This window comes from Acidobacterium sp. FHG110202_01, assembly GCF_059115305.1.
The window spans coordinates 288,358-346,028 of record NZ_JBZYWJ010000009.1; the positions used below are offsets into that span (position 1 = coordinate 288,358).

A 57,671-nucleotide genomic window follows, 5' to 3' on the forward strand; every position below is an offset into this window, starting at 1 on the left:
CATCTACACGCCATTGAAGCGCCACACCACGCTTGCAACATTCATCGGCGCCTTTCCCGGAGCCATGCCGCCGCTTCTCGGCTGGACCGCCGTTCGCGGCGCCATCGAATGGCCCGCCGTCGCGCTTTTCGCGATCCTCTTCGTCTGGCAGTTTCCGCACTTCATGGCAATTGCCTGGCTCTACAAGGAAGACTACGGACGCGCCAGCATCCGCATGCTCCCCGTCGTGCAGCCCGATGGCTGGTCGACCGTGCTCGAAGCCATCACCTACGCTGTGCTCATGGTCCCCGTAAGCCTGCTTCCGGTCTATCTGCACATGGCCGGTCGCATCTATGGAGTCACAGCGCTGCTGCTCGGCTGTGCCTATCTCGGATACACGCTCCGCTTCGCCCGCATCACCCGCGCCCGCAGCATAGTGGAATCAAAAATGTACGCACGCGATCTGTTGAAGGTGAGCGTCATCTACCTGCCTGTGCTGCTCACCATCCTCATGCTGAATGCGGCAGGAAAGTAGTTTGCCTATGTCCTCTGTCACTCCAGTTTCTGCCTCTTTGAATATTGAACCTGCACATGGCAAAGCAGGTCCTGCGCCTATCTCGTTAGCCGATCTCACGCATAACTATGGCGAGCGTCTGGCTCTCGATCACCTGACCTTTGACGTGCGCCCCGCGGAGATCTTTGGCCTCCTCGGCCCCAACGGCAGCGGCAAAACCACGCTCTTCCGCATCCTCTCCACCCTGATGGTGCCCACCAGCGGACGCGCACTGCTTCAGGGATTCGATGCTGCGCGCGAGCCCAACAAGGTCCGCCAGCAGATCGGCATTGTCTTTCAGGCGCGCAGCCTCGACATCAAGCTCACCGTCGCAGAAAATCTGAAGCACCAGGGCCACCTCTACGGATTGCAGGGCTCGGAACTCAAGCGCCGCATCCGCGAAGTGCTTTCCCGTGTCGCTCTGCTTGACCGCGCCAAAGATACCATCGAAACACTCTCCGGAGGCATGCAGCGCCGCGTGGAACTCGCAAAAGGATTGATCCACTCTCCCTCCGTTCTCTTACTCGACGAGCCGTCCACCGGCCTTGATCCCGGAGCGCGCCACGACCTCTGGCAGTATCTGCGCATGCTGCGCGATGAGGAAGGCGTAACCGTGCTTGCCACCACACATCTGATGGAAGAAGCCGAGCACTGCGACCGCCTGGCCATCCTCAATGAAGGCAAACTCGTCGCGCTCGGATCACCCTCCGAGTTGAAGTCTCAGATCGGCGGCGACGTGGTGCTCTTTGAAGCCGCAAGCGAATCTGCCGCACAGGAGTTGTCTGCAAAAATCGCGAATCGCTTCATCGTCGCGTCCACCGTGCTCGGCAACACCGTCCGCCTCGAGCGCGAGCACGGACATAAATTCCTGACCGACGTAGTCGAAGCCTTTCCCGGACTCGTCGAAGGTGTCTCCGTTGCCAAGCCCAGCCTCGAAGATGTCTTCATCCAGCGCACCGGCCATCGTTTCTGGACTGAGAAAAATCAAGCAGAAATGGGCCACATAAAGGACCAAGCTTAAATGGCTACCGTTGCTGCAACCGCTCCGCGCATCCTACCTTCGCGAAATGCAAACATCTGGACCGCCGCCTACACGCTGTGGGAGCGCGAAATCGTCCGCTTCTACCGCCAGAAAGCGCGCGTCGTTGGTGTCATCGCTTCGCCTCTGCTCTTCTGGTTCGTGCTCGGCTCCGGATTCGCCCACAGCTTTCGCAGCAGCAACACATCCGATCAATACCTCGGCTACTTTTTTCCCGGAGCAGTCGTGATGATCGTGCTCTTCACCGCGATCTTCAGCATGATGTCCCTCATTCAGGACCGCAACGAAGGCTTTCTGCTCTCTGTTCTGGCCGCGCCCGTAAGCCGCTCCGCCATCGTATTAGGAAAAGTTTTGGGAGGCGCAACCCTCGCCGCCATTCAGGGAATCGTCTTTCTCGTCTTCACGCCGCTTATCGGAGTGCATCCAAACCTCGCAGCCATCGCCATCAGCGTCGTCGCCATCGTGCTCATCAGCTTCGAGCTGACCGCCCTTGGCTTCGCCATCGCCTGGCCCATGGATTCGCCGCAGGCCTTTCATGCCATCGTGAACCTGCTCCTGCTGCCGCTATGGATGCTCTCCGGCGCTCTCTTCCCCGCCGGCGGAGCATCCGGCTGGCTGCGCATTCTGATGCGTCTGAACCCGCTGACCTACGGTGTCGAAGCCCTGCGTGGCGCGCTCTTTCCCGCGCAGGCAACAGAGTTTTCGCTCTCTACGAACCTGGGCATCACCATCGCCTTCTGTGCGCTGACTTTCACTGCATCCTGGGCCATCGTCAACCGCAGAACCAACAAACCGTCAGCATGATTTCCCCACTGCTGTCATCCTGAACGGAGTGAAGGAACTTCTTTATCTATAAATTGAGGGAAAATGCAAGCCACAGCAACAAGCCGAGCACCCATCGCCGCCATCATCACAATCAGCGTCGTCGCCACGCTTTTCCTGTTGTGGCTCGTCTACATTCATCCTCCATCGCAGGACTACGCAACCCGCCTGCTCTTCCTCCCCGCTCTGAATGCCCTCTTTAACGCGATGAGCGCCGTGGCCCTGATCATCGGCTTTTCTTACATCAGGAAGCGCAACATCCCGGCGCACCGCGCGTCCATGATCACGGCGTTCGTCTTCTCATCGCTGTTCCTGGTGAGCTACATCACCAATCACGCCCTGCACGGCGAAATGCGCTTCCCTGGCCACGGCTCCGCGCGGACCATCTATCTCGCGCTGCTCATCAGCCACGTGCTGCTGTCCGTCGTCGCGCTGCCCATGGTGCTGATCACGTTTTTCTTCTCGCTCTCGGGCCGCTTCCCGCAGCATAAAAAAATTGCGCGCTATACCTATCCCATCTGGCTGTACGTCTCAGTAACAGGAGTTATCGTGTATGCCATGCTGGCCGCATGGCACTAAGGAACCGCATGCAGTCTGTGTCTGAATCATCGCCGGAGCGCCTGCCACTCTCGCAATCCATCGAGGATCGAGAGCCCACGCCGCCCATGCCCAACGACGGCACGCGCCAGCTCCTCCAATCCGGCGGCTGGACACTCGCCGCCGGCATCCTCGCTGCGGTGCTGACCAAATTCGTCTTCGGCGGAATCGGCCCCCAGGGCCCGCACACCAATTCCGGCTGGATCGCGCTCATCGTCGCTATGATGTGCCTCCCCTTCGGCTTTCTCCTGTTTTTACTGGGCGCAGCCAAGTGGCTGAGGAACAGGGTGCAGCGCCCAGGGATCAGGAACTAAATAAACGATCATTAGTTATTCGTAGAAGCTGCTGAAACAGGGTCCAAATCTGCATTGATATTTATTGCTCCACCGCTTACCTTGATCTTCCTTGACCAGTTCTGAAACTCCTTCTTTTTGACTACAATTTCATGGTCACCATCCCCAAGTTGGACGGAGGATGGTGTGTTGCCGACGTAGTTGCCATCCACTTCAATATCTGCACCAGATGGATTTGAGGCAATGTTCACCCCAGTCTTAACACCATTGGTTGTAATGGCCGAAGTCGGCGAGACAGTTGCTCCTGATACATTTGTCGCAGCAGTTTTCAATTCGGCAGCGTGCTCGCTCCAATGCTTGGTAATAGCTTCGCAAGCGCTCTGGACTGAACCACCAACAGATAAAGTTGACTTGCTGAATATGGAGTCCCCACTAGTCCGCACAAAAACCACGATTTTGTCTTTATGCGCTAGTAACCCTTTGCCACCTTCATGATCAAGTTCCACAACGTAATCGCTGGCATTCGCACGATTATTAATTACAACATCGGGGCAACGTTGGCTAAACGTCTTTATTATTTCTGCAGTTTGCGGCCTTGCTCCGCCTGCACTTGAACCTGCAAATGCATCTGATGATCCCCCAGCGGCGCTTCGAACTTCCCAAGAATTACTATCTGTGATGTACGCTCTCGGTTTGTCTTGAGCAAAAGCTGCTGCGGTAACCAAGGCGCACGACATAAAAAATGCAATTGTTCTCATTAAAATTTCCTTCCATGTTCTGCATCGAATGGCGCGAGTGTATCAAGATTTTTCTCAGTCCTGTCAATCCTTAAGTAATCTCCAAGTAATCTCCGAATGCCCTGTACCCTGTAAACTTTCAACATGATCCCCACTCTCGAATGGACTGAAGAAGGCGTCCGCTTTCTCGATCAAACCAGGCTGCCTCTCGAAGAAACCTACGTGCTCGCCACCAGCTACCAGCAGGTAGCCGACGTCATCACCACCATGGTGGTGCGCGGTGCTCCGGCCATCGGCGTTTCCGCTGCCATGGGAGTCGCACTCGGCGTCAAGCAGAGCAAAGCCGCAAACATCGAAGCGCTGAAAGAAGAGTTCGAGACCATCGCGAAGACCCTCGCCGCCACGCGCCCCACGGCTGTCAATCTCTTCTGGGCCATCGACCGCATGCGCGAGCGCTTCTCCGCCCTCGTCGCGCAGCCGGACATCACGCACCAGGCCATCTCCGAAGCCCTCATCAAAGAAGCGCAGCTCATGTACAACGAAGACATCGCCGCCTGCAAAACCATGGGCGCAAACGGCGCAGAGCTATTGCCTCAGGATGGAGGAGTACTCACCCACTGCAATGCCGGAGCGCTGGCTACCTGCGGCTACGGCACCGCCCTCGGAGTCATTCGCGCCGCCGTCGAGCGCGGACACGGCATCCACGTCTACGCCGATGAAACCCGCCCGTTCCTGCAGGGCGCGCGCCTGACCGCATGGGAGCTGATGCACGACGGCATTCCCACCACCGTCATCTGCGACAACATGGCCGCCAGCCTCATGCGCCAGGGCAAGATTCGCGCAGTCGTGGTAGGCGCAGACCGCATCGCCGCAAACGGAGACGTCGCCAACAAAATCGGCACCTATAACGTTGCCATCCTCGCCAAGGAGCATGGTATTCCCTTCTACGTGGCCGCTCCGTGGTCGACTATCGACCTCGCCACCGCCACCGGCGACCAGATTCCCATTGAGCAGCGCGCCGCCACTGAGGTCACGCACCACGCGGGAAAGCAGCTCACTCCGCACGGCGTCGGCATCGAGAACCCGGCCTTCGACGTAACCCCGGCAAAATATGTAACCGCCATCATTACAGAACGCGGAGTGCTGCGCGCCCCCTATGCAGAATCGCTGGCGGAGCTGGAAGAACAGCCAGCGTAGTGCAGGTTAACTAAATGAATTGTCATCCTGAGCGTAGCGCGCAGTCGAAGGACCTGCTTTTCGCATCGGTCGGCGAGGGCTTCAGTCTTCGTAGTAAAGCTTGCGTCTGCTTGCGGTGTTTTGGGCCGGGATAAACCTATCCCAGGTTAGCTGCGCGAACCTGGGGCACCCGCTTTCTTGGCTACCGATGCTAAAGCAGGTTCTTCGCGGAGCCTGCCCTGAGCGCAGCCGAAGGGCTCAGGATGACAGCGTTGGGATGTTTTTCAACTTTTGAGGCCATCTACAGCCCAGCCAGAACCCGGGCCCGCTGAAAAACCTTCAGAAACATAGCCCGGGTCAGCTTGCCGGTATTCGTGTTCTGCAGCGAAGGGTGATAACTCCCGAGCAGCCATCGTCCATCCGGAAGCTTGTACTCCACGCCATGCCCGAACTGCAGCGCGCCGCGCTTCTCAATCTGCCCCGTGCGCAGCAGATGCGCCACAAATCCATCAAAGGCAATCTTGCCCAGGCACACCACCACTCGCAGCCGCTTGTGTGCGGCAATTTCCTCATCGAGAAACGGAGCGCAATTCTCCAGCTCCTCCGGCAGCGGCTTGTTTCCTGGAGGAGCGCACCGCGCCACACTCGTGATCCACGCATCGTGGAGCTTCATGCCGTCATCCCTCGAAACAGAATGCGGCTGCGAAGCAAATCCGGCATCGTAGAGCACAGGATAAAGAAAATCCCCCGAGCCATCGCCCGTAAATGGACGCCCCGTGCGGTTCGAGCCATGTGCGCCCGGAGCAAGCCCCAGCAGCATCACCCGCCCCTGCGGATCGCCAAATGATGGCACCGGACGTCCCCAATATTCCCAGTCGAGATATGCGCGCCGCTTCTTTTCAGCGACACTGGTCGAATGCGCTCTCAGGCGCGTACAGAGATTGCAGCTGACGATGCGCGCATTCAGAGCAGCCAGGGCATCTTTCTGGGACATTTGTTTCAGGGGCACAGCTTGATTCTACTTCCCGTCTCAATCGCGTAGAATAGGTGCGCTTGTAAAGCAAACGTTTCCTATCCCGCACCAATCACGAGGTCTCGACACCATGTCTGTTCGTTACGAACGCCATTTGCTCGCGATAGCAGCTGCTGCGCTCTTCCTTCCTTTTGCCGGATGCAACAAGCCCGCGCCTCCTCCGCAACAGGAAAGTACCGCGGCGCCTAAACCCGCTGCTGTCACGCAAATTGGCGGACAGGATATCGTCAAGCTCCAGCGCAAAGCCACCGCAAACGGCGCTAAACCGGAGTTCCTCACCGCAACCATTTTTCCCGGCCGCGGCATGAATCTCTTCCAGATCACTGCCAACATTCCGGGCAAAGGCGAAATCCAGGTGCTCGCTTCGCCGTCGCTCGATGAAGCAGCCCAGAAGCTCACCGGGAGCGGCGCCGATCAGAATGGAAACGCCAGCTTCTCCTTCGGCGGCGCATTTCTGGTCCCCTATCCCAACCGCATCCGCGGCACCATCTCCTCCGACGGCCAGACCATCGCCACCGCATGGAACGGCAAGCCCATCACTCTGCCTGCAAACTTTTCCGGCAAGAAACCAGGTGCGGAAAAGCATGCCATCCACGGACTGATCCTCACCGACAAGACTGACAACGTCCAGGTGCAGGACACTCCCGACGGGCAGACCATCACCGGCATCATCCATGCCGGCAACTTCGGCGGCTACTGGCCTTCGCAGACCGACCTCAATTTCACCATCTCTCTCAGCGGCGACGCGGTTGAAGCCACCATCACAGCCAAGAACATCGGCAGCGATCCTGAGCCGCTCTCCATCGGATGGCATCCCTACTTCGCCATCCCCAGCGGCGACCGCAAGCAGGCGCGCATCCATGTCCCCGCAGACCAGCTTGCTGAAGTCAACAACTATGACGACGTCTTCCCCACCGGAAAACTTCTCCCCGTCAAGGGAACGAAGTATGACTTCAATGCGCCCGACGGCGTGCCGCTCAACGACATGTTTCTCGATGACAACTTCGCGCACCTGAAGCGCACCAATGGAAACGTCGTCGTCGACCTCACCGATCCGGCCTCGCAGTATGGCATTCACATCATCGGCGAATCACCCGAGATCAAAACGGTACAGGTCTACGCTCCGCCTGAGAAGCAGTTCACCGCCATCGAAGAGCAGTTCAACTTCGGCGACCCCTGGGGCAAGGAATGGCACGGCATCGACACCGGAATGATCACGCTGAAACCAGGCCAGTCCGTAACCTGGAAATGCAAGCTGGCCCTCTTCGTCCCCTCTGCCTCGAAGTAAGCCCAAGCCCCAGGTCGCTGAGCACAATCGAAAGTAACCTGGGGCAGCTCCTAAATCACGCCCGCACGCAACATTTCCCGACAATTCCTCCGCAACTCAAAAACTAAAATGCCGTCTGATCGTTTATGGAATCACTTACGCATGTGCGTTGCCTCTGCTGCGGTTTTAAAACTCTCGATCTTCCGAATTCTCTAGGATTATGTCCCGTCTGCTGGTGGCAGGATGACGGCCAAGACGACAGCGATGCCGACGTAGTCCGCGGCACCGTCAATGGCGACCTGAGCCTGGCCGCAGCGCGAAATAACTTCCAGCTTCACGGCGCCGCCCACCCACGCTTCGTGACCCACGTCCGCAAGCCCCTGCCCGGCGAAATGTAAGACCGGCACGCCGCATCTCCCCGGCCGGCAACGCATACACCGGAAATTTTAGGTGTTTGGATCTGGCTTTCGCTTGCCAGGTTTAACGAGGTCTTTAATCAACTTGGGAGACTCGTTTGTCCAATACTTTAGACGTGCGTCTAAATTCGGCGTCAACGAACCTTCAGCTTTGCGCTTGGCAGCTATAAGTGCCACCGACCGCTGATGGCGGTTCTGACTCGGATCCGGGGTTCCTGCTAATCGGTTGTATTCGGTATAGTCGGGTTTGGGCTTTCGAAGCTTATTGGGCCCTCTGTTTCCGCTGTTTGGTGCTGCAGCAGGCGCGGGTGCAGATTGGCTGTTCGCTGTTACAGCAGGTGCGGATGCGGCGTTTGATACTGCAACAGGTACAGGTTGACTGTTTAGGGCAGCACGCCTCTCATTATTTTGCTGGGATGGCCTACTCCTCGGATCCTTTATCCCTAACTCCTCATCCACATTACCTACATATCTTTTAACTTCATCCTTTTGGCGGGATGTTAGGTAAGGTTCAAAATTGCCTTTCCACTCGTCCGTGCCATGATGCTCTTCGATTGCCTGGCGAAGCTCATCAGATGTCAGGTTTGGAACATCCTTTGACGGATTCCCGGATTTTGCCAGCACTGGAGGCGGTGCAAATCCTATTCCTATCCCGTCCGATCCCAGTGAACTTAGAGATGCTCTGTCATCTTCAACTGGAGTTTGCGGAACCCCGGTCGACATGACATCGTTCCCAAAGTTACTCAGAAAAGCTGCAGTATCTCCAGTTTCCTGCTCTCCCGCACCGGAACTGGATTGTGGGTTAAGCGGATTATGGCTGCTGCCGGGCGTGGGTGACGGAGGAGGTGTTTCTCTATAACCATGCGATTCCGCATCAAAGTAGTCGCTTGTTCCGGATGCTGGACTGGACGACGATGCGTCTGCCTCATAGTGGTTAGCGTTGTTGAAAGAAGTGTCGATGAATGGCATGTTGCTCCTCTTACGGTCTTACCAATGTGAATTCTCTGGCACGGTAATAACGCTCGCGGACAAAACTTATTCCATCTTCCTTGACCTCTTGAAAACGCTGATTCAGCCACAATTCGCGGAGCAGCCTACTAAAGTAACAATTCCCATCACCCCAGGACTCGCAGCGGCCTTCGACCGGTCAGCGCCTGACGCATAGTTGCGGTACCATAGTAAGAGACCGTTCGCTTCTGCATTCCAGGCGTGATCCACCCCCGAAAACCCCGCCTTTTCCCATGCAGCGCAACGAAGATATTTGGAAGGCATTACGTTGAGTTCAACAGAGACCATCGAGACCACCCCCGAAACAGCAGCTGAGCAGGGCCACGACCACGAGCATCACGAGCATGCCCCCAGCCTGAACCCCGAGTGCACCCGCGAAGTCGAAGTCGAAGTTCCCGCCGACGAAGTATCGCAGGCATTCCGCACCGTCACCAAGCGCTATCAGAAGCAGGCGCGCATTCCCGGCTTCCGCGCCGGCAAGGTTCCCGAGTCCGTCATCCGCAACCGCTTCTCCGATTCGCTCCGTCAGGACGTAGTCGAAAGCGTGCTGCCTACGCATTTCCGCGAAGCCATCGACAAGGCAGGCCTCAAGCCGATCTCGCAGCCGCAGGTCACCGACCTGCATCTCGAAGACGGCCAGCCGCTCAAGTTCAAGGCTGTTTTTGAAGTGTTGCCTGAGATTTCCGTCGAAGGCTATCAAAGCATCCATGTTGAAAAACCCAACACGGAAGTAACCGACGCCGAGTTCGACGCCGAGCTCGAGCGCATCCGTGATTCGCGCTCCACCATGGAGCCGGTCAGCGAAGATCGCGAACTCGTCGATGGTGACTGGGCACAGATCACCTTCCGTGGCGAGATACAGGGCGAAGCCGAGAACGCAGAAGCTGCGCAGCAGCCCATCACCGGCGATGATGTGCAGGTCGAAGTCGGCGGACAGAACACCCTGCCGGCATTTAACGAAGCCCTGCGCGGATCAAAGCCCGGACAGGAGCTCAAGTTTGAAGTCGCCTACCCCGGAGACTTCGGCGAGCGTCGTTTGGCGGGCAAGACCATTTCCTATGAAGTCGAAATCAAGGGCATCAAGAAAAAGATCCAGCCCGAGCTGAACGACGATTTTGCCAAGGAGCTCGGCGAATACGACAACATTGAAGACTTCAAGCAGAAGTTGAGGGAACACCTCGCAAACGACAAGAAGCGCAGGCTCGAATCAGAAGCCAAAGATAAAATCGTCGAAGCGCTGATTGCCAAATATCAGTTCCCTGTTCCAGAATCGCTCGTACAGCAGCAGGTGGATGCGCGCCTCGATCGCGGCCTCCGCGCTCTTGCTTCTCAGGGAATGAGTACAGAAGATATGCGGAAACTCGACTTTCACCGCTTGCGTGACGCGCAGCGCGATTCGGCCCTGAACGAAGTGAAAGGCTCGCTGCTGCTCGACCGTATTGCGGACGAAGAAAAGGTTGAGGTTTCGGATGCGGAAGTGGATCGCGAACTCGAACTGCTCTCGCTGCAAATGCGTGAGCCGCTTGATACGCTGCGCCGCCGTTTGACGGACGATGGCAGTATCGCTAGAATTCGTGAACAAATCCGCAGAGAAAAAACAGGCAGCCTGCTTTACGAAAAGCTTGCCTCATAGGCGCAATGAATCTGACCCGGAGGCCGGAAAGACGGCGGTCTCTCTGGCTTGCTGGTAGTACACAAGGGAGTGAGAAAAGCATGGCTTTGGTACCCATGGTGATTGAGCAGACGAATCGGGGCGAGCGCGCCTACGACATCTATTCCCGTCTGCTTCGCGACAACATCATCTTCCTCGGCACGCCGATTGACGACCAGATTGCCAATCTCGTCATCGCCCAGATGCTCTTTCTCTCCGCCGAAGATCCGGAGAAGGATATCCAGTTGTACATTAACTCCCCGGGTGGCTCCATTACCGCAGGGCTCGCCATTTATGACACAATGCAATACATAAAGAACGATGTGGTTACTTACTGCATCGGACAGGCGGCCAGCATGGGAGCATTTCTCCTCATGTCGGGGACCAAGGGCAAGCGCTTCGCTCTGCCCAACTCGCGTATCCTGATCCACCAGCCGTCCATGGGCGGCCTCTCCGGTCAGGCTACAGACATTGATATTCACGCGCGCGAAATCCTGCGCATCCGCGAAATCACCAATAACCTGATGTCGAAGCACACCAGCCAGTCGCTCGACAGAATTGAGCGCGACGTAGAGCGCGACTTTATCATGAACGCCCTGCAGGCAAAAGAATACGGCATTGTCGATGAGGTGTCCGGACAGGTTCCGGACACCACCAAGCTCAAAGCCGCAGCAGCAGACTAGTTTGGAGTAATGGATGAAAACGCGCTCGGGACCTGACGATGCTCTCCGCTGCTCGTTCTGCCACAAATCGCAGGACGCCGTAGCAAAACTGATCTCCTCGCCAAGCGATTACCCGCGCGCGTACATCTGCGACGAGTGCGTCGCCGTCTGCAATTCCATTCTTGAAGACGACCGCAACGAAGCCCAGGCAGGCACGCCTCCCGCGCATCTGCCCAAGCCGCTCGAAGTCCGCGCTTTCCTCGATGAATTTGTCATCGGTCAGGACCAGACCAAGAAGAAACTCGCTGTCGCCGTATACAACCACTACAAGCGCATCCAGATGAACCGCGTGCGCGGGAATGATGTCGAGCTCACCAAGTCGAACATCCTACTCGTCGGCCCCACAGGCAGCGGAAAAACTCTGCTCGCCCACACGCTGGCCAAGATGCTCGATGTTCCCTTCGCCATCGTGGACGCAACCACGCTCACCGAAGCCGGTTACGTGGGTGAAGACGTCGAGAACATTATCCTGAAACTGCTGCAGGCCGCCGACGGCGACGTGGCCCGCGCACAGACCGGTATCATCTATATCGACGAAATCGACAAGATCGGCCGCAAGGACGAGAACCCGTCTATCACCCGCGATGTCTCCGGCGAAGGCGTGCAGCAAGCGCTGCTCAAGATTCTCGAAGGGACTGTCGCCAATGTTCCACCGCAGGGCGGGCGCAAGCACCCGCACCAGGAATTCACTCCGGTCGACACCACCAACATCCTCTTCATCTGCGGCGGCGCATTTGTCGGACTCGAGCGCGTCGTCGGACGCCGCGTCGGCAAGAAGGCCCTTGGCTTCAAAGCTCTTACAGAAACCGAGCAGACAGAAACCGGAGCTATTCGCCCTACGCGCGACGCCGAGCTGCTGCGCCAGGCCGAGCCGCAAGACCTGATCAAGTTCGGACTCATCCCCGAGTTCGTTGGACGTTTGCCTGTCATCGGTATTCTCGATGAGCTCGATGAAGCAGCACTGGTTGAAATTCTCACCAAGCCGCGCAATGCCATCCTCAAGCAGTATCAGAAACTCTTTGAATACGAAGGCGTCCACCTGCTCTTCACTGAAGACGCAACCCGCGCCATTGCCCAGGAAGCGCTGCATCGCAAAGTCGGCGCGCGCGGCCTGCGCATGATCCTTGAAGAGTTGATGCTCGACCTCATGTATCACCTTCCCAGCAATAAGAAAATCAAGGAACTCGAGATCACAGCCGAAATGGTCAAGAAGCGCGATCTCTCGATTACATTGCTCGAAAAAGCTGGATAAAAAGAAAGCAGGATAAATAAAAGAAAGAGGTTGCAGGCATCCTCCCTGTGACCTCCGTGTTCTCTATGGTGCAGTATTTGTATTTCCACTTCCCCTGCCCTCGCTCTTCTGCGCCGGAATGAGTTACAGTTCATCTAATAAGGGAAAGAAGCGAAAGGGACACCGTGACCCAGCCGAAAGAAACCCGAGAGAAAAGCGATCTCCGCAGCGACATGCGCAAGCTCCCCATGATGCCCATTCGGGATATGGTGATCTTCCCCTACATGATGACGCCCTTCGTCGTCGGCCGCGAGACCAGCGTCCGCGCCCTGGAAGAGGCTCTCACCGGCGACCGCAAGATTTTCCTCGCCACGCAGCACGACGCGCGCATCGATGAACCCAAGGCCGACGACATCTTTTCGGTCGGCACTATCGGCAACATCGTGCAGAGCGTCAAGATGCCCGACGGCAACATCAAGGTCCTCGTCGAAGGCATCGAGCGCGCCAAGGCAGTCGAGCTCAATGATGCCGATGGCTTTTTCGTCGCCACCATCCGCACCAGCAGGGCAGACCTTGAAATTTCATCCAACGTCGAGCAGCTCACCCAGCGCGTCACTTCCCTCTTCGAGCAGTACGTCAAGCTGCAGCAGTCTCTCAACTACGAGACCATGATCGCCGCCGTGCGCACTGATGAGCCCGGCAAGCTCGCCGACACCATCGCTGCCAACCTCCAGCTCGAAATTCCCGAGAAGCAGGAACTGCTGGAGATTTTCGATCCCGCCGAGCGCCTTCTCCGCATCGCCGACGTGCTCGACATCGAAATCGAAAAGCTCAACATGGAGCGCAGCATCCAGTCGCGTGTCAAGCGCCAGATGGAGCGCGCGCAGAAAGAGTATTACCTCAACGAAAAGATCAAGGCCATCCAGAAGGAGCTGGGGCGCGGCGAAAAAAGCGAGTTCGACGACCTGAAAAAGAAGATCGAAACCGCCGGCATGCCCAAAGACGTTTTCGACAAGGCCATTCAGGAGCTCAAGAAGCTCGAAGCCATGCCGCCCATGTCGGCTGAGTCGACAGTCTCGCGCAATTACCTTGACTGGCTCCTGGCCGTGCCGTGGAAGAAGAAGTCGAAGGAAACACGCTCCATCGATCGCGCGGAAAAAGTCCTGAACGAAGACCACTACGGCCTCGAGAAAATCAAGGAGCGCATTCTTGAATTTCTCGCCGTGCGCCAGCTGGTCAAGAATCCCAAAGGCTCCATCCTCTGCTTCGTCGGACCTCCGGGCGTCGGCAAAACCTCGCTGGGCATGTCCATCGCCAAAGCCACAGGCCGCAAGTTCGTCCGCATGTCGCTTGGCGGCGTGCGCGACGAAGCTGAAATCCGCGGCCACCGCCGCACCTACATCGGCGCGCTGCCCGGGCAGATCATCCAGTCGATGAAGAAAGCCGGAACCAAAAACCCGGTCTTCATGCTCGATGAAGTCGATAAGATGGCCTCCGATTTCCGCGGCGATCCGGCATCGGCTTTGCTTGAAGTGCTCGACCCCGAGCAGAACTCCAGCTTCCAGGATCACTACCTCGACGTCGAATACGATCTTTCCGAAGTCCTCTTCGTCGCGACAGCAAACGTGCTGCACACCATCCCCGCGCCACTCCAGGACCGCATGGAAATCCTGCGCCTGCACGGCTACACGGAAGCGGAAAAACTCGAAATCGCCAAGCAGTACCTGCTCAAGAAGCAGCGCGACAACACGGGCCTGACCGACAAGAACATCGTCTTCTCCGACGACGCCATCATCGAAATCATCCGCAGCTACACGCGCGAAGCCGGCGTCCGCAATCTCGAGCGCGAAATCGGCAATGTCTGCCGCAAGGTCGCGCGCCGCGTCGTCAAGTCCGGAGCCAAGCACAAGGAAGAGATCACCGCCGCGAACATCTCCGAATTCCTCGGCGTTCCTAAGTTCCGCGACTCGCAGGTGCACGAGAAGAGTGAGGTCGGTCTGGTCACCGGCCTGGCATGGACCGAAGTCGGCGGCAGCATCCTGCCCGCTGAAGTCCAGATCCTTGACGGCAAAGGCAAGCTCACCCTCACTGGTCAGCTCGGCGACGTCATGCAGGAATCAGCCCAGGCTGCGCTCTCCTACGTCCGCAGCCGCGCCCTGCACCTCGGCCTGCCGCGCGATTTCTACCGCAACATCGACATCCACATCCACGTCCCTGAAGGCGCTATCCCCAAGGACGGCCCCTCGGCCGGCATCACCATGGCCACAGCCCTGGCCAGCGCGCTGGCAAAGATCCCCGTCCGCCGCGACATAGCCATGACCGGCGAAATCACCCTGCGCGGCAAGGTGCTCGCCATCGGCGGCCTCAAGGAAAAACTGCTCGCGGCCCACCGCGCCGGAATCTTCGAAGCTATCCTGCCCCGCGACAACGAAAAGGACCTGGCCGATCTTCCTGAGAACCTCAAGAACGTCATGAAGCTCCACTTCGTTGACTCGATGGACGAAGTGCTGCAACTGGCCCTGGAGGGTCCCCTGCCCGAGCTGAAGGAAGAAGCCACAACGGTGCTTGCATCCGTGCCTCCGCCACCAGCCATCGGCCCGGAACAGCGCCCCCACCAGTAACGGTGGATCAGGTTGTAACGGTTAATATCAGGTTGTCATCCTGAGCGAAGCGCAGAGCGCTGAGTTGAAGAGCATGCCGAAGGAGCCCGCACGAACTTGAAAGTCTGCCCTAAGCAGCGTCTCAGGATTCGTGCAAGTTGTCGCGAAAGCAACAAGGACTTTTCGCATCGATAGCTACAACAAGCAAGAACCACGCGATTATAAGGCTCTCACTCCTCGTGATTCAGTTTCTGTCCTTCGGGCCCGATCTGAATCTCAGAATGCTTTCCGCCAGTCATCACTTGAGCTTCATAAGCGACAATGCTGCCGTGCTTCGTCAAGGATTCGATCTTTGTGATCCTGCCCGATCCGGAGCGCTTCTGCAGGCCGTCACGCACACTGGCTGGCAGCGAATCCATATCAACCTGCTCCTCTACTTCAGTCACATTCCCCTGTTGATCCATGGTCACATCCTTCGAGTGCCCATTGACCTTCAATGCAACTTCGTATTCCACCTTGCCCTTTTCGACATCTTTGGCATAGCCGAGAACCGTCGCTCCCGTGCTCTGCTCATCAGCCGTCTTCTGTACAGCTGCAGGCATATCTGATTTCTTGACCTGCTTCTCTGCAATTGCCGCGCTGCTTGATGCAAAGACGCAGATTGCCGTTACTGCAATGATCGCCTTCATAGCAAATTCTCCTCGTGGCATCAATCTACAAAGACGACCTGAAGCACGCCTTAAAAACAACTGAAGCAAAACTTAAGACCTCCAGAACAACGGATGCTCCGCAATCTTATCCCCAGGCACCGTCGTTCTGAACGAAGTCGAGGAGGCGAATCATTGCACAGCAATGACCCGCTCTCAAGCATCGATAACCACCTGACAGGGCAGGAGAAGATTCAGGACTGCGCCTGAGCGTCTGCGCCGGACAAACCGGAATGCCCTCTCACCCGAAAGCGCTTCATATTGATAGAAAGAGCGCGCTCAATTTTGCGCAGGTCTTTCCGTTCTCCCGGAATGGCAAACGTCGAAGCCACGCCGCGGCTGGAAGCGCGTCCCGTGCGTCCTACGCGATGCACAAAGTCTTCAGCTTCCTTCGGCATGTCGTAGTTCACCACATGGGCAACGTGTGACACATCGATGCCGCGAGCAGCCACATCGGTCGCGACCAGCACGCGATGCTTGCCGTCGGCAAAGCTGCGCAGCGCGGAATTCCGCTGCGACTGCGAACGATCGCCGTGAATCTGCGTCGCTGCCCATCCTGAGCGCGACAGCCTCTTCGCAATGCGGTCTGCTCCATGTTTCGTGCGGACGAAGACCAGGAAGCTTCCCTTCTGCGATCCCAGAAGGTGCTCGAGCAGTTCGAGCTTCTTTTCCTGCTCCACCTCGAATGCCTGCAGTTCCACATTCTCTGAAGGTTTCAGCACCGACCCGATCTCGATCCGCACAGGATCCTTCAAGTATGCGCGCACCACTTCTTTGATCTGCGCATCGAGCGTCGCCGAGTAGCAAAGCGTCTGCCGCTTCTGAGGAATGCTCTCCGCAATGCGCCGGATCGCGGGCTTGAAGCCCATATCGAGCATCCGGTCCACTTCATCCAGCACAAGCATCTCCACCTGGTTAAGCTTCACCAGCCCGCGCTTCAGGTAGTCTTCGAGGCGTCCCGGGGTCGCCACAATCAGGCGCGCTCCGCGGCGGATCGCCTGCAACTGCGGCCCTTCATTCATGCCGCCTACAACCAGCGCAACATGCAGGTTCGAGCCGCCCGCAATCCTGCGGAAGCCCTGCTCCACCTGCATCGCCAGCTCGCGCGTAGGAAGAAGGATCAGCGCCTTCGCATCCTTGTTCTGCGACTGCTGCAGCCGCTCGATGATCGGAATCAGAAAGCTGAGCGTCTTGCCTGTGCCTGTCTGCGCTGTGGCCAGTACGTCTTTGCCTTCAAGCGCCGGAGGAATCGCCTGCGCCTGCACCGGCGTGGGCGTAACAAAATTTGCTGCCGCCAGGCGCGTCTTCAGCGCCGGCGAAAGATTGAAATCTGAAAATTGGTTCATTTGTCCTTTAAAGTCCGGCTCAGCATACGAATAGGTACACCGCCGGTATATGTCGGTTCATCCGGGATACAGTTTCGCTGTCCCGATGAATCAAAGTGTTTGCGTAAGGGAAAACCCGAGTGAATCAAATCAAGTGGTCGAGATCGAAGTTACTGCTCGACACAAGGTTCTGCCGGACGCTGCCTCTCACATGCCGCACATTGCGAACATGGACCCACTCCATCACGGAGCGGCTACGCTGTAGGGGCTTGGGAAATTACGTGCCAGGCGGTCTTGCTTTGGAGGGCGAGAACGGCTCACAACCAAATCACTGAGCGTAACTTCATCATAACACAGAATATCTGAGCACCGAATCAGGACGGTCCGAGACGATTCTATGATTCCTTCTTTGCCATCTCAACGCCGTCTCAGTCCTACGGGTTTCGGTTAAGGCCTTTGTTTGTACGGAGCGAGCTTCTTTGTACACGAGGTCCAAGAGCGGCCACCTCATCCGCCCGCAGCAAAAATTTCTTGAGCAACGGAGAGGTATTCGACTTGTTGTATCCCATTACGAGATCGATGGTCGGAACCTCGCCGTGCAATGGCCGGGCGACTACCGAAGGAATCAGCGCATTCTGCACATAGATTGGCAATAATGTGAAGCCGCCTGTGGATGCCACCAGCGACATTCCGCCGGATAGAGTTTCGGCATCGTAGATCTGCTTCAGTTTGATGCCAATCTTCGCCGCGTACTCCTCGATCACGGTCTTGAGCACGGGCGCGGCACGTGCTGTGCTGATGAAGTCCTCGCGACAGATGTCCTCAGGCCGGATTGCCTTGTGCCGAGCCAGGCGGTGGCGAGAAGGGAGGACCACGACCAGAGGCTCCTTGACTAGGAATTTGAAGTCCAGCCCAGCGGTCCGCGTCTCGCGCCTCAGCAGAGCCACATCGATCTCCCCCTGCATCAATGCATTTGCGAGTTCGGGTGAGGATTTCGTCGTGATCGTAACGTCGACATCAGGCGCCTCCTCACGCAGGATTCTCAACGCCCCTGACAACCAGATCACTTCCTGTCCCGGCAAGAAACCCAGTCCAAAACCCGGTTTATGAGGTCGCTCCGTGTTTCGTGCAGCTTCGCACGCTACCTCTATCTGCATCAGCGCCAGCCGTGCATGATCGAGAAATACCCGTCCAGCCGCAGTGAGCTCAATGCCCCGCGGTTTTCGCTCCAGCAGCTTCACGCCTAGCTCCAGTTCGAGATCGCGAATCTGGCGGCTCAGCGAAGGCTGTGCCGTATGGAGGCGCCGCTCAGCCGCGTGCAGAAGGCTGCCTTCCTCGGCGACGGCAATGAAATACCGGAGATGACGCAGTTCCATCTCGCCCTCCATCTATGCTTCATAAGCATAACTAAAGCATTCAAAGTATTTGTGCAAGCGCCCGGTGCGGAGGAACCTATAGCCAACGGATAACGCTCGTGTTGTCCGAAATCCAAATCTCAGGAGTATCAGTATGTCATCACAACGCAAACCAACCATCGTGTTCTGCCATGGCATTTGGGCCGATGGCTCGTGCTTCAGCAAGGTCATTCCCGCATTGCAGTCGGACGGCCACGAGGTCATTGCGGCTCAATACGGCATGGAGTCGTTCGAAGAGGACGTGGCTACGGTAAAGCGCACGCTCAACCGCGTTGGCAGCCCCGTCCTCCTCGTCGGGCATTCCTACGGCGGCGCCACCATTACCGCTGCGGGAGTCGATGATCGCGTGGCCGGCCTCGTCTACATTGCAGCAGTTGCCCCGGATGTCGGCGAGACGGTACAGGACCAACTCGATAAGTATCCCTCGGATATCTTTTCTCGCGTCGAGGTCGCGGATGGATGCGCCTGGATGCTTCCGAGCGGGACTGAGTTTTTCTGCGGGGACCTTTCCGAGCAAGAGCAGAAACTCGTCTGGGCCACCCATTTCCCGCCTGTCGCCGACCTATTCAAACAACAAAAGATCAAGAGCACCCCGTGGAAGACCAAGCCGAGCTGGTATGTCCTGGCTACGAAAGATCACACCGTGCATCCCGATCTCCAGCGGTGGGTCTCAAAGCGCATGGGGGCAACCGTGGTTGAGGTGGAAAGCAGCCACGTTCCCATGCTCTCCAAGCCGGATGTAGTCATCGAGGTGATCCGCAAAGCCGCAAAAGCAATCCTAGAAAATACGACAACCTAGTGCGTTCCGAAACCCTCTCATCTTGGACAGACCGTCGCCAGGCGGTCTGTCTTTTTTATGTGTTTATTGGGAATGGTTTATGCCCGTATGCACTGCAAATGAAACGTGGAGAAAAAGAAAAATGAGATACTAAAAGGGTGCCCCAGGTCTTGAAAGACCCTGGGATTTACGCTCATGTCCATCACTTTCAACAACACGGTAGCCGTAGCCATGTCCGGCGGAGTCGACTCCTCGACCGTCGCCGCCATGCTCAAGGACGAGGGCTACGACCTCATCGGCCTGACGCTGCAGCTCTGGAACCAGCGCCGTCTCGCCGGCAAGGAGGGCATGCCCGAGCAGGTGCAGGGCCGCTGCTGTTCCATTGACGATGTCTACGACGCCCGCCGTGTCGCCGAAGCTCTCGACATTCCCTACTACCTGCTCAATGAGCAGGACCGCTTCGAGCGGCAGGTTGTCCGCCCCTTCGTCTCCGAGTATCTCGCCGGACGCACGCCCATTCCCTGCTCGCTCTGCAACAACTACCTCAAGTTCGACCAGCTGCTCATCCGCGCCCGCCAGATCGGCGCCGACCGCATCGCCACCGGCCACTATGCGCGCAACGAGTACGACCCCGCGCGCAACCGCTGGATACTGAAGCGCCCCGCCGATACTTCAAAAGACCAGACTTATTTCTTGTTTGGCCTGACTCAGGACCAGCTCGCGCGCACGCTTTTCCCTTTGGGCAGCTACACCAAGCCCGAAGTCCGCGAGATCGCCCGCCGGCACGACCTGGCCCTCGCGGCCAAGCCCGACTCGCAGGAGATATGCTTCATCCCCGGCGGCGACTACAAGCGCTTCATTGACGCCTATCTCGACGAGCAGGGCGAAGAAATGCCGGACACAGCAGGCGAGCTGGTGTCCACATCCGGAGAAGTGATTGGCCACCACCAGGGCATCCACAACTTCACCGTAGGACAGCGCAAGGGCCTCGGCGTCTCCTCGCCTACGCCGCTCTACGTCATCCAGATTGACAACGCCTCGCATCAGGTCACCGTAGGCAGCGAGTCCGAGACGACCATCAGCATGCTCCGCGCCCGCGACCTCAATTGGATTTCCATCCCCTCGCTCGACGCGCCCATGCGTGTCAAGGCCAAGATTCGCCACCGCCACGAGCCCGCCTGGGCCACCATCGAAATGTCCGGAGCCGGCGAAGTTCTTGCCACTTTCGACGAGCCGCAGCGGGCCGTCACCCCCGGCCAGTCCGCAGTCTTTTACGACGGCAACGAAGTAGTAGGCGGCGGCTGGATCATCTAGCAATCAAGAACGTATTTTGCACCACCCACAAAGTTGTCATCCTGAGGCGAAGCCGAAGGACCTGCTTTTAGCCTCTGTAGCCGCCAGAGCGGGTGCCCCAGAGCCTGCCCGGAGCGAAGTCGAATGGGTTCGCGGAGCGAAGCGCAGCTAACCTGGGGTCTTTTTGTCAGAACCAGCACGAAACCACGCAAAATGATGAATGAAATTTTCTCAGCATAACCGTGTTGTTGCTGCAGGAGGCGTTCCTCAAGCACGACTATGTCATCATCCCCTATTCACCCTTCCCTGGAGAGCCTGCAGTTTGACGATTCGGCTGAGAACGAATCAATCGCTGATTCCTCAGCTCCGGCGCAGAATGAATCGACGCAACAAGCAGCGCCCCACAATCCCACCACTGACCCAAACCCTGCCCAGTCTGTTCCCCCACAAGCCGCGCAGGCAACCAATTTAGCCGACTATGGCCGGCTGAGCCCGTACGGCCAAAGGCAGTTCTATTACCGGCAGCGTGATCACCTGTCCGGCAATGGCCTGACTCAAACTGACTTTGGGAAAGCAGGGATCTATCTTCCCGATAGCAAGTTTCATGACATTAATAACCCTGCCAAAGGAGGTATTTGCCAGAACCTCACCCTTTCCTGGGTCGCGGACCGGCTTCAGACAACCAACTCCACCTCACGCTTTCGCCTCCGCTCCTGGGAAAAGCGGAAAGAGCAGAAATTTCCTAAGGACGCTGACGCCGAGTCCGCAGCAACGGAAGGGATGAGCCCAGAAAAGCGTGAGCAGAATACCATCCTTACCGCAAAAGATGCTCAAGCCAGCTATCTGGATGGTAAAGCCGCCACTGAAAATAACCAATTGGCAAAGACAACGACGCAACGCCGTCTCGGGCTGAAGCCCGCATCGGGTAATCCGGGGGAGGGCATTCTCAACCCGGATATCAATTCGCAGGATGCATTTGATCTGGGCAGGCAGATCGAATTTCACCAGGCTCTTACAAATGCGGCGGCCAGGTTAAAACGCGGCCAGGCTGTAACAGTAGAAATGAGAATAAAGACAGATGATGGCGACTATGCCAGACATATGGTCGGTTTGTATAAAAGCCGTGGTAATACGCTGAGGTTTTTTGATCCCGATGCCGGTGAATATACGGTTCACGATCCACAAAATTTCTTTCAGACCTACCAGGACATCAAGAAGCACGATCGCGGCTGGAACTTCACCTTTGTTACCCACTCTAGCGCAGAACCCTACACCGATCGACTGGAATACTTCAAACGGTAAAAAAAGCGCGGTGAATCAATGCCGGCTGCCGGAATCTCCGCCAGTTCGTTACATTACTCTTCATATAAGCCGGAATAACGACGGCCAGTGGAGGGGTTCGGGAGTGGCAATAGAAACGGCAGAAGTGGGCAGCACAAAGCCTCATTTCATAGTTCTGGATGGGCTGCGCGGCGTGGCTGCGGTGGGCGTAGTGATCTTCCACTTTATGGAAATGGTCATCTGGAATTACAGCAAGCTGTGGATCGGGCATGGCTTTCTGGCGGTGGACTTCTTCTTTTGCCTCTCCGGTTTTGTGATGGGGTATGCGTACAACGATCGTTTGGCCAAGATGGGACTGGCAAAGTTCCTGAAGGCCCGGTTGATCCGCTTGCATCCGCTAGTGGTGCTGGGGACACTGCTGGGGCTGATTGCGTTCTATGTAAATCCGTTTGGAGTGACGCCGGGGTATGGGCCGGGAAAGATGGCTCTGATAGTTGCGACGTCGCTCCTGATGATTCCGTATGGGGTAATGAAGGAACGGGGGCAGAACCTGTTCAGCCTTAACGCGCCAGCCTGGTCGTTGTTTTGGGAATACGTGGCCAATGTCGTGTTTGGTCTGGCGCTGTACCGCGTGAAGCGCGGAATATTGGCGGGGCTGACGGTAGCAGCCGCCGTACTGCTGTGCTGGACCGGGTACCATGCCGGGAACTTGCCAGGCGGTTGGAGCACGCGGAACTTCTGGGATGGCGGGGCGCGGGTGGCGTTCTCGTTTATGGCAGGGCTTCTGGTGTACAGGATGGGATGGCGGCTGCGGACACGGCTGGGCTTTGGCGCGTTGAGCATACTGCTGGTGCTCGCGCTGGTAATGCCATATGCGCGGGGAGGATGGGTACGGGAGGCAGCGGTAATTGTGGTGTATTTTCCGCTGCTCGTGGCATTAGGAGCGGGAGCGGCAGTATCGCCGCGGGCGGAGCGACTGTGCCGGTTTTCGGGAGACCTGTCGTATCCGCTGCATATGACTCATTACTCAGTGATCTGGATTTGGGGAGACTTTGCCGTTAAACACAAACTGGCGACGCAAGGGCTGGCGCCAGCTGTCGTGTTCGGGGCAATACTGATGGTGGCGTTTGCGTGCGTGGTGATGGTGACGTATGACAAGCCGGTGCGGGCATATTTACAGGCGAAGTGGAAGAAGCAGTCTTTGCTCGCAGCTAAAGTTTAAGATTCAAAACTCAATGTAAATAATTGAAAAAACAATAATTATAAATAATAAACCTGATGAACTGACAAAGACCTCCCGTAACCGATTAAAAATAAAGAAAGAAAATCCTGCCTGAGGAGAAGAGGTTCTCCACAATACAACATCCACCGAAACCTAACCATCCTACATGGGGTTTCAATGAAGCGTTGTACTGGAGAAAACATATGAACAGAATTGTTAAAGGACTTTCCGTTGCAGGGTTAGCTATGGGAATGCTGCTTTCCGTCACCCCAACGCATGCGTTGCAGGGCCCCCCGCCCCCAGGCTGGGGCCAGGAACCATGGGCTGCACCCCCGGGAGAGCTTCAGGGAGTTGAGCGGCAGGGCTTTCATGACGGCATCATCGGCGCTCACCGCGACTTTGAAAACCATCGCCCACCCAGCGTGGAAAACCGCGATGAGTACCGTCGCCCCAGTGTCCCGCCTCGCGACCGGCGCGCATATCGCCAGGGCTTCCGTCGAGGCTACCAGGTTGGCGTCAACCATCTGATGCATGGCGGCCCACGCCCGTACTAAACCTCATGCCGGTCTCTGGTGAATCGCCAGAGACCGGTTATATCTCGCTTGTCCCAAATAATCGCTGCTGCCCGCTGTCCAGGCACTTCGCCACAATCAGCGTAATATCGTCATGCTGCTCCGGGCTGAACTGCTGTACCTCACCCACCACCGCACTCAGCAGTTCGTTCGCCGCAAGATGTCCGTGCCGCCCAAGCGCCTCGGCAAAACGCTCCTCGCCATATTCTTCTCCCTGCGCATCGAGCGCCTCGGTCACTCCATCGGTATAAATCGCCAGCGTGTCTCCCGGGCTGAGGAACGTCTCGTTCGTCTCGCACTCCCAGTCGTGAAACAGCCCCAGCACCATACAGGTTGAGTGCAGCCGCTCTACGCTTCCATCCCTGCGCAGCACCAGCGCCGCAAGATGTCCACAGTTCGCATAGCGCACCGTCTGCCGCGCGTCATCATACTCGGCAAAGAAGACCGTCGCATAAGCATTGTCCGCAGTGTTCGAGTAAAAAAGCCGGTTCACCGCCTTCAACAGAAGATGCGGCTGGTCAGGCGCCGTCGCGAGCTGCCCGCGCAGATTTGCCTGCAGATTGGCCATCAGCAGTGCACCTGCAATTCCCTTCCCGACAATATCCCCGACTATCAATCCAACCCGCTGCTGCCCCAGGACGAGAAAGTCATAGTAATCGCCGCCCACCTGCCGCGCCTGAATGCAGACGCCGGCATAGTCCAGCGTTTCGCATTTGGGCTGACACTGTGGAAAAAGCCGCGCCTGCACCTGAGTGGCAATTTCCATCTCCTGCGCTGCCCGCCGCTCGGCATCGCGCCGCGCTTCATACGCCTGCCGCGCCGCCTCCATCTCGCGCTTTACTTCATCGCGAAACTCTTCCGCCGAGAGCTTCCAGGCCGCTTCCAGATTGAAGTTTGGGGGCCTCACACTCGGCTCATCGAGCAGCTTCGCCTCTTCCATCCGTGATATGCGATACGTCCGGAAACCATGGTCCGTCCCCGCATACAGATACCAGGTGCTGCCCTTGGCAATCAGGCCCAGCGGATCGACCGTCCGCTCCACGCGCTCCTTTCCCGCCCGCCAGTACCAGAAGCTCAGCCTGCGGTCACGCGCCACCGCATCCTGCACAATCGAGAGCATCGACAGGTTCTCCGTCGTGCCTCGCCACCCGGTCACATCGATATAAAGCCGGTCGCGAATCGAAGAGGCCCGCTCGCGCAGCGGCTGCGGCAGGGCCGCCATCAGCTTGCCGATCGCGCGGTCCGCCGCAGCCGCCAGCCGCTTGTCTCCCAACGCGCGCGGCTGCGCCATCAATAAGGCGCGCAGTTCAGCCTCATCGAGTCCCGGAACCTGCGTGCGCCAGTCCTCATCCAGCTGCCATCCGCCACGCGCGCCGCGCATGGCAAATACCGGCACACCCGCCGTGCTCAGCGCCTCCATGTCGCGATGCACCGTGCGCTCCGACACTTCGAGCTTCTCCGCCAGCTCGCGCCCGGTTATCGGACCGCGGGCTTGCAGCAGTAACAGCGCTGACATGAGACGATCCGCTCGCATGAAAATATTTCCGGAATCCGGAAAAATTATGACACAAGATGTCATATTTGGGCCTTTAATCTCGGTTCCGGATAGGAGGAATCACCAATGAAACTGACCGAATTATTTCTAGCCGAACTGAAGCGCGACGCCGCGCTCAGCCGCCGCGTACTCGAGCGCGTCCCCGAAGGCCACAATGCATGGAAGCCGCACGAAAAATCGATGCCGCTCGGCTACCTCGCCGCGCTCGTCGCCATCATGCCTGCCTGGATCGACATGATCGTCAACTCCGAGCAGTTCGACATCGCAGAGAAGAGCACTGAGTATACGCCGAAAGACATCCAGACCAACAGCGGCCTGGTGGCACTGCTCGACGGATCAGTCGAGAAAGCGCGTAAGGCCCTCGAAAGCACCACCGACGAGCACCTGCTCAAGCCATGGAAGTTCATCGCCCACGGCCACCTCGTAAATGAAACCCCGCGCCACATCCAGATTCGCGACGGCGTCCTCAGCCATCTCGCCCACCATCGCGGCCAGCTCACCGTTTATCTGCGCCTGAATGAAGCCGCTGTCCCCGGAATCTACGGCCCCTCCGCCGACGAACGCTTCACCCCAAAATGAGTCACATTTCATTGCATCGATAGCCACCACATCGGGTGCCCCAGGTTCGCGTAGCTAACCTGGGGTCTTTGACGCGCACCAGCACAAACATCGGGTGCAATACTCTCATCTCATACCTCTGTGCGCTCTGTGTCCTTTTGTGGTGAAAGAATTTTTTCTCTGGCCGGGTATCGAAGGGCTCAGAGTGAAGCACCTAACTTGGCAATATCAGTATCCTTAAATCCAAATGCGCATCATTGACACCCCGCAGTTCGGAGGCCCGGAAGTCCTCACCATCGCCGAAGGCCCCACCCCCAAGCCGGGCAAAGGAGAAGTCCTCATCAAAGTCGCTGCGGCAGGCATCAACCGAGCCGACCTGCTCCAGCGCCAGGGCCACTACCCTCCGCCTTCCGGAGCATCACCAATCCTCGGCATGGAAGTCTCAGGAACCATCGCCGCTCTCGGCCCCGAAGCAGACCCGCGCTGGAAGACCGGCAATCCAGTCTGCGCCCTGCTTCCCGGCGGCGGATACGCCGAGTACTGCATCGCCAGCGCCGGATCCTGCCTGCCCGTCCCTCAAAACATTCCGCTCGTCGAAGCCGCCGCCCTGCCCGAAGCCATCTTCACCGTCTGGGCCAATTTGTTCGCAATACCCTGGCTGCATTCAGGCGAGCGATTCCTCGTTCACGGAGGAACCAGCGGCATCGGCACCACCACCATCCAGATGGCTCGGGCCTTCGGTGCGCGCGTCATCACCACCGCGGGCTCCAAAGAAAAATGCGCCTTCTGTATTTCACTCGGAGCAGAACGCGCCCTTAACTACCGCGAAGAAGACTGGGCCGCAGCCGCAATGGAGTGGTCAGAGCAGCGCGGCATCGACGTCATTCTCGACATGGTAGGCGCCGAGTACTTCCCCCGGCACCTCAAGCTCCTCGCGCCCCGCGGACGACTCATCCACATCGCCACCCAGCGCGGCATAGAAGCAACCGCCGACCTGCGCCTCATCATGACAAAGCGCCTCATCGTCACCGGATCGACCTTGCGCCCGCGCACAGTAGAAGAAAAAACCGCGCTCCGCGATCAGATCGAGCAGCACGTCTGGCCGCTCATCGAATCCGGCAAAATACGGCCGATCATCGACCGAATATTTCCAATCGAAGAAGCCGCTGAAGCACACCAGCGCATGCACTCCAGCCAGCACATTGGAAAACTGCTGCTTCAGATCAGCTAGAGCCATGTGCTCATTTTGAGTAAGCAATGATTCTCTGTGCTCTCCGTGTCCTCTGTGGTGATATTTTCTGCCGGGTGCCCCAGGTTCGCGTAGCTAACCTGGGGTGTTGATTTTCACAGTGTATGCCCCATAAGCCGGACCAGGTCGCTTGCTCAACCTTCACCGCCCGCTCTGGTAATTCACATAATCCTGAAAGAACCCATAATTCTCAGGCAGCTGATACGGGTCCGGAGCCACCGCTAATCCAGGTACAAGAAGCGGGTTCAAAAACCACGGCGTGGTGTTTGGCGTAATGGGCTTCGCCTGCTCGGGATGAGGATTCCATGTGAGCGCATATGTCGCGATGCGCACGCCATTCGCCTGCAACATCGGCGCCAGCTGAGCAAGATAATGCGGTTCGAACCAAGGCTGAGAGGCAAGGAATTGCTGCCATTCCGCTTGCGGCACAGGCTTCTCAAAGCAACTGTTCAGAAATGCGACAACTGTAGTACCGGGTTGCAGACCATACCGCTGAAGAAACAGGCGTCCCAATTGGCCGCTGTCAATCCGGTCAACGAGATGGTCCTTCCATCTGAGAACGAGCGACATCTCAGTGACCATCAGCGGCTTGCGTTGGACTTCACGATGCATGAAAGCCAGCGCGCTCTCCGTGCTCTGCATATCCGGCTCGTGCAGATGGAAGTCCGCGCCCGCGATTGCAGGGTCTTCGTTGATGAACCGGATCATCAGTCGGGTCACGAGCAGCTGTTGATTCTTGGGGAGATCGATCCGGGTCATCCCGCCTGCGTAGAGAGGCAACGGATTCCCGTCTGCCGCTATGCGATGTTCTGCATCAAGATGCGCAGCCAGGCGGCGAAGAAACGCAACCACCGGAATCCGCCCGTCAGCGCCGGGAACAAGGTCATCTGGCAATGTATCAACAAAAACCTCGTTGATCAGAACCAACGCGGATATTTTGCCCTCTGTGGCGTCCAGCAGTTGATCCACAAAAGCGAACGCATCCCGCTCCTTTTGCGATCCCGCCTCAGGCATGCGTCCGAAGCCCCCTCCTTGCGTCGAATCCCATTTGATCGACAGCACGATCTTATGCCCGGAATCAGCATTGCGCTTGATCGCTTCCAGTCCCGGATCAGAGTCATACGAGCGATGTCCGCTGATGAACTCCGAAGCTGGAATGAAGCCGCGGATCCATATCGTGTGAGTCTGATTCAGGGCCTCAGGCGTCGCCCACTGGAAATTCTGGTTAATATTGCCGCCCAACCTGAGCTTTTCGTCTCGTACCTGGGCACTGCAAAGGGTCGCGCTCAATGCGATTACGAGAAAGCATGCCCCGGCAATGCCACATGCCAATTCAAGCCTTCTTTTCTGGGACGTAGTAATAGGAGTGCTCATAGGTTTTACCTTGCTCAGGTATCGCAAAAAAACGCCCGCAGTTGCTACTGAGCTCCGCAAAGAATCATGCTCAATGCGATTACAGAAGCATGCCCCACCGCGCAGGACCTGCGCCATCCATGTGGACTCTGCTGCAGCGATCCTCAAAACAAAACTTCCCTTTCTCGCTTCTTCGCCTTGTAACTAGGACTAAAACTGTCGTATATTACATCCTATTGCATTCAGAGCGGGATTTTAACTGCAAACATTGGGCGCCTCGTCCCTTCACGCCACCTTTACGTGAAAAGTAGGAGGCCTCAAATGCTTAAGGACCGAACCAGATGTTACTCACCATTCCCGACGTACTTACCCCCGAACAGATCGCGCACGCGCGCCAGCTCTTCGCCACCACCGAATGGGTGGATGGCCGCGTAACCGCCGGCCATCAGTCTGCGATGGCAAAGGACAATGTCCAGCTTCCGGAAGATTCTCCCGCAGCGCGCGAAATCGGAGACATCATCCTCAACGCGCTTGGCAACAACAGCCTCTTCATTTCAGCCGCGCTTCCTCTGCGAGTCTTTCCACCGCTCTTCAATCGCTATTCCGGCGGACAATCCTTCGGGACACACGTCGACAATGCCATCCGTCAGATCACCGGAACCGGCCATCGCATCCGCACCGATCTCTCGGCAACACTCTTCTTCAGTAATCCGGATGAATACGACGGCGGCGAGCTCGTCATCGAGGACACCTACGGCATCCATACCGTGAAGCTGCCCGCAGGACATCTCGTCCTCTATCCCTCCACCAGCCTGCACCACGTGCGTCCCGTCACGCGCGGCGCGCGCACTTCATCCTTTTTCTGGATCCAGAGCATGATCCGCGACGATGGCCAGCGTACTCTGCTTTTCGATCTCGATGTGGCCACACAGCGCGTTGCTGCCGAATCGCCCACGCACCCTTCCGCAGTACAGTTGACCGGCGTCTACCACAACCTGCTGCGCCGCTGGGCGGAGATGTAAAGCGTGCCAATGACTCCGCGCAGGATTCTGTTCTGGCTTCATCTCACTGCCGGCGTCATCGCCGGCACGGTCATCTTTTTTCTTTCCGTCACCGGAACATGCATCGCCTTCGAGCGGCAGATCATCAACTGGGCCGACCATTCACATCGCATCAGCCAGCATGAAGGAACAAGGCAGCCGCTATCTATGCTGATCGAAAACGCGCAGCATTACGCGCACGCCCCGGCAACGGCAGTCACTCTTCGCAGTAATTCCACATTGCCGTCAGAAGTCACAGTGGGCCGCGAGCCTGCGCGTGTCCTGCTGATGGATCCCTGGTCAGGCGCGATCATCGGCGAGTCCGCTCCGCGACTGCGCGCCTTTTTCGCTCAGGCCACTGCGCTGCATCGCTGGTTTGGCATGCAGGGTGAAAACCGCACTGTTGCCCGCTCCATTAAAGGAGCATTCACCCTGTCGCTGCTCTTCCTTGTGTGCTCCGGCATCGTGCTCTGGTTCCCGCGCAAATGGAGTTGGGAACGCCTCAGCAAATCACTGTTCTTCCGCTCCGGACTCAAGGGCCGCGCACGTGACTGGAACTGGCATAACGTCATCGGCATCTGGGTCGCTGCGCCGCTCTTCATCATCGTGCTCACCGGCACCATCATGGCCTATCCGTGGGCGAACGATCTGCTGTATCGCCTGACCGGCAATCCCACGCCGCCCAGGCAGGATGGACCTGGACAGCGCAGACCAGATGGCGGAGGCATGCACAGCCGGCACACAGATACTTCTTTCCCGGATGCAGAAATGCTCATCGCTGCCGCAAACCAGCAGGCTCCGGACTGGCAGACAATTACACTCAGGCTGAATCCCGGACCAACGACGATTCAGGTTGACCGTGGAGATGGAGGACGCCCGGACCTCCGCACGCAAATCACGTTCGATAAAAGCGGGCATACTCTCCGAACAGAATCATTTTCAAGCTACAACCTTGGACGCCGGCTGCGCACGTGGGCACGATTCACGCACACCGGGGAAGCCGGAGGCATCATAGGCGAAGCCATCGCCGCCATAGCCTCGCTCGGAGCAGCAACTCTGGCATGGACAGGCTTCTCACTCGCGCTTCGCCGCCTGTCTTCGTTCAGAGCAAGACCGTCAAACCGCGCAGAGTACGCTGCTACTCCACTTCCTGTTTCGCCCGATATCCGTCCCGAGCAATGATGTCGTACTTCAGCGGCTTGTGCTTCTCATCCTGCATGCGCAGTGGATGGCCTTCGTTATCGACCAGTTCTACGCGCAGCTTCCGCCAGCTGCCATCCTGCTTCTGGTTGGTGGGGTGGTAGCTCAGCACATACTGATTGCGGATCGAGTCATTGATCTGATGAAAGATATCCGGCATCTCTCCGGCAAAGCGCGGGAAGAAAGCCATACCGCCGGTCATGCGCGCGAAGGTAGTCATCTGATTGTCGGCCTGCAGGTAGTCCAGATTACGGACCGGCCCCATCATTCCGGCGCTGTCCGCCATGATACGCGCCGTCTGCCCTGTGCCGACTGAAAAGATTGTGACATTGGGCGTGGCCTTGATCTTCTGCAGCACCTTGTCCAGATTGATCTTGCTGAAAGTATCGCGCCCCGAGGAAATCAGAATGACATACTTGCGTCCATCCACACGCGTCAGGCGATCCAGCGTTTCGTAGAGAGCATCGAAAAGATTCGTCTCGTGCCAGGTGGGTATGGTCAACGAGCTCAGGGCCTGGTATACGAATCGCTTGTCCTGCGTGAAGTCCGTCAGGATCTGCGTGTGCATGTCGTAGGTCACGACAGCAATGTAGTCATCCGGCTTGAGCTGCTGCGCAAAGGTATACGCAGCATTTTCCATGTCCTGAATAAACCACCAGCTGTTGGACGCAAATTCCACAACCAGCACTGCGGTAATGGGCGCCTGGATGCGCCGGAAATCCGTAATCTGCTGCGGATTGCCGTCCTCATAGACACGGAAGTTCTCCTTCTGCAGATTGGGCACAAACTGGTGTGTCTTTTCCAGAATTACGCCCACATCCACATTCACTACCGGAACATTCACCCGCAGTGAATAGTTCTCCAGTCCGGGCGGATTCTTGACCTTCGGCTCAGGCGGAGGAGGCGCTGGCTCCTCTTCTTTTTCTTTCTTCTTGGGAATTGCGATCGCACCGGAATCGCCCGTCGGGCCGCCCGCATCGGGAGCGTTCTGATCCTGCTGCTGCTGTTGTTGCTGCTGATTGGGCTGGGTCTGTTGCGGCTGGCTCTGCTGTTGCGCAGGAGCGGGTATCTGTCCCAGCGCCAAAAATGCCAGAGTGCAGGAAATCAATGTCTTACGAATTTGCGGCCATGCCAGCGAAATCTTCATGCGTGCATTCATTGTGAAACTCCGGAGTATTCTCCTGCAAGCATCTGTCAGGGCTCTTATGACAAAACCGAAATGATTTCGTCACACCAGAGCACCTGAAGTACTCTATTACAGTAGACGTGAATACCCGCCTGAAAGACATCGGTTGGCTCATCTTGTTGGCAACAACAGCGCTTGGGGGCCAGACTGTGCCTGCTGCAGTGCCCCTGCCGGCCGCTCCTCCGCCTTCTTCCGCAGGGTTTTATCCTCTTTCTGAAGTACATCGTGGCCTGCATGGCGTTGCGTATACGGTCTTTGAGGGCGTAGAGCCGGAGCCCATGGGAGTGGAGATTCTCGGCCTCCTGCACAATGCCCTCGGCCCAGGCCAGGACATGATCCTGGCGCGCCTCGAAGGCGCCAAGCCCGAGTACACCGGCGTTGTCGCCGGCATGAGCGGCAGTCCCGTCTACGTGAACGGGAAACTCCTTGGCGCGCTCAGCTACCGCATCGGCATGTTCAGCAAGGAGCCGATCGCCGGCATCACCCCCATCAGCCAGATGCTCGAGGTATCGCATCACGATTCGTATCTGATCGCCGCCAATGGTGGTGAAGGCGCAAAACCTGTCTCAGCAGGAACCTCCGCTTCTGCTCCCGATGCCGTCCAGACCAGCGCCATCCGCCCGATGGAAACCCCGCTCGTCTTCAGCGGATTCAACCAGCAGGCCCTCGAATTCTGGAAAGAGCATGCGCCGTCTTCACTCGGCCTGACTGCCGTGGCAGGAATCGGCGGCTCATCAAGCGGCGAAAAACAACCCGAGCCGATTGTTCCCGGCTCTGCTGTAAGTGCTCTGCTCATGCGCGGCGACCTTGAAATTGCTGCAACCTGCACTGTCACCTATGTCGACCCCAAACAGCTTCTCGCCTGCGGCCATCCCATCACCCAGTTCGGCCCCGTATCGATGCCGATGACGAAAGCACAAGTCGTTGCAACCCTGCCCTCGGAATACAACGCCTTCAAAATTGTCAATACAACGGAGACCGTCGGCTCATTTACTGAAGACCGCGAATCCGCCATCTTCGGCAAGTTCGGCCAGCAGGCCAGCATGATTCCGGTAACGGTCAACATCACCGGCGAGCCAGCGCCCCACACGCTGCACATGGAAGCGGTCGACCAGCCGCAGATCACACCCACCGTAGTCATGGTTGCGGTTTTTCAAGGGTTGATGCAGCGCAACAACTTCACCGCTGAGACCAGCTACCGCGTGCGCAGCACCGTGGACATCCCCGGATTCCCCTCCGTTCGCTTCAGCGGCCTCGCCGCTCCGGGTGATATGCCGGCCAACCTGACCGCGGCGCTGATGGTCGGCGACCAGTTTTCGCGCCTTTATGACAACGCTGCGCGCCAGGCCCCGATTCACAACGTCAACATCGAAATTGAGGCGATTCCCAAGCGCCTGACTTCGCAGCTTGAAAGCGCGCAGGTCACATCTACCATCGTGCATCCGGGCCAGACAGTCGTCATCAGCGCAACCGTGCGTCCTTGGCGCGGCGAGGTCAGGAATGTCCGCATTCCGGTCACATTACCTTCAGTCCTGCGAGAAGGCCAGGTGCGCCTGCTGGTGAGCGACGGCAGCGCTCTCGACCGCCTCACGCAGTCACCTTCCCGCTTCCTGGGCAGTATCCAGCCGCTCGATGTGAGCGCAACCATCGAACAGCTGAACAGCCAGCACCAGAATGACCGCCTCTATGTCACGCTGCTCGATCCATCGCCTCAGGCCGTTCTCGACGGTCGCACGCTGACCACGGTTCCAGTTTCCATGGCAAATGTGCTGGAGCCAATGCGCCAGAACCAGAAGCTGACCCTGAATGGCGAATCAGCTGTGCCGCTGTCGTCTGTTTCCATCGACAGCGTCCTGAGCGGCCAGCAAGTGCTGACCCTGAAAGTGGAATAGCAGAAGGTGATAAGAGCCATTGAGCCTGGCGTGTCTTGACGCCGTTAGCGTCTTAGCGGTAGATTTTTCAATCCTTAAATCACCGGATTCGGATCCTTATCCTGCGAATGCCGCACCGCGGTTACTGACAGCAAGTCACTCGCAGAAGCTTCCGCCTCGTCCACCACCGCATAACGGTCGCCGCCGGATTTCTTCGCGCGATACATGGCAAGGTCAGCCGCATGCCAGAGCTGCGACCCGTCTGTGCCATGGTCAGGATAAAGAGCAATACCGATGCTCGCCGAAAGCTCCAGATCAAATCCGGCTGCTATGAACTGCCTGCGAAACCCTGAGAGCAGATCAGAGGCAACTTTTTCCGCATCCGCACTCGAATGCAAGTCTCCGAGAACGACCGTAAATTCCTCGCCTCCCGTGCGCGCCACCGTATCTGATTCGCGCAGGCGCGCCGTAAGCCGGGCTGCTACTTCCTGCAAACACACATCGCCAATAGCATGTCCATAACTGTCATTGACCTGCTTGAAGCGGTCAAGATCGATGCAAAGAATTGCTGCTTTCAATCGATAGCGTGCCGCATGTTCCAGCGTATGACGCATGCGTTGTTCTAGCAGGAAGCGATTCGGAAGGTCCGTAAGCGAGTCATGATGGGCGCGATGCACGAGTTGTTGATGCAGCCTTTCTCTGTCGGTCACATCCGTCACCATGCAGAACCGGGCCTTGAGGCCCTCAAATTCAATGGGGTAAGAAGAGATTTCCGCCTGAAACTCGCTGCCGTCCCTTCGTTTATGCACCCAGGGACCGGTCGTCCTGATGGTCGCTTTGGAGTTCGCTATAACCATTTCAATGCCTGGGCCGGCAGCCTCTTCATGCAGATCAAAGATATTCATGCCCAGGAATTCCTGCCGGTCAAATCCATACTGACGGAGAGCCGAATCATTCACCCGCAGGAATGAAAACGAGCTCACGTCATAAATAAACATCGCGTGTGGATTGCTGTCGAAGAGAAGCCGATACTGTTCCCCGTGCCTTTTAGCGGCAAGAATCTGGTCTTCCATGAGCGTAAGAATCATGCCGAACTCCACGAAATATTTCGGCACATTCCAAAGCGGAGGAGGAACATGCCATTGCGGAAGAATATGCGCCATCGTTTCTGCAACAGGAAAAACCAGAGCCCATGCCACCAGTCCGGCGGAAGCAGTCACCACCCCCACAGAAAGACGGCGGAAATCATTCCAGTACAGGAGCGCGTTGCTCAGGAATATCTGCATGAGAATGATATGAACCCCAAGGTCCGCCTGCCCCCGGACAATTAGAAGCACCAGGCATATTCCGCACACCACCGCAAGGACATCGTTACTCCAGCGGATGACGCGCCTCACGGCGAAGCGCCAGCCGGCCCAGACCGCGAAACATTCTGTAGCTACAGCCAGCAGAACAAGCGGCAATGTTCGGTGATAATCAAAAGCAACCAGAAAGAGGTAAGCAAGTGCCGGAACACCCGATGCAGCCGCAAGAGCGCAGAGACCGCGTCTTGACAGATAACTTGCAGTCGAGGCGAGAAGAAAACAGACGCCAGCCAGAATCAATCCGCTGATTTCCAAAGCAGCCAGCATGTTTTCCCAGAAATGCGTGACAGGCCGCGGCAGTAACAGCGCGAAGTGGGCCAGCACAAACACCCAGCCGGCAATCCAGAAGCGCAGACGGAGAGAAGCCCTCCTTCGGTCAATCATCCCGAAGAGCAGCACCAGCAATCCAAGAATCAGGATCTCATGCCAGTTCTTCTGCATGCGCTTCCTCTATCTAGAAACCTATCGGCAGTGATTGAACGAGGAATGAAGGAGTTGCAAAAGAACACAAAGTCTTCAACAGCTATCAGGAGGGAGTGACGAAACCAAGCTTCAGTAAATCATTATCTATAAACTTAGCAACTCATGGTGGGCAGTGCAGGGCTCGAACCTGCGACCTCCTGCTTGTAAGGCAGGCGCTCTAACCAACTGAGCTAACCGCCCAGGAAAAACTTCCTGTTCTGTACGGCCGTTGCGAACACTTTTAATTCTATCAGGCTATAGTCAACAAACCATACCATAATGCCTCACTGTTACACTGACCGCTGTGCGCCACCTGATTGTCAATGCAGATGACTTCGGACTCACTCGAGGAATCAACCAGGCTGTCCAGGAACTGCACACCGCACGAGCTCTTTCTTCCACCACTCTCATGGCCACCGCAGATGCATTCGCAGATGCAGTAGCCATATCCAGAAATCAACCATCGCTCGGCGTAGGCTGCCACGTCGTCCTGGTCGATGGAACACCCGCGCTACCGCCCGCGCAAATTCCTTCGCTCATTGATGCCAGCAGCACTGGATTCCGTCCGAAACTCGGCACCTTTGTCGCCGACCTGCTGCGCGGCCGCATTGACGACGTGCAGATCGAAGCCGAAGCCACCGCGCAGATCCGCAAACTGCAGGACTCCGGCATCACCGTCACCCACCTCGACACGCACAAGCACACGCATATGTTCCCCCGTGTGCTGCGCTCACTGCTGCGCGCAGCACTCAAGTGCGGTGTAAAAGCCATCCGCAACCCCTTCGAGCCCAACTGGAGCCTCAACGCCACAGCAAACGCCGGGCACGTCCGCAAAATGCAGGTGCGCCTGCTGCGTTCACAAAGCTCGACCTTCATACAGGAAATAAAGCAAGCTGGCCTGATGACAACTGACGGCGCCATAGGCGTGCTGGCGACAGGAACGCTCGACACGCAAACCCTCCGCAACCTCCTGATAGCCATGCCCGACGGCACGTGGGAGCTCGTCTGTCATCCCGGATACAATGATGACGCTCTCAAACAACAGCACACACGGCTGCTCGAAACCCGCGACGCGGAGCGGACCGCTCTGCTTGAAACGATTCCCCATGCCGGCATCAACCTCATCCACTTTGGACAACTTTGATTTGCATCTAACACGAGGAAAATTGAGTCAAATGCCTGACTCCGAGAGACAAGCATGAAGATTGGAATCACCTGCTATCCCACATATGGCGGCAGCGGCGTAGTTGCAACTGAGCTCGGTATTGAACTCGCCGCTGCCGGACACCAGGTCCACTTCATTACCTACTCTCAGCCGTTCCGCCTCACCGGACGCGAGCAGGGCATCTTCTACCACGAGGTTCCCGTCTCGAACTACCCTCTCTTCGAATATCCACCTTATGATCTGGCCCTCGCCTCGCGCATGGCCGAAGTAGCCGAGTATTACGGACTCGATCTGCTGCACGTCCACTACGCCATTCCGCATTCCGTCAGCGCATTGCTGGCGCGGCAAATGCTCGCCGTGCGCGGACGCCATCTGCCTTTCGTCACCACGCTTCACGGAACCGACATTACTCTCGTCGGTCTCGATCGCTCCTATCTGCCCATCACTCAGTTCTCCATCGAGCAGAGTGACGGCATCACATCCATCTCGCAATATCTCCGCGAGCGCACTGTCAAAGAATTCAAGACCAGGAGCCCGATTGAAGTCATCCCGAATTTCGTGAACTGCGACTTCTATCTCCCTCTCGATGACAACATCCGCGAGGAGCGGCGCGCACGCTATGCCGCGCCGCACGAAAAAATCCTCATCCACCTCTCAAATTTCCGCCCCGTAAAGCGCGTCGCAGATGCAGTAAAAATCTTCGCCCGCGTCAACGAGCAGATACCGGCGCGCCTTCTCCTCGTAGGTGATGGCCCGGACCGCTCCCCCGCCGAATGGCTTGCCATGCGTGAAGGCATTCAGGACCGCGTGCACTTCCTCGGCAAGCAGGACAGCGTCAACGAACTGCTCCCAATAGCCGATCTCATGCTCATGCCCAGCGAGCTTGAATCTTTCGGTCTCGCCGCGCTCGAAGCCATGGCTTGCCGTGTTCCCACCATCGCCACCAGAGTCGGTGGTGTGCCTGAACTCATCGAAGACGGCGTGAACGGCAGGCTTTTTCCGGTCGGAGATGTTGATGCCATGGCCGGAGGCGCCATCGATCTTTTAACCAATCCGGAAAAGCTCGACGCCATGGCCGCCGCCTCACGTCAGACCGCGCAGAAGCGCTTCTGCTCCTCCAAGATCATTCCGCTGTATGAGAATTTCTATGAGCGCGTGCTCGAACGCGCTGGAGTGACCGTCAGTCCTGTTTCACCCTCTTCATAGCTTGCCGCCGGCATCTCCATGCTGACGCGCGTCCCACGCCCCGGCCGGCTGATTACATCAAAAATCGCGGCATCACCAAAAAGCACTTCAAGGCGCTCGCGCACATTGTTCATGCCGATCCCCGCGCCCTGCCGCAGCACACCGCTCGAGTGCGAACGTCCCGGCGCAATGCCCACGCCATCGTCTTCCACTTCAATCAGCAGCTTTCCACCATCAAGCCGGCTACGAATCGTGATCGTCCCTCCGCTGATGCGTGGCTCCAGCCCATGCTTGATGCTGTTCTCGATCAGCGGCTGCAGAATCATGCTGGGCACAGGCAGCTCCAGTGTAGCCGGATCGATTTCCTTTACCACCTTCAGCTTGTCTTCGCCAAAGCGCACCACTTCAATGCCAAGATAGTCATCGGTAAAATTCAGCTCATCGCGCAGCAGCACATACGAGTCGTGGTCCTTAAGCAAGGCGCGCAGAATATTCGCGAGCTTCACAATCAGCTCGCGCGCCTGTTCGGGGCGAAAGCGCACCAAGGACGCAATCGAATTCAGCGTATTAAAAAGGAAATGCGGATTGATCTGCCGCTGCAACGCATCGAGCCGCGCCTCGAGCAACAGCCGCTTCTGTTCTTCAAGCTTCTGCTCGATGCGAATCGTGTTCCATACCTTCAGCGGAATGCCCACCACCATCGCTGCGCACGCCCATACCGCAATACTCACCAGCCAGGAAGAAGAAGTCAGCGCAAAGAGCCGCGTGGGATAAACACTGTGCAGCCACCCCCGGCATATTTCGAGACCAACAATCAGCACCAGCAGCAGCACCTGGCGATCGAAGCGCGGTTTGCGCAGGTTGCGGCGAATCCAGCGGTAAATGCTCAAATCCACAAAGGGCGTGAACGACCAGATCTCTTCCGCTTCCACAAACCGCCGGTACATGCCTGCAATCACAGCCACCGCAAGATTGAACGGCAGGCTAAGGTACTCGTGATGCAGCATTGCCGGCAGCGAAAGCGCGGCTCCGCCGATCATCGCCGACAGCGGCCCCATCAGGATGCCTAGCAGCATCGTTGTCTCAAAGGAGATATCCGCGGCAAGAAAGTTCGGCACAATCACCCGCACCCACACGCCCAGTGCCAGCGGAATGCAGATAAATGCCAGCAGCCCGAGCGTCTGTCCAACCCGGCGATTCTCTGTAAAAAGCAGCCGTTGAAAGGTACGCGCGCGCGCCAGGGCGCTCGACACAGCGGCCGCAACGCCCAGCTTTATCAACAAGGTAATCAGGATGAGCTTTGGCTCGTACACGGTTTTAACTGTAGTGCAGTTACTGGAGGGATGTATAGGAGCAGCGAGAAAGCGGTCAGCACGCCTGCGGCGCCAAGCTAAGAAGCGGTCAGCGCCTCGCGTTAGCTGAGAAGCTGGCGCGCTGGCCGCTCTACCTCTGCATCTTTTCCGTCACGATTTCATCATTTCTATGTAACGATTTGCGCACAAAGCCTTACCGACACAGCGCGTTCGTATAATCGACGTAGGCTGTTCGAAAGTTCAAAGAAGTCATGCCATTTACAAGTGTAGAAAAAGTCGCAGACGCCGATTTCCCCACCCGTTGGGGCCACTTCCGCATCCTTGGATTCGAAGGTGTCGTCGCCCATCCGGAACCTTGCAATGACCATCAGCCCGCTCCCGCAAAGCGAATCGAAGGAGCCGTAGCGCTGATCATGGGCGACATCCACGCCAAGCCGCCCATCGTGCGTATCCATTCGCAATGCCTCACCGGAGACGTTTTTCATTCCCTGCGCTGCGACTGCCGCCTGCAGCTCGAGCTCGCGCTCAAAAAGATCACCGAAGCCGGCGCCGGCATTCTGCTTTACGAACAGCAGGAGGGCCGCGGCATCGGCCTCATGGCAAAACTAAAGGCCTACGAACTACAGGACCAGGGCCTCGACACTGTAGAAGCCAACGTCGAGCTAGGCTATAAACCCGACTGCCGCGAATTCGAACTGCCAGCCGAAATCCTGAAGCAGTTAAACGTACCCGCCGTGCGCCTCATCACCAATAACCCTGAGAAAGTAGAAGCGCTCGAATCTGCCGGCATCCGGGTTGTCGAGCGCATCTCCGCCGCTGTAGTAGAAGAAGAAACCTTCCAGCGCTACCTGCAGGTCAAGCGAGAAAAGATGGGCCACCTTCACGAACTGGAAGAAAAGACTCGCTAACCCATTAACGATGTCATCCTGACCTGAACGTAGTGAAGGGGAAGATCTGCTTCTTGCATCAGCAGCCACCACATGGGTGCCCCATCGCGGAGCTAACCTGGGAGGTTCCAGAAACCTTTGCTCAATCTACTTCTCTTTGAGCAAAACCTTAGCCGTAGTCACCACCTGCCCCACATGTCTCTGCGTATGATCGGCCACATGCACCAGAAGTCCGCCGACTGTAGTCGGTAACTGCTTCTTTCCCACAAACCGCGGAGATGCAGTGTCTACCTCAGCTAAAGCAAGAACACGACTGGCAGCGTCTTCCAGCCCCTTCTCAAATTCAGCAAAAATCTCTTCCCTGCCTGCGCCCGCATCCATCTCGCTCTTGAGCGCAGCCATCTGCTCTGAAGAAAGCTGCTTCCCTTCCGCATACGTCAGCAGACGGTCACAACTCCGCGCAATGTGCCGCAGATGAAACGCAATCGAAGCCAGCTCAAACGGACGCGCATGAAAATCCGCATCCGATAAAGACTCGCACCAGCGCACCGCATCTTCTTTCGCCAGCTCCAACGCATGCAATACACCCCGCGCCACTGCCGGAACATTCGTCAACGTGCCGCGCAGCCACGGCTCCGGTTGCTTCAATTCACTCACTCTTCAAAGCCCCTTCTTCTGTCGAAATTCGCGCACCACTTCAGTTGCATCGCGATGCTCTCCATCCACAGCCTCATTCATGGCGCGCATTTCATCTGCTGTTATTTTATTGGCGAGATCAGCCAGCGCCCCCCGCAGAGCAGGCCAGCGCTTTAACGCATCCTCGCGGACCAGCGGTACCGCCTGGTACGGCGGAAAATAATGCCTGTCATCTGCAAGAGCTTTTAATCCGAATGCCGCAATCGGCCCATCCGTCGAGTTGCCTGCAATCATGTCTACCTGATGCGCATTAAGTGCGCGATAGAGCAGCCCCAGGTCCATCGTGCGCGGCGACTCCTTGAACTGCAGTCCATAGACCTTGCTCAAGCCCGGCAGCCCATCCGGACGCTGCTCAAATTCATAACCCACGCCCAGCCGCCAGTCGGGAGCATACCGCACCGCCTCGCTCAGCGTATTCAGATGCAGATGCTGCGCATCATCCCCGCGAACAATCATCGCAAAAGTATTTTCAAAACCAAGCGGCTCCGTCACTGCAACTTGATACCGCTGCTGATACAAATTCCGCACTGTGCCCAGCACCGCCTCCGGATCGCGGCTCACCGGCTGCTTGAGAATCGCAGTCAGCGCTGTCCCTGTATATTCCACATAAGCGTCAATCCGCCCCGAGATCAGCGCCTGATGGCATATGTAACTGCCGGCCAGATAAAACCGCCGTTCCACCTCCAGCCCGGTCTTGGCCTCAATATGCTGTGCCAGCAGTTCGCCCAGAACCACCTGCTCAGTAAAATTCTTAGCCCCAATCACCGGAACATCAGCCCGAGGCGGCCCGCAACTGATAGAAGAAGCACACAACACTACGCTAAGCAGAATGAAAACCAGGGTGCCCCATCCTGTCGCGCAGTTTTTTGCGCGATAGGGTGGGAGGTTCGCAGGATGCCCAATTCTCACAACTTCCCCGCCCCAGGCACTCGCACCCATCGTTCCGCTAATCCCAACAACCCATCCGCGCCCAGAGCCAGCAACGCCGCCGGAACCGCCCCCGCCAGCACCAGCCGGTTATCCACCGAAGCCACTCCGCGAAAAATAAATTCTCCCAGTCCGCCAGCACCTACCGCAGCGGCAATCGTAGCGATTCCCACACAGGTCACCGTCGCCGTACGCAGCCCGGCAAGAATCACACCGGCAGCCAGCGGCAACTCCACCTTCACCAGCAGCTGCGCCTCCGTCATTCCAAGCGCGCGCGCCACATCGCTGATCGTGCGGTCCACGCTGCGGATCCCCGCATAGGTATTGCGCACAATCGGCAGCAGCGCATATCCAACAAGCGCGACAATGGCGATGCGCGCCGCGCGGTCGCCCAGCCAAGGCAGAGGCAGCAGAAACCCGAACATCGCCAGGCTCGGAATCGTCTGCACAATATTCACAAAGCCCAGAACAGGCCTGGCCCAGCGCGGATGGCGCGTCAGCCATATCCCCACAGGAATGCCAATGAGCGCAGCAAAAAGCATCGCCGCACCGGTCAGCCACAGGTGCTCGAGAGTCAGCGTGCGTATCTCATCGCCATGCTGCGCCAGAAAGCCGCTCACTGCGCTGACTCCCGGCGGCGAAAGGCCTGGCAATATTGCTGCACAGCCTTCGCCTCCGCGATCAGAAACTCTTCCGCCGGTAAATCAGCAACGATGCGTCCTTCCTCGATCAGCACAATCCGCTGGGCCAGATAAAGCGCCTCTTCCAGATCATGTGTCACCAGCAGCACTGTCTTCCTGAGCCGCTCCAGCAATCCGCGCAGCATCTCCTGCATCTCCACGCGCGTCAGCGGATCAAGCGCGCCGAAAGGCTCATCCATCAGCAGGATCGACGGATCCGCCGCCAGCGCCCGCGCAAAACCCACGCGCTGCCGCTGTCCTCCGGAAAGCTGGTGCGGATAGCGCCGTGCAAACTTTTCCGGATCCAGTCCAACCTGACGCAGCAGACCATCAATCCGCTCCTTGCTTGCACGCTTGCCGCTCAGCTCCGGCACCAGCCCTACATTCCGCTCCACAGTAAAGTGAGGAAAAAGCCCCGTTTCCTGGACGACATATCCAATCCCGCGCCGCAACGTAGTCGCATCTAGCGCAGATGCTGCCCGGCCGCTCACCAGAACATCACCACTCGCAGGCAGCACCATGGCATTCACCATGCGCAGCAGCGTAGTCTTACCCGAACCGCTGCGTCCAAGGATTGCCGTCGTCGTGCCTTCCTCAATTTCCAGACGAATCCCATCGAGCAGCAGCCGTCCGTCAGGCGCTTTGAGAATGACATCGCGAAATTCAATTGCCGCAGGCATGCTCCAAAAATAGTAAGGCCGGACATCTCTGTCCGGCCTTACTTTCTCAAATAGTCTACTCTACTCACCATCACCAGCAGGAGCAGGCGCTTCGCCGCCTTCCACAGGAGGCTGCGTTCCAGCAGCGCCCTTCACCCGCACCACCGTGATTTTCGAGAATCCTTCCTTGAAGTTCGGCGGACGCAGGCGCTCAGCCATCTTCTGCATTACCTCATCGCTCACCACACGCTCGCGGCGCCGGTTGCGCTCCATGCAGACCTCAAACGGCACATCGAAAAAAACGGCCTGCACATCGTAACCGAAGCTTTTGGCCATCTTGATCCACTGCCGCCGTTCATGCGGAGAAAGGTTCGTCGCATCCACATAGTTCCACGGCATCTTGGCGATCAGCCGTGCCCGCAGCAGTGACCGCAGCGTAGAAAACACCAGCCCCTGATAGCGTTGCTCGGTGATGTCGTCAAAAAGAATCGTGCGCAGCAGGTCGCTCGACAGCGGAGTCACGCCGCGCCGCTTGAACCACGTCGTCTTCCCTGACCCGGGCAGTCCGATCGCCAGCACCACAAACCCGCGCGGATGCCTCTGCGCTGCCTGAGGTTCCGGCGGAGGAGTCGAAGGCGATTCCGGCTGTGTCTCTACAACAAACTTTCCAGCAGTCTCCGGCTGGCTTTCCTCTGGAACATCAGTAAATTCGCCGGATGGCTCATCGAAAGCTTCAGCAGCAGGCGCAGCGGCCTCAGCCCCGTAGCTAGGCTGCAGCGGAGCAGGCTGGTTTGAGGGCAGTTCCTGCCCGATTTTTCCTGTGGACTCCGACGTATTCGGGCCACGCTTTGAGCGTCGTTTCATGCGTTCGCGCATCCATTCGCGCATGATTGGGATGTAACACAGTTCGAGCCATCGCCGCAAACTTCCTTTAAATTCCTCAGTAAAAACGCCGGTGCGACGACGCCTGGGCTGCGCGATTTCCGCAGGCTCGGTGGGAATACCTGAGTCCCCATTGTGCGCGGTTTTCGCGCAATGGGTGGCAATAAATTTTGCTAATCTCCCCCAAAGCCTTTCTTGATATTGACCACAGTGCTAGCATCGATATTTAGTGGACCGCCGGCGGTGGCTCACCATCATTCTTGAACCGTGATCTTCGCAGCAAAAATCTTTCAGTAACCTACAAGAAGGAGAAAAGTTTGAATGGCAGTTAAGGTTGGCATCAACGGCTTCGGCCGCATCGGACGCAACGTCTTTCGTGCCTCGCTTGGCAATCCTGAACTTGAAATTGTCGCCGTAAACGATCTCACCAGCCCCGCTACTCTAGCCCATCTGCTCAAGTACGACTCGATCCTGGGCAACCTCAAGCACGAAATCGTCGCCACCGAAGACTCCATCTCTGTCGATGGCAAAAAGATCAAGGTCTTCGCCGAAAAAGATCCCGCCAAGCTGCCCTGGGATTCCGTCGGCGCACAGGCCGTCGTCGAGTCTACTGGCCGCTTCACTGACGCCAACGCAGCCAAGGCTCACATCCAGGGATCGGTCAAGAAGGTCATCATCTCCGCCCCGGCCACAAACGAGGACGTCACCCTTGTGCTCGGCGTGAACGAAGACAAGTACGACGCCGCAAAGCACAATGTCATCTCGAATGCCTCCTGCACCACCAATTGCCTCGCGCCAATCGTCAAGGTGCTGCATGAGAACTTCGGCATCGTGTCGGGCATCATGACAACGATCCACAGCTACACCAACGATCAGGTCATCCTCGACTTCCCGCACAAGGACCTCCGCCGCGCCCGCGCCGCAGCCATCAACCTCATCCCCAGCTCGACCGGCGCTGCCAAGGCCCTCAAGCTCGTCATCCCGGCCATGGACGGCAAACTCGACGGCTTCGCCATCCGCGTCCCAACTCCGAATGTCTCGGTTGTCGATCTCACCTTCATCGCCGAAAAGCCCGCCACGGTAAAGTCCGTGAACGAGGCGCTGAAGAAGGCTGCTGAAGGCGAGCTGAAGGGCATCCTCGGCTATGAAGCTGGCGAGCTCGTATCGAGCGATTTCAAGGGAGACGCCCGCTCCTCGATCGTTGACGCTCCGCTGACGAAAGTCGTCGGCAGTTCGGTCAAGGTCATCAGCTGGTACGACAATGAATGGGGCTACTCAAACCGTGTTCGCGACCTCATTCTCTTCCTCGCGAAGAAGGGTCTCTAGTCCAGGAAAAGTAAGCTTGAAATGACCCCTTCGCTGCGCTCAAACCCAAGTTTGTCATCCTGAGCGCAGCGAAGGACCTGCTTTATCTATGAATCCATAGCCCGCGCAAAGCGCGCACCTTTCGGAGCATTCCCGATGCGCCAGAACATCTCAGGCTCCTCACCCTTCGAACCCATCATCGGATTCTCCCGCGCCGTGCGCATTGGCGACACAGTACACGTCTCTGGAACCGGCCCCGTCGGCGCCGACAACGCAGACGCCGCTACGCAAACCCGCCACATCCTCTCCCTTATCCAGAAGGCTCTTGAAAAATCAGGCGCAAAGCTTGAAGATGTTGTGCGCACACGCATGTATTTAACGCACGTCGAAGACTGGGAGTCCGTTGGCCGCACGCACGGTGAATTCTTCGGCCACATCCGTCCGGCTGCAACTATGGTGGTTGTTGCCCAGCTTCTTAACCCATCCTGGCGCGTCGAAATAGAAGCCGACGCTGTAATTTCAAACTCTTGAGAGTGAGTACGTTCTGCTATGTCAAAACTATCCATCCGCGATCTTGACCTGCAACACAAACACGTCCTCATGCGTGTCGATTTCAACGTGCCCCTCACCGAAGACGGCACAGAAATCACCGACGACACCCGCATCCGCGAAACTCTGCCTACTATCGAATACGCGCTGCGCCACAAGGCCAAGCTCATCCTCGCCTCGCACCTCGGCCGCCCCAAGGGCAAGGTAAACCCGAAGTACAGCCTGCGTCCCGTAGTCGACCGCCTGCGCGTGCTCCTCGACCATCACCTGGGTGAAAGCGTCAACGTCGCCTTCTCGCCCGATTGCGTCGGCGAAATTGCCACCGAGCTCTCGCGTCAGCTTGAGTCCGGACAGGTCCTTCTGCTTGAAAACCTGCGCTTCCACGCCGAAGAAGAAGCCAACAACCCAGCCTTCGCCAAAGAGCTGGCGTCCCTCTGCGAACTCTACGTCAACGACGCATTCGGCAGCGCGCACCGCGCCCACGCATCCACTGAAGGCATTACGCACTTCGTCAAGCAATCCTCCGCTGGTCTGCTCATGGAAAAAGAGCTGAAATACATGGGCAAGGCATTGACCGAACCGGCAAAGCCCTTCGTCGCCATCCTTGGCGGAGCAAAAGTCTCAGATAAGATCGAAGTCATCGACAACCTGCTCAGCAAGGTCGACGCGCTTCTCATCGGCGGCGGCATGGCCTACACCTTCCTCAAAGCCAAAGGCCAGGAAGTCGGCAAGTCACTCGTCGAAGCCGACAAGATCGAAGTAGCCAAAGAAGCTCTCAAAAAAGCCGAAGAGAAAGGCGTGCGCTTTCTGCTGCCCATCGATCACGTACTCGCCGACAAGTTCGCCGCCAACGCAAAAACGCAGATCTTCGAAGGCGACGGCCCCTTCCCCGAAGAGTGGATGGCACTCGACATCGGCCCCAAAACCATCGAGCTTTTTTCTGCAGAAATCGCCGAAGCCCGTACCATCGTCTGGAACGGCCCCATGGGTGTCTTTGAAATGCCGGCCTTCGCGCAAGGCACCACAAAGATCGCCAAAGCCGTCGCAAAAAATGTAGAGGCCATCTCCATCATCGGTGGGGGCGATTCTGTAGCTGCCGTAAAACAGGCCGGAGTAGCCGACCAGATTACGCACATCTCCACGGGAGGCGGCGCTTCGCTCGAATTCCTGGAAGGCAAAAAACTCCCAGGCGTCGAAGCGCTGACAAACAAATAAGCAAATCAACAATTGCTGAGGATGAAATTGTTTTGAAGGGGCACGGCTTCAGCCGTGCCATAAATGCTCCCAAAAGGTGCGGCTTAAGCCGCTGAGGGATCGTTTTATATCCTATTCATGCACTTATCAAGGGACCCCAATGCGCAAACCACTCATCGCAGCCAACTGGAAAATGTACAAAACCCCGGCGCAGGCCGAGGAATACGTAAAAGCCTTCCTCCCTCTCATCGCCGGACATGACCGCGACGAAATCGCCCTCTGCCCTTCCGACACATCGCTGTGTGCAGTCGTTGCTGCTGTCGCCGGATCAGGCGTCAGCGCGGGAGCGCAGAACATGCATCAGGCCGAGGAAGGCGCCTATACAGGCGAAACTTCAGCCGCCATGATCGCAGCAATAGGAGCGAAGTACGTCATCATCGGCCACTCGGAACGCCGCCAGTACTTCTGCGAAACTGACCAGATCGTGAATGAAAAGCTTCACACCGCGTTCCGGCATCAGCTCACACCCATCCTTTGCATCGGCGAGTCTCTCGAGGACCGCGAATCAGGCAAAACCGAAGAAGTGCTCCTGCGCCAGGCCTCACGCGCTCTCAAGGGAGTGCCTCCCACAGACGCCGAAACCATCGTCATCGCCTATGAGCCTGTATGGGCCATCGGCACCGGAAAAACGGCGACCCCAGACTTGGCCGCACAGGCGCATTTCACGATCCGCAGTGAAATCGCCCACCTCCTCGGACGCGCCGTAGCCGACAGCATTCGCATCATCTACGGAGGCAGCGTAAAGGCCGACAACGCGTTCCCGCTGCTGAATCAGCCAGGAATCGACGGCGCACTCGTAGGCGGAGCCAGCCTTGATCCGCAATCCTTCGCCAGGATCGTCAAGTATTAGCAAAACACGGTTGCCCCATCCCGACGGGAGTCAGGGTGGGTTGGCTACTCAGTGATGACTTCCTAACTGGTCGAAATTCAAAATGGCATTGAACACCAGCGAATAACTCCCGATCGTCTCTCCGCGATAAATAGGATCGTTTCCAAAAAGCAGCACAGATCCTTTACCCAGATGAGCCATCACGACCGCGGCACGCTGCGCCAATTGATCCCCATGGTCCAGCAGCCCGGAAACGAGCAAAGAGTCTTTGTCGGCAAAACGCAGAACCACCCGCGGACGCAGCTCCTCCGGAATTACATTGGGATTGTTGCGCACCTGCTCTTCGTTAAGTGGCATCGCTTCCCACGGTTTCGGATGCGGGCGCTCTTCAGGCGCAACAAAAACACGCCCCTGCGGAGTATCAGGATCATCTGGCCCGCCGCGTCCCGTCGGACGTTCTTCGCTTCCACCCAGGCGAGGCGAACGCGTGCCTCCAACTGTATTGCTTATGTTAAAGGCCATGCCCGACTCGCTGTAGACCGTGAATGGCTTCGTATATCCATAAAGCAGAGGACTCTTCGCATCAACGATGGCTGTCCCCAGCAGCGACCCGACGACTTTCAGCTCGCCGCGCTGCGCCACTGAAACTCCCGGAGCAAGGCCAGTCTCGACTGCAAACTGCGCTGTGTCCTGCGAAGTAATCAACAGCCCGCCCTGCTCAACAAAGTGGCGCAGATGATCGACGCCAGCATAGCCCAGCCCCGGACGCATGTCGTCAGTCGAATCGATCAGTCCGAGATTCGGCGTAAGATCAGTCTTTTTCCAGGGCATAGCATTGCCCCACATCGGCAACCCTTCGATGATCTGCTGCGTGCGCCCGCCGCCCACAGGAGCAAACAGGATCACGTCATACTTCGAGCGCAGATCGTCTTCCCTGCTCACCGTCTGCGTGTTGATGTAGTCAAACGGAACGCCGAGTTTATCGAGAGCCTGCCGCCACCAGCCTTCCGTCTGCGTGGCCAGCCACGTATGCATCATCGCGATGCGTGGTGCGTTGATCTGATGCATCGCTACAGACGGAACAGCACATTGCTGAGCTAATGACAAGTGCGTTTTCCCAAGTGCCATTACTACTTCATCGTGGGATATATCTCTGATGACTAGGGAGCCAGCCGGGAACTGCTGCTTATCGTCCGTAGTAAACGGAGCATCCGTAACAGACATGGTTGCATTCTTCAGCAGATACCTCAAAGTAATGAGACTCGGGTCAGCATGATTGGCCACAACAAAGACAGGACAATTTCCCAACGAGCCATCATACCCCCAGTCAGCAGGGACAAGCTCCATCGGACCCTTCAGCACCGCAGGATCCGTCACCCGCACTGCTTCCACATTGAACAGCGCCGGCAGCGACCACCCCGTATCGTCATACGGAGTCTTCTGCGGATCATTCGGCGCCCAGTACTGCCGGTCGAGCAGCGCATCGGCAATGCGGGAATAAGGCTGGTCCATGCGAATGACGTAGCTGCCGGCAGGAAAGGTCCGCTGCTCCGTCTTCGGCTCCGATGGCTTCGCATTCGCATCCTGACTCTGACCATCGCGCTTTGGTTTCACCGGAAGCGCAACTGTCACCGGAGCAGTCGTCCTGCTGATCTCCACATGCTGCGCGCGCAGAATGTCGAGCAGCATCCGCTGGCGGTCCGGCGACTCATCATTCGCAGGCAGCACATATGCCGCTGGGCCCGAGTCCGTCGGCTTCAGAATCGACCGCTTGCTCTTGAGATAGAAGTTATTGAGAAAAGTCTGCGCGTTCTCGGCAAAGTATTTGAGCGAAACCAGCAGCGCCGTCTGCTCATAGTTGTTGTTGTCGCGCTGTGACCACTTTATCTTCGGATAAGGCGGATTCTGCCGGTACCACGTCCGCGAGTACTCATCCGGAGTCAGGATGCGCTCAACCGTATCCGCTCCGCCGTTACCGAACGTCTCATACAGCCGGCTGATGCCGTTGTGCGTAGCCGCCATGAACATCAGGTAGCCCGGGCTCCAGGTATCGAAGTTACCATGCGTAAAGACACCCGGCATCCCAAACTTCGTCATTTCCTGCACGTTGTTCCATCCGATCATCTGCCACTCATTGGTCAGCACCGGATCGAGCCATGCATTGTAAGGCCCATCACCCACAGTGTTGTCATAAAGGAACGGGACAGACTCATGCAGGTCATGCAGCACCTGCGCATGCCAATCAAGATAAGTATTGAGCACATTACGGGAAAGGTCGAGAGTCAGCGTCATGGCATCGCGATTGTTGTCGTGTGCCACATAATGTCCCCAGTAAACCAGCCGAGGATAGTTCTCTCCCGGATGCGCCTTGTGCCACTTGTAGATGTCCACCATGCGATCGCGCCCATCCACTTCCACCACCGGAGTGATGAGCGTAATCATGTGTGTGCGGATGAACTGAATGTAAGGCGAGTCATCGACCACGAGCCGGTAAGCCAGCTCCATCAGTGCCGTAGGCGCGCCCGTCTCAGGCGAATGGATTGTGCCCGTAATGTAGTAGACCGGAACAGACTGCTTCACCAGCTCCGCAGCCGTCGCATCGTTCATCTCGATCGTGCGCGGATCGGCGAGCTTCGCCAGTCGTGCATCGTTTTCTTTATAGCTCTTGAGCAGCGATTCATCTGCGATAGCCGCAGCGATCATCTCGCGGCCCTCTTCCGTGTGCCCGATGGTGAAGACCTTCACTCGCGGACTCGCCGCTTCAAGCATGCGGAAATACTTGTACACATCCTCCGCGTATGGAAGCATGTCGGGCGCGCCAGCAACATCGCCCAACGCCTTTGCCGGAGTAGGAACCGTCTGCGATGCAGGCAGGTAATTCGTAAGCTGTGAATTCAACTCCGGCAGTGTGGTGTATTGCTTGATGTGCGCCGTGTACTCCTGATCGACAGGCTGCTTTGGATCACGCGCATACATCTGGTCAACCTGGGCTGTCACCGGCAGACAAAAGAGCACCGTGCAGAACAGAAATGTTCTGCGCAAACAAGCAGAGGATCGCATCACCGCTCCTGAAATCCTGATGGGTATGGAATACGTTTATGGATACTGAGAATACCAGAGGAGCCGGTTTGTCATTCTGAGCGGAGCGAAGAATCCAGAAAGTCTAACGTAGTTGAAGAAGCCTGGAGTTTCTCATGAGGAACCGCATCAATTGCTCGCTTCCTCTTCCACCACCACAGGCACCCGTGGCTGAAGAATCCCAAGTTGCTCATAAATCGGACGCATTTCTCTGCGAATATCTTTCAGGTGCAGCCAGAACCAGAACGCTCCGGCAATGCAGGCAACACCGCTGATCATCACCGTGTGCGGAGCGCCCACAGCGTGTGCCAGCGCACCAGCCAGCAGGCTGCCAAAAGGCGCCATGCCTACAAACGCCACGGTGTAATAGCTCATCGTGCGACCGCGCATTTCTTCCGGCACCAGCGTTTGAATGATGGTGTTGCTCGCGGTCAGTCCCTGCATCATGCCGAAACCCGTAACCAGCATAAGCAGCATGGAGAGCCATTGAACCTTCGAGAACCCAAAGGCCAGCAATCCAAGGCCGAACACAGCCGCTGCAATGGGAATCATCTTCGTGAGCCCGCGTACAGACTTGCGCATGACTAGTGAGAGCGCCGAGACTAAAGCACCCACTCCGAGCGCGCCCATAAGGAAGCCGAGAGTGTGCGGGCCGCCATGCAGTACCTGCGCCGCAAACACTGGCATGAGCACAACGAAAGGCATCCCCATAAGGCTGACGAGGGCAAACAGCAGCAGGATATTGCGAATCGGAGTAAAGCTGGAAACATAAGCCCAGCCTTCCTTCATCTGCTCCAGCATTGAGGTGGCCGCACGAGCGACGGCAGCGACCTTCACCCGCATTAGCAGCAGCGAAGCGATCACCGCAATGTAGCTAACGCCATCGATGAGGAAGCACCAGCCCTCGTTCGTGGCCGCAATCACCAGCCCGGCGAGCGACGGCCCCACAAGCCGCGCCATATTCACCATTGAGGAGTTGATGGCAATCGCATTCGAAAGATCGCCGCGGTCTTCCACCATCTGCACCATGAAGGATTGGCGTCCGGGCATATCAAACGCGTTGATAATGCCTTGAAACGCGCTCAACGCCAGCACCTCATGAATGTTGATGACGTGTGTCAGCGTGAGCGCCGCGAGCAGTAAGGATTGCACCATCGCCGCCACCTGTGTCCAGATCAGGACCTTACGGCGGTCCATACGGTCCACCAGTACTCCGGCAAAGGGCGCAAGCAGAAAGGTGGGAATCTGCCCGGCAAAGCTGACAGTGCCCAGCAGGAGCGATGATTTTGTGAGCCTGTAGACCAGCCATGATGTCGCAATGCGCGTCATCCAGGTACCGATCAACGAAATGCTTTGCCCGCCAAAAAACAAGCGGAAATTGCGGTGGCGCAGGGCGCGGCACGCATGAGAATAGTCCCGCGATGCTGCGGGTTTTTCAGTCTTTATTTGTTCTCGTGTCTCATTTGCCATGCAAAGCGTTATACAGATTTGATGTTATGAACAAAGTAAATGATGCGAAGCCTCACTTCCCTACCGGGCGAAATCGTAAAAAGACAGTTACGCCCATCGGATCGCTTCCGTACACCAGCTGCAGTCGTGAACCGGGGCTGTACACAGATACCTGAGCGCCAAGAGCTGTAGCCCAATGCGGCAACAGCCCGAAGTCACGATCATAGCCGAACGTATAGGCCTGCACACGCCCCGCCGGTTCTTCTTCAAAACCAGAAGGCACTGGATTTTCACCCAACAGCAACTCGCTGGTGCGGTCCACATTTTCCATGCGCGTCCAAACATAGTTCTGCTTGTGAAATCGCAATGTAGATTCGAATAGATAGCTGTTCTGGATCACATTGTCTGTGAGCGAGCGCGTCCTGCCCCATGCAAGTGTATTAGCCCAGTTGCCTCGCGAGCTGTTTCCGAGCGGATGGTTGTACATGACGGAGGCTGTCATGCGTTCCTGGTCTTCGTTGGGAAAGAGCGCTTCAGGGCTGTGAATGCGCCCGTAGGAATATTGCCCGCTCCACTCCTGGCCCGGCTGCACTGTCAGCCGCGTCGACCAGGAATCAATCGCGCCCTGCTGCACCTGCCAGCGATGTTCGCTAGGCTCGCGTCCATGAAATCCACTGGCCTCGATGCGAGCGATGCCATGAGTGAATCCGATAGTGATGACATCATCAGCGATATGCGTCGAATCTTCCTGATGATGCCCCAACGTGCCCACAGGATTTTCCAGCGCAGAAGCACGATGCGGATAAGCAATCGGCCCAATAGCTGGATCGCCAACCGGCGCAGCGTAAAACGTCAGCAGCGATTTCTCACCCAGCTTCCAGTCGTAGATCGCCGCCAGTTCCATCAGGAAGTTGTGCGGGTGCTGTCCATCGACAATAGGCTTGCCGTATGCAGTTTCCCCCTGCTGAAAAAGCAGCGGATAACGACGGTCTGTCACCGTCGCAGGCTCAAGGCTCAGCATGGTTCGCAGGGTCAAATATCCATGCCCAAGCTTGCGTTGCGCCATGGGCATAAACCAATTGGTTGAGAAAAACTTGTCTCCACCACGCTGGCTGGTCTGCTGCGTGTCTATAACGAAAGCGTTGGCGTGGAACATCAGCATCCAGTCACCCTGCATCTTCATCCACATCGGCGTCGGCGTGGAGTTAGGCTCGGCGCTGGTACCGGAACTGGCATGGTGCTCAATCTGTTGAACGAAGCTATGATTACCACGGTCCATCAACTCTGACATGCCCCTGTCATTCTTCATCGGCATGGACATGCTCTCCTGCGCCACTGCTGCACTGCAAAGCAGGAGGAAAAGAAAGAAAATTCTGATCACAACAACTCCCCATCACGAAAAAAGGAAAAGCACGCGGCAGGATAGATACCGCAGTTTTCAGAGCGAGGAGCGAAAGATCAGATACGAAGAGGAGGGTTACTGGAAGGCTTTAATAGAGAGCCGGAAGACGAGTCCAGATGAGAAAAAACAGCGAGCTCAATGTGCACTGGACTCACACAAACCGCAACGTTCTCAAAAATGAGCGATGTCGTTGCATTATCAACTGCTGCAACGACAGTTGTGTTGTCCTGTGGATGATCACAGTGATGCACATCTGTCAGAGTTACTGCACCAGGATGCTTGCAGTGCTCCATCGAGTGCTGCGCATGGTGCGGGCAGCATGCGCTGGTCTGCGTCTGCGGAAGACACGTCATCTCACATGCTGCTGATGCAACAGTCCCCGCTACCAGCAGGAAAGTCATGATCGCAGCGAAGAGGATGCGTACTCGCATAAGCAAATCTTAGCACTCAATGGACAGCGATTTCGCCGCCGCCCCCCGGTTTGTTCTTACGCAGCAACAGGCTCATGGGAATCATTACCAGCGACGCTCCACACAGAATGAAGTACATGTCCTGATAAGCGACAGCATGGGCCTGCTGCTGCAGCATGTTGTAAATCTGCCCCTGCGCCAGATAATCCGCATTTGCCGACCCAGCGCTCCTGGAGAAAACGCTGCCCAACGCGTTGACCTGATTCTGCAGGTTCGCGCTCGAAGGCGAAAGGTGCTTGAGCATCTGGTTCTGATGGAACTGCCCCAGCTCAGTAACGCCGGCATTGGTAAGCGAAATCAAAATGCTGCCGCCAATATTGCGCACAAAGTTGATCAGCCCTGAGACCTGGTTATTCTTCTGCAGCGGCATTCCAAAATATGCCGCCGTAGTGACCGAAATAAACACAAATGGAATCGCCGCAACCTGAACCACACGCAGGAATGACGCCATTCCAAAGCTCAAGCCAAGATTGATGCGTGTTGCGGTGAAGTAATACGAACAGGCAAAGCAAATGAACCCGAAAAGAATAATGTTTCGCGCCGGAAAGCGGCTGACTGCCTGCCCGGCCAGCGGCATCATGAAGAGTAGTACAACGCCACCTGCTGAAAGGGACAGGCCGGCAATCGTGGCGGTATAACCAAGTTGTGCCTGCAGGAACTGCGGCTGTAGCACAGTCGTAGCGTTCAGCAACCCTCCGGTAAAGAGCATCAGGAAACAACAGGTTGCGAAGTTCCTGTTCTTCAGCAGGCGCAGTTCCATGATCGGGTTTTTCGCTACCCACTCCCACGCAAGCAGCAATACGAACGAGACAGCAAACGCGATCCCGAAGAAGCGGATGAAGTCGGAATCGAACCAGCCTTTCTCTTCGCCCTTATCAAGCGTGATCTGCAATGCAGCCATCGAAATGATAAGCAGTGCAATTCCCATTCCGTCTACATGGCGCAACCGGCTCCGGTCTGCCTTGATCCATGGCGGATCATCGACCATGCGCTGCGTCAGCACTAACGCAAGAATTCCAACGGGAATATTGATGTAAAAAATCCAGTGCCAGCTGTAGTTGTCTGTAATCCACCCGCCGAGCGTCGGCCCGATCGATGGAGCAAGAATCGCAACGATCCCATAGAGCGCAAAGGCCAACCCGCGCTTTGCCGGCTCGAAGGAGTCAGCCATGATGGCCTGCGCCATCGGCTGCAGACCGCCTCCACCAGCGCCCTGCATCACACGAAACAACAACAAAAGCGGTAATGAAGGAGCAATGCCGCAGAGAAATGAGCTGATGGTAAAAATCACAATGCAGAACATGAAAAAGTTCTTGCGGCCCATCACGCTCGCCGCCCATCCGCCCATGGGAAGCACAACGGCGTTTGCAACAAGATAAGCAGTAAGCACCCAGGTGCTTTCATCCTGGCTGGCGCCAAGACTGCCGGCAATATGCGGCAACGCAACGTTGGCGATCGAAGTATCGAGCACCTCCATAAACGCGGCCAGGGCAACTGTCGCTGCAATAGCCCATGGATTTGCACGCGGACGCCATCGTTCTTGAGCTACCAGCTTCGGTTCAGCGATTGCTTCGCTTGTCGCCATGCTTCACTTTCATTTTCTTGAGTACTAATTCTTTTGATGCGCAAAATCAAGGCAATGGCACAAAGACTATCGAGACCTGCATCAGCGTAATGAGCTTCCAGCTGCTGCGTCATTTACTGCCCAATAGCTGCTGCGTGCCACTACGCGCGCTTTGTAATCATTGTCGAGCTTCACTTCAATTCGATGTAAGCCGGGACTAGTGTCCGTGGGGCGAAAGCTGAGGATGTACCGGTTACGCGCATGGCTCGCAAGCTCCGCAACGCGATCTTCAAAACCTTTCTCCTTGGTGAACGCCGCATACTCGCCGCCGCTCATCTGGGCAAGCTCGCGGGCTGCGTTCTTATGGACTGCCGCAACCGCCATCATCAAAGGAGCAAGCACATTGATGGAAGATCCCCCTTCAGCATTGCCTTTCCCCCACTCCATCAAGCCGGCCTTGGTTGGAGAAAAAGTCAGGCTCAGGACCAGCGTGTTGCTTGTGCCAATGCGTTCGACCAGATTCTCCGCGCTGAAGGTCTTGCTCCCATGATCGCGCGACTCGCTGATAAGCAGAAGAACGCGGCGATGATCGGGAGGGCGATGTTCCAGCAGATCAACCGAATATCCAACCGCATCCAAAATCGCCGAGCCGCCATCACCGGGCTGCATCTGACGCAGATCATCAGTAATTGCACTTGTGTCGCGCGTGAAGCCTTCAAGATAGAGCGGCTTTGAGTCGAAGACCACCAGCGCCGTTTCTCCTCGCCCTCCTGCAGTAAAAAGATCAAGCAGCGGGCCCAGCCTGGCAAATTTGTCGAACTCCAGACCGCTCGACCGCCCACGCTGAATGCAGACGACCAGCGACACTGGCTGCGCATCAAGATCATCGTCCACATGGATGTTCTGCTTCACACCATTATCTTCAAGGACGAAGTCTTTTTGCGTGAGCCCGTAAACAACTTCTCCGGATGGCTTTTCCACAAGAGTGGGCACCAGCACAACACTGGTATTCACACGGATGGTTGGAGGCGGTTCTTGATCAGGCAGCGATTTTTGCACAGACTGCGCCGGAGCATTCTGGGATTGTTTAGGCGGTTCACCAGGCAAGGGTTCCTGCGCCGCACAAATCTCGATTGCCCCGAGCACAAGCCAGGAGAGGAGCCAGACACACCTGAACGAAAAAAACATTACAACAACAGGGTACAGCGTGCAGGCTTACTGCTCATGATTCATGGCTTCGCGTAGAAAGTCTTTTCAGATGATCTATCTCATCCGTCCAGCGCAGGAATCGGGTAAGATTCCACTTCTCGTGCCAAAGAAAGGACAGCACGTCACGGGATTGCAATGTCTCAGCCTTTTTTCCCGAATAAGTTTCAATGCGCCACTTAAGATATTCACTGCGCCACGGACGGAATCTGTGACCACGCGTTGCATTCCAGATAAAACGAAGCGGGGCAAGCATCAGGAAAAATCATACTGCATAGAACTCAGGTCGTATGGTCGATCCTGAAAACTGCCCCTCTTCTTGTAAAAGTCCTGGCATCTATGTCAGTTACCGCAGTGTGCAAAACACGGACATAATACCGGTCTTTGTTCTGTTATTCTTCAGAATTAGCCGTCAGAAGCTCTGCGGTGTGCAGGAGAATCAGGAAACATGGCAAAAAGCGTCAACAAAGTCATCCTTTTAGGGAATGTGGGCAAGGACCCCGAGATTCGCGCAACTCCCAGCGGCACAGTTGTCGCAAATTTTTCGCTGGCAACAACGGATCGCGTAAAAGATCAGGGCGGAAACTGGACCGACCGCACCGAATGGCACAATCTA

52 protein-coding genes and 1 tRNA gene (2 of these 53 only partly in view) are annotated in these 57,671 nt (G+C 56.9%); 30 read left to right on the forward strand and 23 right to left on the reverse strand.

Going from position 1 to position 57,671, the window contains the following annotated elements; translation table 11 throughout:
- The 5 genes from cyoE to AC5S16_RS19215 all read left to right on the forward strand — a co-directional run.
- A protein-coding gene (gene cyoE / locus AC5S16_RS19195) for a heme o synthase (RefSeq protein ID WP_493931719.1) crosses the window boundary here: on the forward strand, nt 1-514 show its 3' portion. The gene continues 461 nt to the left of window position 1, outside the view; only the last 514 of its 975 coding nucleotides appear in the window; its start codon lies beyond the left edge, outside the window; the stop codon is at nt 512-514.
- Nucleotides 515-521: 7 nt separating this feature from the next.
- Entirely contained in the window at nt 522-1,553 is a 1,032-nt protein-coding gene (locus AC5S16_RS19200; RefSeq protein WP_493931720.1) for an ABC transporter ATP-binding protein, read from the forward strand.
- Nucleotides 1,554-2,375 (forward strand): ABC transporter permease, encoded by an 822-nt coding sequence (locus AC5S16_RS19205; protein WP_493931721.1) that lies wholly within the window; start codon nt 1,554-1,556, stop codon nt 2,373-2,375.
- A 63-nt stretch (nt 2,376-2,438) separates the two neighbouring features.
- On the forward strand, nt 2,439-2,972 hold the full coding sequence (locus AC5S16_RS19210; protein ID WP_493931722.1) for a DUF420 domain-containing protein: 534 nt from the start codon (nt 2,439-2,441) through the stop codon (nt 2,970-2,972).
- A gap of 8 nt (nt 2,973-2,980) precedes the next feature.
- Nucleotides 2,981-3,304, forward strand: a complete 324-nt coding sequence (locus AC5S16_RS19215) for a hypothetical protein (protein WP_493931723.1) — start codon at nt 2,981-2,983, stop codon at nt 3,302-3,304.
- 11 nt (nt 3,305-3,315) lie between these two features.
- Here the strand turns inward: AC5S16_RS19215 and AC5S16_RS19220 are convergent, their stop codons facing one another.
- Entirely contained in the window at nt 3,316-4,041 is a 726-nt protein-coding gene (locus tag AC5S16_RS19220) for a PEGA domain-containing protein (RefSeq protein WP_493931724.1), read from the reverse strand.
- 123 nt (nt 4,042-4,164) lie between these two features.
- Between AC5S16_RS19220 and mtnA the strand changes: the two genes are divergently transcribed.
- Nucleotides 4,165-5,217 carry an S-methyl-5-thioribose-1-phosphate isomerase gene (gene mtnA / locus AC5S16_RS19225; protein WP_493931725.1) on the forward strand — a complete coding sequence of 351 codons (1,053 nt, stop codon included), beginning with the start codon at nt 4,165-4,167 and terminating at the stop codon, nt 5,215-5,217.
- 280 nt (nt 5,218-5,497) lie between these two features.
- On the opposite strand, the gene AC5S16_RS19230 is transcribed toward mtnA, so the two are convergent.
- Nucleotides 5,498-6,190: a uracil-DNA glycosylase gene (locus tag AC5S16_RS19230; protein ID WP_493931726.1), complete on the reverse strand. Its 693-nt coding sequence runs from the start codon at nt 6,188-6,190 to the stop codon at nt 5,498-5,500.
- A 109-nt stretch (nt 6,191-6,299) separates the two neighbouring features.
- On the opposite strand from AC5S16_RS19230, the gene AC5S16_RS19235 reads away from it, so the two are divergent.
- Together AC5S16_RS19235 and AC5S16_RS19240 are read left to right on the forward strand one after the other, a co-directional pair.
- The gene (locus tag AC5S16_RS19235; protein WP_493931727.1) at nt 6,300-7,517 is read left to right on the forward strand and encodes an aldose 1-epimerase; all 1,218 of its coding nucleotides are present in this window, start codon (nt 6,300-6,302) and stop codon (nt 7,515-7,517) included.
- Nucleotides 7,518-7,642: 125 nt separating this feature from the next.
- Complete coding sequence (locus AC5S16_RS19240; RefSeq protein ID WP_493931728.1) at nt 7,643-7,894, forward strand: CPCC family cysteine-rich protein; 252 nt, start codon at nt 7,643-7,645, stop codon at nt 7,892-7,894.
- Between the two features lie 48 nt (nt 7,895-7,942).
- Here the strand turns inward: AC5S16_RS19240 and AC5S16_RS19245 are convergent, their stop codons facing one another.
- Entirely contained in the window at nt 7,943-8,881 is a 939-nt protein-coding gene (locus AC5S16_RS19245) for a hypothetical protein (protein ID WP_493931729.1), read from the reverse strand.
- Nucleotides 8,882-9,188: 307 nt separating this feature from the next.
- Here AC5S16_RS19245 and tig point away from each other — a divergent pair, with 307 nt between their 5' ends.
- The 4 genes from tig (at nt 9,189) to lon (ending at nt 15,145) form a co-directional block, all read left to right on the forward strand.
- On the forward strand, nt 9,189-10,553 hold the full coding sequence (tig, locus tag AC5S16_RS19250; RefSeq protein WP_493931730.1) for a trigger factor: 1,365 nt from the start codon (nt 9,189-9,191) through the stop codon (nt 10,551-10,553).
- A gap of 5 nt (nt 10,554-10,558) precedes the next feature.
- Nucleotides 10,559-11,254 carry an ATP-dependent Clp endopeptidase proteolytic subunit ClpP gene (gene clpP, locus AC5S16_RS19255; protein WP_493931731.1) on the forward strand — a complete coding sequence of 232 codons (696 nt, stop codon included), beginning with the start codon at nt 10,559-10,561 and terminating at the stop codon, nt 11,252-11,254.
- A 13-nt stretch (nt 11,255-11,267) separates the two neighbouring features.
- Nucleotides 11,268-12,545 carry an ATP-dependent Clp protease ATP-binding subunit ClpX gene (clpX, locus tag AC5S16_RS19260; RefSeq protein ID WP_493931732.1) on the forward strand — a complete coding sequence of 426 codons (1,278 nt, stop codon included), beginning with the start codon at nt 11,268-11,270 and terminating at the stop codon, nt 12,543-12,545.
- A gap of 212 nt (nt 12,546-12,757) precedes the next feature.
- Nucleotides 12,758-15,145, forward strand: a complete 2,388-nt coding sequence (gene lon, locus AC5S16_RS19265; protein WP_493931789.1) for an endopeptidase La — start codon at nt 12,758-12,760, stop codon at nt 15,143-15,145.
- Nucleotides 15,146-15,354: 209 nt separating this feature from the next.
- Here the strand turns inward: lon and AC5S16_RS19270 are convergent, their stop codons facing one another.
- From AC5S16_RS19270 to AC5S16_RS19280, 3 genes are all read right to left on the reverse strand, one after another.
- The gene (locus AC5S16_RS19270) at nt 15,355-15,813 is read right to left on the reverse strand and encodes a hypothetical protein (RefSeq protein ID WP_493931733.1); all 459 of its coding nucleotides are present in this window, start codon (nt 15,811-15,813) and stop codon (nt 15,355-15,357) included.
- Between the two features lie 212 nt (nt 15,814-16,025).
- On the reverse strand, nt 16,026-17,177 hold the full coding sequence (locus tag AC5S16_RS19275) for a DEAD/DEAH box helicase (protein ID WP_493931734.1): 1,152 nt from the start codon (nt 17,175-17,177) through the stop codon (nt 16,026-16,028).
- A gap of 413 nt (nt 17,178-17,590) precedes the next feature.
- Nucleotides 17,591-18,532 (reverse strand): LysR family transcriptional regulator, encoded by a 942-nt coding sequence (locus AC5S16_RS19280; protein ID WP_493931735.1) that lies wholly within the window; start codon nt 18,530-18,532, stop codon nt 17,591-17,593.
- 133 nt (nt 18,533-18,665) lie between these two features.
- Between AC5S16_RS19280 and AC5S16_RS19285 the strand changes: the two genes are divergently transcribed.
- From AC5S16_RS19285 to AC5S16_RS19305, 5 genes are all read left to right on the forward strand, one after another.
- Nucleotides 18,666-19,370 (forward strand): alpha/beta fold hydrolase, encoded by a 705-nt coding sequence (locus AC5S16_RS19285; protein ID WP_493931736.1) that lies wholly within the window; start codon nt 18,666-18,668, stop codon nt 19,368-19,370.
- Between the two features lie 174 nt (nt 19,371-19,544).
- Nucleotides 19,545-20,663 carry a tRNA 2-thiouridine(34) synthase MnmA gene (gene mnmA, locus AC5S16_RS19290; protein WP_493931737.1) on the forward strand — a complete coding sequence of 373 codons (1,119 nt, stop codon included), beginning with the start codon at nt 19,545-19,547 and terminating at the stop codon, nt 20,661-20,663.
- Nucleotides 20,664-20,921: 258 nt separating this feature from the next.
- The gene (locus tag AC5S16_RS19295) at nt 20,922-21,944 is read left to right on the forward strand and encodes a YopT-type cysteine protease domain-containing protein (protein ID WP_493931738.1); all 1,023 of its coding nucleotides are present in this window, start codon (nt 20,922-20,924) and stop codon (nt 21,942-21,944) included.
- Nucleotides 21,945-22,047: 103 nt separating this feature from the next.
- Nucleotides 22,048-23,145: an acyltransferase family protein gene (locus AC5S16_RS19300; protein ID WP_493931739.1), complete on the forward strand. Its 1,098-nt coding sequence runs from the start codon at nt 22,048-22,050 to the stop codon at nt 23,143-23,145.
- Nucleotides 23,146-23,348: 203 nt separating this feature from the next.
- Nucleotides 23,349-23,699, forward strand: coding sequence for a hypothetical protein (locus tag AC5S16_RS19305; protein ID WP_493931740.1), 351 nt, complete (start codon nt 23,349-23,351; stop codon nt 23,697-23,699).
- A 37-nt stretch (nt 23,700-23,736) separates the two neighbouring features.
- Here AC5S16_RS19305 and AC5S16_RS19310 read toward each other — a convergent pair whose 3' ends face one another.
- Entirely contained in the window at nt 23,737-25,251 is a 1,515-nt protein-coding gene (locus AC5S16_RS19310) for a SpoIIE family protein phosphatase (RefSeq protein ID WP_493931741.1), read from the reverse strand.
- Between the two features lie 87 nt (nt 25,252-25,338).
- Between AC5S16_RS19310 and AC5S16_RS19315 the strand changes: the two genes are divergently transcribed.
- On the forward strand, nt 25,339-25,851 hold the full coding sequence (locus AC5S16_RS19315; RefSeq protein ID WP_493931742.1) for a DinB family protein: 513 nt from the start codon (nt 25,339-25,341) through the stop codon (nt 25,849-25,851).
- A gap of 226 nt (nt 25,852-26,077) precedes the next feature.
- Nucleotides 26,078-27,061: an NAD(P)H-quinone oxidoreductase gene (locus tag AC5S16_RS19320; RefSeq protein WP_493931743.1), complete on the forward strand. Its 984-nt coding sequence runs from the start codon at nt 26,078-26,080 to the stop codon at nt 27,059-27,061.
- Between the two features lie 159 nt (nt 27,062-27,220).
- On the opposite strand, the gene AC5S16_RS19325 is transcribed toward AC5S16_RS19320, so the two are convergent.
- Nucleotides 27,221-28,411: a hypothetical protein gene (locus tag AC5S16_RS19325; protein ID WP_493931744.1), complete on the reverse strand. Its 1,191-nt coding sequence runs from the start codon at nt 28,409-28,411 to the stop codon at nt 27,221-27,223.
- A 362-nt stretch (nt 28,412-28,773) separates the two neighbouring features.
- Between AC5S16_RS19325 and AC5S16_RS19330 the strand changes: the two genes are divergently transcribed.
- The gene (locus AC5S16_RS19330) at nt 28,774-29,454 is read left to right on the forward strand and encodes a Fe2+-dependent dioxygenase (protein WP_493931745.1); all 681 of its coding nucleotides are present in this window, start codon (nt 28,774-28,776) and stop codon (nt 29,452-29,454) included.
- A gap of 9 nt (nt 29,455-29,463) precedes the next feature.
- On the forward strand, nt 29,464-30,654 hold the full coding sequence (locus tag AC5S16_RS19335; protein ID WP_493931790.1) for a PepSY-associated TM helix domain-containing protein: 1,191 nt from the start codon (nt 29,464-29,466) through the stop codon (nt 30,652-30,654).
- On the opposite strand, the gene AC5S16_RS19340 is transcribed toward AC5S16_RS19335, so the two are convergent.
- Nucleotides 30,611-31,831 carry a VWA domain-containing protein gene (locus tag AC5S16_RS19340; protein WP_493931746.1) on the reverse strand — a complete coding sequence of 407 codons (1,221 nt, stop codon included), beginning with the start codon at nt 31,829-31,831 and terminating at the stop codon, nt 30,611-30,613. The two genes, AC5S16_RS19335 and AC5S16_RS19340, sit on opposite strands and share 44 nt — an antisense overlap.
- A 107-nt stretch (nt 31,832-31,938) precedes the next feature.
- On the opposite strand from AC5S16_RS19340, the gene AC5S16_RS19345 reads away from it, so the two are divergent.
- On the forward strand, nt 31,939-33,750 hold the full coding sequence (locus tag AC5S16_RS19345; protein ID WP_493931747.1) for a SpoIVB peptidase S55: 1,812 nt from the start codon (nt 31,939-31,941) through the stop codon (nt 33,748-33,750).
- Nucleotides 33,751-33,824: 74 nt separating this feature from the next.
- On the opposite strand, the gene AC5S16_RS19350 is transcribed toward AC5S16_RS19345, so the two are convergent.
- Together AC5S16_RS19350 and AC5S16_RS19355 are read right to left on the reverse strand one after the other, a co-directional pair.
- The gene (locus tag AC5S16_RS19350) at nt 33,825-35,534 is read right to left on the reverse strand and encodes a diguanylate cyclase domain-containing protein (RefSeq protein WP_493931748.1); all 1,710 of its coding nucleotides are present in this window, start codon (nt 35,532-35,534) and stop codon (nt 33,825-33,827) included.
- Nucleotides 35,535-35,679: 145 nt separating this feature from the next.
- Nucleotides 35,680-35,756 (reverse strand) — tRNA-Val (locus AC5S16_RS19355).
- Between the two features lie 103 nt (nt 35,757-35,859).
- Here AC5S16_RS19355 and AC5S16_RS19360 point away from each other — a divergent pair.
- Nucleotides 35,860-36,699 carry a ChbG/HpnK family deacetylase gene (locus AC5S16_RS19360; protein WP_493931749.1) on the forward strand — a complete coding sequence of 280 codons (840 nt, stop codon included), beginning with the start codon at nt 35,860-35,862 and terminating at the stop codon, nt 36,697-36,699.
- A gap of 54 nt (nt 36,700-36,753) precedes the next feature.
- Nucleotides 36,754-37,926 carry an N-acetyl-alpha-D-glucosaminyl L-malate synthase BshA gene (bshA, locus tag AC5S16_RS19365; RefSeq protein WP_493931750.1) on the forward strand — a complete coding sequence of 391 codons (1,173 nt, stop codon included), beginning with the start codon at nt 36,754-36,756 and terminating at the stop codon, nt 37,924-37,926.
- Here the strand turns inward: bshA and AC5S16_RS19370 are convergent.
- On the reverse strand, nt 37,866-39,218 hold the full coding sequence (locus AC5S16_RS19370) for a sensor histidine kinase (RefSeq protein WP_493931751.1): 1,353 nt from the start codon (nt 39,216-39,218) through the stop codon (nt 37,866-37,868). The two genes, bshA and AC5S16_RS19370, sit on opposite strands and share 61 nt — an antisense overlap.
- Nucleotides 39,219-39,469: 251 nt before the next feature.
- On the opposite strand from AC5S16_RS19370, the gene ribA reads away from it, so the two are divergent.
- The gene (gene ribA, locus AC5S16_RS19375) at nt 39,470-40,126 is read left to right on the forward strand and encodes a GTP cyclohydrolase II (RefSeq protein ID WP_493931752.1); all 657 of its coding nucleotides are present in this window, start codon (nt 39,470-39,472) and stop codon (nt 40,124-40,126) included.
- A gap of 126 nt (nt 40,127-40,252) precedes the next feature.
- On the opposite strand, the gene AC5S16_RS19380 is transcribed toward ribA, so the two are convergent.
- From AC5S16_RS19380 to AC5S16_RS19400, 5 genes are all read right to left on the reverse strand, one after another.
- Nucleotides 40,253-40,762, reverse strand: a complete 510-nt coding sequence (locus AC5S16_RS19380) for a DinB family protein (RefSeq protein WP_493931753.1) — start codon at nt 40,760-40,762, stop codon at nt 40,253-40,255.
- A 3-nt stretch (nt 40,763-40,765) separates the two neighbouring features.
- Nucleotides 40,766-41,566, reverse strand: coding sequence for a glycine betaine ABC transporter substrate-binding protein (locus tag AC5S16_RS19385; RefSeq protein ID WP_493931754.1), 801 nt, complete (start codon nt 41,564-41,566; stop codon nt 40,766-40,768).
- A gap of 140 nt (nt 41,567-41,706) precedes the next feature.
- Nucleotides 41,707-42,348 carry an ABC transporter permease gene (locus AC5S16_RS19390; protein ID WP_493931755.1) on the reverse strand — a complete coding sequence of 214 codons (642 nt, stop codon included), beginning with the start codon at nt 42,346-42,348 and terminating at the stop codon, nt 41,707-41,709.
- Nucleotides 42,345-43,088 carry an ATP-binding cassette domain-containing protein gene (locus AC5S16_RS19395; protein WP_493931756.1) on the reverse strand — a complete coding sequence of 248 codons (744 nt, stop codon included), beginning with the start codon at nt 43,086-43,088 and terminating at the stop codon, nt 42,345-42,347. Before AC5S16_RS19395 ends, AC5S16_RS19390 begins: the two co-directional genes overlap by 4 nt.
- Before the next feature lie 60 nt (nt 43,089-43,148).
- Nucleotides 43,149-43,931, reverse strand: a complete 783-nt coding sequence (locus tag AC5S16_RS19400; RefSeq protein ID WP_493931757.1) for an AAA family ATPase — start codon at nt 43,929-43,931, stop codon at nt 43,149-43,151.
- Between the two features lie 339 nt (nt 43,932-44,270).
- Between AC5S16_RS19400 and gap the strand changes: the two genes are divergently transcribed.
- The 4 genes from gap (at nt 44,271) to tpiA (ending at nt 47,907) form a co-directional block, all read left to right on the forward strand.
- Nucleotides 44,271-45,275 (forward strand): type I glyceraldehyde-3-phosphate dehydrogenase, encoded by a 1,005-nt coding sequence (gene gap, locus AC5S16_RS19405; RefSeq protein WP_493931758.1) that lies wholly within the window; start codon nt 44,271-44,273, stop codon nt 45,273-45,275.
- 135 nt (nt 45,276-45,410) lie between these two features.
- Nucleotides 45,411-45,785 (forward strand): RidA family protein, encoded by a 375-nt coding sequence (locus AC5S16_RS19410; RefSeq protein WP_493931759.1) that lies wholly within the window; start codon nt 45,411-45,413, stop codon nt 45,783-45,785.
- 18 nt (nt 45,786-45,803) lie between these two features.
- On the forward strand, nt 45,804-47,018 hold the full coding sequence (locus AC5S16_RS19415; RefSeq protein ID WP_493931760.1) for a phosphoglycerate kinase: 1,215 nt from the start codon (nt 45,804-45,806) through the stop codon (nt 47,016-47,018).
- Nucleotides 47,019-47,157: 139 nt separating this feature from the next.
- Nucleotides 47,158-47,907 carry a triose-phosphate isomerase gene (gene tpiA, locus AC5S16_RS19420; protein ID WP_493931761.1) on the forward strand — a complete coding sequence of 250 codons (750 nt, stop codon included), beginning with the start codon at nt 47,158-47,160 and terminating at the stop codon, nt 47,905-47,907.
- Nucleotides 47,908-47,955: 48 nt separating this feature from the next.
- On the opposite strand, the gene AC5S16_RS19425 is transcribed toward tpiA, so the two are convergent.
- The 6 genes from AC5S16_RS19425 to AC5S16_RS19450 form a co-directional block, all read right to left on the reverse strand.
- Nucleotides 47,956-50,946, reverse strand: a complete 2,991-nt coding sequence (locus AC5S16_RS19425; protein ID WP_493931762.1) for a M14 family zinc carboxypeptidase — start codon at nt 50,944-50,946, stop codon at nt 47,956-47,958.
- Nucleotides 50,947-51,093: 147 nt separating this feature from the next.
- Complete coding sequence (locus AC5S16_RS19430) at nt 51,094-52,434, reverse strand: MFS transporter (RefSeq protein WP_493931763.1); 1,341 nt, start codon at nt 52,432-52,434, stop codon at nt 51,094-51,096.
- A gap of 52 nt (nt 52,435-52,486) precedes the next feature.
- A complete protein-coding gene (locus AC5S16_RS19435; RefSeq protein WP_493931764.1) occupies nt 52,487-53,728 on the reverse strand; it encodes a hypothetical protein in 1,242 nt (413 codons plus the stop codon).
- 143 nt (nt 53,729-53,871) lie between these two features.
- Nucleotides 53,872-54,246 (reverse strand): hypothetical protein, encoded by a 375-nt coding sequence (locus AC5S16_RS19440; RefSeq protein WP_493931765.1) that lies wholly within the window; start codon nt 54,244-54,246, stop codon nt 53,872-53,874.
- Nucleotides 54,247-54,262: 16 nt separating this feature from the next.
- Nucleotides 54,263-55,870 (reverse strand): DHA2 family efflux MFS transporter permease subunit, encoded by a 1,608-nt coding sequence (locus AC5S16_RS19445; protein WP_493931766.1) that lies wholly within the window; start codon nt 55,868-55,870, stop codon nt 54,263-54,265.
- 81 nt (nt 55,871-55,951) lie between these two features.
- Complete coding sequence (locus tag AC5S16_RS19450; RefSeq protein ID WP_493931767.1) at nt 55,952-56,956, reverse strand: VWA domain-containing protein; 1,005 nt, start codon at nt 56,954-56,956, stop codon at nt 55,952-55,954.
- 547 nt (nt 56,957-57,503) lie between these two features.
- On the opposite strand from AC5S16_RS19450, the gene AC5S16_RS19455 reads away from it, so the two are divergent.
- Nucleotides 57,504-57,671, forward strand: partial view of a single-stranded DNA-binding protein gene (locus AC5S16_RS19455; protein ID WP_493931768.1) — the 5' end (the start) only. It continues 297 nt past the right edge of the window; 168 of the gene's 465 nt are visible here — the first part of the coding sequence; it begins with the start codon at nt 57,504-57,506; its stop codon lies off the right edge, out of view.

What these genes read in the sequence shown, in the direction of transcription:
- AC5S16_RS19245 (WP_493931729.1), bottom strand. Translation starts at nt 8,881, where the DNA reads ATGCCATTCATCGACACTTCTTTCAACAACGCTAACCACTATGAGGCA.
- AC5S16_RS19270 (WP_493931733.1), bottom strand. Translation starts at nt 15,813, where the DNA reads ATGAAGGCGATCATTGCAGTAACGGCAATCTGCGTCTTTGCATCAAGC.
- AC5S16_RS19200 (WP_493931720.1), top strand. Translation starts at nt 522, where the DNA reads ATGTCCTCTGTCACTCCAGTTTCTGCCTCTTTGAATATTGAACCTGCA.
- lon (WP_493931789.1), top strand. Translation starts at nt 12,758, where the DNA reads ATGCGCAAGCTCCCCATGATGCCCATTCGGGATATGGTGATCTTCCCC.
- AC5S16_RS19320 (WP_493931743.1), top strand. Translation starts at nt 26,078, where the DNA reads ATGCGCATCATTGACACCCCGCAGTTCGGAGGCCCGGAAGTCCTCACC.
- AC5S16_RS19295 (WP_493931738.1), top strand. Translation starts at nt 20,922, where the DNA reads ATGTCATCATCCCCTATTCACCCTTCCCTGGAGAGCCTGCAGTTTGAC.
- AC5S16_RS19235 (WP_493931727.1), top strand. Translation starts at nt 6,300, where the DNA reads ATGTCTGTTCGTTACGAACGCCATTTGCTCGCGATAGCAGCTGCTGCG.
- AC5S16_RS19215 (WP_493931723.1), top strand. Translation starts at nt 2,981, where the DNA reads ATGCAGTCTGTGTCTGAATCATCGCCGGAGCGCCTGCCACTCTCGCAA.
- AC5S16_RS19395 (WP_493931756.1), bottom strand. Translation starts at nt 43,088, where the DNA reads ATGCCTGCGGCAATTGAATTTCGCGATGTCATTCTCAAAGCGCCTGAC.
- AC5S16_RS19315 (WP_493931742.1), top strand. Translation starts at nt 25,339, where the DNA reads ATGAAACTGACCGAATTATTTCTAGCCGAACTGAAGCGCGACGCCGCG.
- AC5S16_RS19230 (WP_493931726.1), bottom strand. Translation starts at nt 6,190, where the DNA reads ATGTCCCAGAAAGATGCCCTGGCTGCTCTGAATGCGCGCATCGTCAGC.
- AC5S16_RS19310 (WP_493931741.1), bottom strand. Translation starts at nt 25,251, where the DNA reads ATGCGAGCGGATCGTCTCATGTCAGCGCTGTTACTGCTGCAAGCCCGC.
- bshA (WP_493931750.1), top strand. Translation starts at nt 36,754, where the DNA reads ATGAAGATTGGAATCACCTGCTATCCCACATATGGCGGCAGCGGCGTA.
- AC5S16_RS19410 (WP_493931759.1), top strand. Translation starts at nt 45,411, where the DNA reads ATGCGCCAGAACATCTCAGGCTCCTCACCCTTCGAACCCATCATCGGA.
- clpX (WP_493931732.1), top strand. Translation starts at nt 11,268, where the DNA reads ATGAAAACGCGCTCGGGACCTGACGATGCTCTCCGCTGCTCGTTCTGC.
- ribA (WP_493931752.1), top strand. Translation starts at nt 39,470, where the DNA reads ATGCCATTTACAAGTGTAGAAAAAGTCGCAGACGCCGATTTCCCCACC.
- tpiA (WP_493931761.1), top strand. Translation starts at nt 47,158, where the DNA reads ATGCGCAAACCACTCATCGCAGCCAACTGGAAAATGTACAAAACCCCG.
- gap (WP_493931758.1), top strand. Translation starts at nt 44,271, where the DNA reads ATGGCAGTTAAGGTTGGCATCAACGGCTTCGGCCGCATCGGACGCAAC.
- AC5S16_RS19280 (WP_493931735.1), bottom strand. Translation starts at nt 18,532, where the DNA reads ATGGAACTGCGTCATCTCCGGTATTTCATTGCCGTCGCCGAGGAAGGC.
- AC5S16_RS19400 (WP_493931757.1), bottom strand. Translation starts at nt 43,931, where the DNA reads ATGAAACGACGCTCAAAGCGTGGCCCGAATACGTCGGAGTCCACAGGA.
- AC5S16_RS19440 (WP_493931765.1), bottom strand. Translation starts at nt 54,246, where the DNA reads ATGCGAGTACGCATCCTCTTCGCTGCGATCATGACTTTCCTGCTGGTA.
- AC5S16_RS19330 (WP_493931745.1), top strand. Translation starts at nt 28,774, where the DNA reads ATGTTACTCACCATTCCCGACGTACTTACCCCCGAACAGATCGCGCAC.
- AC5S16_RS19435 (WP_493931764.1), bottom strand. Translation starts at nt 53,728, where the DNA reads ATGCCGATGAAGAATGACAGGGGCATGTCAGAGTTGATGGACCGTGGT.
- AC5S16_RS19430 (WP_493931763.1), bottom strand. Translation starts at nt 52,434, where the DNA reads ATGGCAAATGAGACACGAGAACAAATAAAGACTGAAAAACCCGCAGCA.
- mtnA (WP_493931725.1), top strand. Translation starts at nt 4,165, where the DNA reads ATGATCCCCACTCTCGAATGGACTGAAGAAGGCGTCCGCTTTCTCGAT.
- AC5S16_RS19275 (WP_493931734.1), bottom strand. Translation starts at nt 17,177, where the DNA reads ATGAACCAATTTTCAGATTTCAATCTTTCGCCGGCGCTGAAGACGCGC.
- AC5S16_RS19425 (WP_493931762.1), bottom strand. Translation starts at nt 50,946, where the DNA reads ATGCGATCCTCTGCTTGTTTGCGCAGAACATTTCTGTTCTGCACGGTG.
- AC5S16_RS19205 (WP_493931721.1), top strand. Translation starts at nt 1,554, where the DNA reads ATGGCTACCGTTGCTGCAACCGCTCCGCGCATCCTACCTTCGCGAAAT.
- AC5S16_RS19285 (WP_493931736.1), top strand. Translation starts at nt 18,666, where the DNA reads ATGTCATCACAACGCAAACCAACCATCGTGTTCTGCCATGGCATTTGG.
- AC5S16_RS19240 (WP_493931728.1), top strand. Translation starts at nt 7,643, where the DNA reads ATGGAATCACTTACGCATGTGCGTTGCCTCTGCTGCGGTTTTAAAACT.
- AC5S16_RS19350 (WP_493931748.1), bottom strand. Translation starts at nt 35,534, where the DNA reads ATGCAGAAGAACTGGCATGAGATCCTGATTCTTGGATTGCTGGTGCTG.
- AC5S16_RS19335 (WP_493931790.1), top strand. Translation starts at nt 29,464, where the DNA reads ATGACTCCGCGCAGGATTCTGTTCTGGCTTCATCTCACTGCCGGCGTC.
- AC5S16_RS19445 (WP_493931766.1), bottom strand. Translation starts at nt 55,870, where the DNA reads ATGGCGACAAGCGAAGCAATCGCTGAACCGAAGCTGGTAGCTCAAGAA.
- AC5S16_RS19415 (WP_493931760.1), top strand. Translation starts at nt 45,804, where the DNA reads ATGTCAAAACTATCCATCCGCGATCTTGACCTGCAACACAAACACGTC.
- AC5S16_RS19220 (WP_493931724.1), bottom strand. Translation starts at nt 4,041, where the DNA reads ATGAGAACAATTGCATTTTTTATGTCGTGCGCCTTGGTTACCGCAGCA.
- AC5S16_RS19340 (WP_493931746.1), bottom strand. Translation starts at nt 31,831, where the DNA reads ATGAATGCACGCATGAAGATTTCGCTGGCATGGCCGCAAATTCGTAAG.
- mnmA (WP_493931737.1), top strand. Translation starts at nt 19,545, where the DNA reads ATGTCCATCACTTTCAACAACACGGTAGCCGTAGCCATGTCCGGCGGA.
- clpP (WP_493931731.1), top strand. Translation starts at nt 10,559, where the DNA reads ATGAATCTGACCCGGAGGCCGGAAAGACGGCGGTCTCTCTGGCTTGCT.
- AC5S16_RS19305 (WP_493931740.1), top strand. Translation starts at nt 23,349, where the DNA reads ATGAACAGAATTGTTAAAGGACTTTCCGTTGCAGGGTTAGCTATGGGA.
- AC5S16_RS19210 (WP_493931722.1), top strand. Translation starts at nt 2,439, where the DNA reads ATGCAAGCCACAGCAACAAGCCGAGCACCCATCGCCGCCATCATCACA.